At 69.8% G+C, this 55,753-nt stretch carries 50 protein-coding genes and 5 pseudogenes (1 of these 55 cut by a window edge); 31 read left to right on the top strand and 24 right to left on the bottom strand.

The window, feature by feature from the left end; genetic code table 11:
• Positions 1-84: 84 nt before the first annotated feature.
• A complete protein-coding gene (locus tag AC1RNC_RS10075; protein WP_492885860.1) occupies positions 85-1,803 on the bottom strand; it encodes a M20/M25/M40 family metallo-hydrolase in 1,719 nt (572 codons plus the stop codon).
• Positions 1,804-2,162: 359 nt separating this feature from the next.
• On the opposite strand from AC1RNC_RS10075, the gene AC1RNC_RS10070 reads away from it, so the two are divergent.
• The gene (locus AC1RNC_RS10070; RefSeq protein WP_492885858.1) at positions 2,163-2,396 is read left to right on the top strand and encodes a flagellar hook protein FlgE; all 234 of its coding nucleotides are present in this window, start codon (positions 2,163-2,165) and stop codon (positions 2,394-2,396) included.
• A gap of 59 nt (positions 2,397-2,455) precedes the next feature.
• Positions 2,456-2,566, top strand: a pseudogene (locus AC1RNC_RS10065) (endonuclease domain-containing protein); the annotation flags it as partial.
• A 167-nt stretch (positions 2,567-2,733) separates the two neighbouring features.
• Here AC1RNC_RS10065 and carA read toward each other — a convergent pair.
• Positions 2,734-3,900, bottom strand: a complete 1,167-nt coding sequence (carA, locus tag AC1RNC_RS10060; protein WP_492885856.1) for a glutamine-hydrolyzing carbamoyl-phosphate synthase small subunit — start codon at positions 3,898-3,900, stop codon at positions 2,734-2,736.
• A 329-nt stretch (positions 3,901-4,229) separates the two neighbouring features.
• On the opposite strand from carA, the gene AC1RNC_RS10055 reads away from it, so the two are divergent.
• The 3 genes from AC1RNC_RS10055 (at position 4,230) to AC1RNC_RS10045 (ending at position 8,403) form a co-directional block, all read left to right on the top strand.
• A complete protein-coding gene (locus tag AC1RNC_RS10055; protein ID WP_492885854.1) occupies positions 4,230-4,511 on the top strand; it encodes a DUF1272 domain-containing protein in 282 nt (93 codons plus the stop codon).
• Positions 4,512-4,917: 406 nt separating this feature from the next.
• Positions 4,918-8,001: a TonB-dependent receptor gene (locus AC1RNC_RS10050; protein WP_492885852.1), complete on the top strand. Its 3,084-nt coding sequence runs from the start codon at positions 4,918-4,920 to the stop codon at positions 7,999-8,001.
• A gap of 270 nt (positions 8,002-8,271) precedes the next feature.
• The gene (locus AC1RNC_RS10045; RefSeq protein ID WP_492885850.1) at positions 8,272-8,403 is read left to right on the top strand and encodes a hypothetical protein; all 132 of its coding nucleotides are present in this window, start codon (positions 8,272-8,274) and stop codon (positions 8,401-8,403) included.
• 92 nt (positions 8,404-8,495) lie between these two features.
• On the opposite strand, the gene AC1RNC_RS10040 is transcribed toward AC1RNC_RS10045, so the two are convergent.
• The 5 genes from AC1RNC_RS10040 to AC1RNC_RS10020 all read right to left on the bottom strand — a co-directional run bounded on the left by AC1RNC_RS10040 (position 8,496) and on the right by AC1RNC_RS10020 (position 15,741).
• On the bottom strand, positions 8,496-8,750 hold the full coding sequence (locus AC1RNC_RS10040; RefSeq protein ID WP_492885849.1) for a hypothetical protein: 255 nt from the start codon (positions 8,748-8,750) through the stop codon (positions 8,496-8,498).
• Positions 8,751-8,844: 94 nt separating this feature from the next.
• Positions 8,845-9,945 carry a prolyl aminopeptidase gene (gene pip, locus AC1RNC_RS10035; protein WP_492885848.1) on the bottom strand — a complete coding sequence of 367 codons (1,101 nt, stop codon included), beginning with the start codon at positions 9,943-9,945 and terminating at the stop codon, positions 8,845-8,847.
• 71 nt (positions 9,946-10,016) lie between these two features.
• Entirely contained in the window at positions 10,017-12,041 is a 2,025-nt protein-coding gene (locus AC1RNC_RS10030) for a TonB-dependent receptor (protein WP_492886561.1), read from the bottom strand.
• Positions 12,042-12,149: 108 nt separating this feature from the next.
• Positions 12,150-14,129: a glucans biosynthesis glucosyltransferase MdoH gene (gene mdoH / locus AC1RNC_RS10025; RefSeq protein ID WP_492885846.1), complete on the bottom strand. Its 1,980-nt coding sequence runs from the start codon at positions 14,127-14,129 to the stop codon at positions 12,150-12,152.
• Between the two features lie 73 nt (positions 14,130-14,202).
• Positions 14,203-15,741, bottom strand: coding sequence for an OpgD/OpgG family glucan biosynthesis protein (locus tag AC1RNC_RS10020; protein WP_492885844.1), 1,539 nt, complete (start codon positions 15,739-15,741; stop codon positions 14,203-14,205).
• A gap of 282 nt (positions 15,742-16,023) precedes the next feature.
• Between AC1RNC_RS10020 and AC1RNC_RS10015 the strand changes: the two genes are divergently transcribed.
• Both AC1RNC_RS10015 and AC1RNC_RS10010 read left to right on the top strand, forming a co-directional pair.
• Complete coding sequence (locus AC1RNC_RS10015) at positions 16,024-16,707, top strand: heavy metal response regulator transcription factor (protein ID WP_492885842.1); 684 nt, start codon at positions 16,024-16,026, stop codon at positions 16,705-16,707.
• Positions 16,704-18,026: pseudogene (locus AC1RNC_RS10010) on the top strand (heavy metal sensor histidine kinase); the annotation flags it as partial. The gene AC1RNC_RS10015 and the pseudogene AC1RNC_RS10010, both read left to right, overlap by 4 nt.
• Positions 18,027-18,163: 137 nt before the next feature.
• On the opposite strand, the gene AC1RNC_RS10005 reads toward AC1RNC_RS10010, so the two are convergent.
• From AC1RNC_RS10005 to AC1RNC_RS09990, 4 genes are all read right to left on the bottom strand, one after another.
• A complete protein-coding gene (locus AC1RNC_RS10005) occupies positions 18,164-18,505 on the bottom strand; it encodes an endonuclease domain-containing protein (RefSeq protein ID WP_492886559.1) in 342 nt (113 codons plus the stop codon).
• Between the two features lie 128 nt (positions 18,506-18,633).
• Positions 18,634-20,010 (bottom strand): efflux transporter outer membrane subunit, encoded by a 1,377-nt coding sequence (locus tag AC1RNC_RS10000; protein ID WP_492885840.1) that lies wholly within the window; start codon positions 20,008-20,010, stop codon positions 18,634-18,636.
• A complete protein-coding gene (locus AC1RNC_RS09995; protein ID WP_492885838.1) occupies positions 19,997-21,217 on the bottom strand; it encodes an efflux RND transporter periplasmic adaptor subunit in 1,221 nt (406 codons plus the stop codon). The genes AC1RNC_RS10000 and AC1RNC_RS09995 overlap by 14 nt, the downstream gene beginning before the upstream one ends.
• The gene (locus AC1RNC_RS09990; RefSeq protein ID WP_492885836.1) at positions 21,210-24,392 is read right to left on the bottom strand and encodes an efflux RND transporter permease subunit; all 3,183 of its coding nucleotides are present in this window, start codon (positions 24,390-24,392) and stop codon (positions 21,210-21,212) included. Before AC1RNC_RS09990 ends, AC1RNC_RS09995 begins: the two co-directional genes overlap by 8 nt.
• Positions 24,393-24,538: 146 nt before the next feature.
• Between AC1RNC_RS09990 and AC1RNC_RS09985 the strand changes: the two genes are divergently transcribed.
• Positions 24,539-25,243, top strand: a complete 705-nt coding sequence (locus AC1RNC_RS09985) for an HAD family hydrolase (protein WP_492839786.1) — start codon at positions 24,539-24,541, stop codon at positions 25,241-25,243.
• 157 nt (positions 25,244-25,400) lie between these two features.
• Here the strand turns inward: AC1RNC_RS09985 and AC1RNC_RS09980 are convergent, their stop codons facing one another.
• The 3 genes from AC1RNC_RS09980 to manD form a co-directional block, all read right to left on the bottom strand.
• Entirely contained in the window at positions 25,401-26,474 is a 1,074-nt protein-coding gene (locus AC1RNC_RS09980; protein ID WP_492885834.1) for an acyltransferase family protein, read from the bottom strand.
• 194 nt (positions 26,475-26,668) lie between these two features.
• The gene (locus AC1RNC_RS09975) at positions 26,669-27,418 is read right to left on the bottom strand and encodes a FadR/GntR family transcriptional regulator (protein ID WP_492839784.1); all 750 of its coding nucleotides are present in this window, start codon (positions 27,416-27,418) and stop codon (positions 26,669-26,671) included.
• Between the two features lie 154 nt (positions 27,419-27,572).
• Positions 27,573-28,784: a D-mannonate dehydratase ManD gene (gene manD / locus AC1RNC_RS09970; protein WP_492885832.1), complete on the bottom strand. Its 1,212-nt coding sequence runs from the start codon at positions 28,782-28,784 to the stop codon at positions 27,573-27,575.
• Positions 28,785-28,981: 197 nt separating this feature from the next.
• Here manD and AC1RNC_RS09965 point away from each other — a divergent pair, with 197 nt between their 5' ends.
• Entirely contained in the window at positions 28,982-31,105 is a 2,124-nt protein-coding gene (locus AC1RNC_RS09965) for an alpha-glucuronidase family glycosyl hydrolase (RefSeq protein ID WP_492885830.1), read from the top strand.
• Positions 31,106-31,121: 16 nt separating this feature from the next.
• Here AC1RNC_RS09965 and AC1RNC_RS09960 read toward each other — a convergent pair.
• A pseudogene (locus AC1RNC_RS09960) lies at positions 31,122-31,223 on the bottom strand (hypothetical protein); the annotation flags it as partial.
• A gap of 140 nt (positions 31,224-31,363) precedes the next feature.
• On the opposite strand from AC1RNC_RS09960, the gene AC1RNC_RS09955 reads away from it, so the two are divergent.
• The 3 genes from AC1RNC_RS09955 to bamJ all read left to right on the top strand — a co-directional run bounded on the left by AC1RNC_RS09955 (position 31,364) and on the right by bamJ (position 34,913).
• Positions 31,364-33,523 (top strand): ATP-binding protein, encoded by a 2,160-nt coding sequence (locus AC1RNC_RS09955; protein WP_492885829.1) that lies wholly within the window; start codon positions 31,364-31,366, stop codon positions 33,521-33,523.
• Positions 33,520-34,185: a response regulator gene (locus AC1RNC_RS09950; protein WP_492885827.1), complete on the top strand. Its 666-nt coding sequence runs from the start codon at positions 33,520-33,522 to the stop codon at positions 34,183-34,185. Before AC1RNC_RS09955 ends, AC1RNC_RS09950 begins: the two co-directional genes overlap by 4 nt.
• A gap of 221 nt (positions 34,186-34,406) precedes the next feature.
• Positions 34,407-34,913, top strand: a complete 507-nt coding sequence (bamJ, locus tag AC1RNC_RS09945) for a BamJ family beta-barrel-assembly machinery protein (RefSeq protein ID WP_492885825.1) — start codon at positions 34,407-34,409, stop codon at positions 34,911-34,913.
• 54 nt (positions 34,914-34,967) lie between these two features.
• Here the strand turns inward: bamJ and rutA are convergent, their stop codons facing one another.
• The 4 genes from rutA to rutB all read right to left on the bottom strand — a co-directional run bounded on the left by rutA (position 34,968) and on the right by rutB (position 38,155).
• The gene (gene rutA / locus AC1RNC_RS09940; protein WP_492885823.1) at positions 34,968-36,032 is read right to left on the bottom strand and encodes a pyrimidine utilization protein A; all 1,065 of its coding nucleotides are present in this window, start codon (positions 36,030-36,032) and stop codon (positions 34,968-34,970) included.
• A gap of 39 nt (positions 36,033-36,071) precedes the next feature.
• A complete protein-coding gene (gene rutD, locus AC1RNC_RS09935) occupies positions 36,072-36,872 on the bottom strand; it encodes a pyrimidine utilization protein D (RefSeq protein WP_492885821.1) in 801 nt (266 codons plus the stop codon).
• Between the two features lie 4 nt (positions 36,873-36,876).
• Positions 36,877-37,266 carry a pyrimidine utilization protein C gene (rutC, locus tag AC1RNC_RS09930; RefSeq protein ID WP_492885819.1) on the bottom strand — a complete coding sequence of 130 codons (390 nt, stop codon included), beginning with the start codon at positions 37,264-37,266 and terminating at the stop codon, positions 36,877-36,879.
• 169 nt (positions 37,267-37,435) lie between these two features.
• Positions 37,436-38,155: a pyrimidine utilization protein B gene (gene rutB, locus AC1RNC_RS09925; RefSeq protein WP_492885817.1), complete on the bottom strand. Its 720-nt coding sequence runs from the start codon at positions 38,153-38,155 to the stop codon at positions 37,436-37,438.
• Positions 38,156-38,264: 109 nt separating this feature from the next.
• Between rutB and rutR the strand changes: the two genes are divergently transcribed.
• From rutR to AC1RNC_RS09905, 4 genes are all read left to right on the top strand, one after another.
• Positions 38,265-39,032, top strand: coding sequence for an HTH-type transcriptional regulator RutR (rutR, locus tag AC1RNC_RS09920; protein WP_492885815.1), 768 nt, complete (start codon positions 38,265-38,267; stop codon positions 39,030-39,032).
• Between the two features lie 107 nt (positions 39,033-39,139).
• Positions 39,140-40,765, top strand: coding sequence for a sensor histidine kinase (locus tag AC1RNC_RS09915; RefSeq protein ID WP_492885813.1), 1,626 nt, complete (start codon positions 39,140-39,142; stop codon positions 40,763-40,765).
• Between the two features lie 171 nt (positions 40,766-40,936).
• On the top strand, positions 40,937-42,532 hold the full coding sequence (locus tag AC1RNC_RS09910; protein ID WP_492885811.1) for a flavin monoamine oxidase family protein: 1,596 nt from the start codon (positions 40,937-40,939) through the stop codon (positions 42,530-42,532).
• A 5-nt stretch (positions 42,533-42,537) separates the two neighbouring features.
• A complete protein-coding gene (locus AC1RNC_RS09905) occupies positions 42,538-42,960 on the top strand; it encodes a c-type cytochrome (protein ID WP_492885809.1) in 423 nt (140 codons plus the stop codon).
• A gap of 172 nt (positions 42,961-43,132) precedes the next feature.
• Here the strand turns inward: AC1RNC_RS09905 and AC1RNC_RS09900 are convergent, their stop codons facing one another.
• The 3 genes from AC1RNC_RS09900 to AC1RNC_RS09890 form a co-directional block, all read right to left on the bottom strand.
• Positions 43,133-43,615, bottom strand: a complete 483-nt coding sequence (locus AC1RNC_RS09900) for an SRPBCC family protein (protein ID WP_492885807.1) — start codon at positions 43,613-43,615, stop codon at positions 43,133-43,135.
• Entirely contained in the window at positions 43,612-43,953 is a 342-nt protein-coding gene (locus AC1RNC_RS09895; RefSeq protein WP_492885805.1) for an ArsR/SmtB family transcription factor, read from the bottom strand. Before AC1RNC_RS09895 ends, AC1RNC_RS09900 begins: the two co-directional genes overlap by 4 nt.
• Before the next feature lie 222 nt (positions 43,954-44,175).
• Positions 44,176-45,813 carry an aldehyde dehydrogenase (NADP(+)) gene (locus tag AC1RNC_RS09890; protein WP_492885804.1) on the bottom strand — a complete coding sequence of 546 codons (1,638 nt, stop codon included), beginning with the start codon at positions 45,811-45,813 and terminating at the stop codon, positions 44,176-44,178.
• Positions 45,814-45,879: 66 nt separating this feature from the next.
• On the opposite strand from AC1RNC_RS09890, the gene AC1RNC_RS09885 reads away from it, so the two are divergent.
• The 3 genes from AC1RNC_RS09885 to AC1RNC_RS09875 all read left to right on the top strand — a co-directional run bounded on the left by AC1RNC_RS09885 (position 45,880) and on the right by AC1RNC_RS09875 (position 48,514).
• Entirely contained in the window at positions 45,880-46,761 is an 882-nt protein-coding gene (locus AC1RNC_RS09885) for an oxygenase MpaB family protein (RefSeq protein WP_492885802.1), read from the top strand.
• Between the two features lie 108 nt (positions 46,762-46,869).
• The gene (locus tag AC1RNC_RS09880) at positions 46,870-47,331 is read left to right on the top strand and encodes a hypothetical protein (protein ID WP_492885800.1); all 462 of its coding nucleotides are present in this window, start codon (positions 46,870-46,872) and stop codon (positions 47,329-47,331) included.
• Positions 47,219-48,514 carry a DNA-packaging protein gene (locus AC1RNC_RS09875; RefSeq protein WP_492885798.1) on the top strand — a complete coding sequence of 432 codons (1,296 nt, stop codon included), beginning with the start codon at positions 47,219-47,221 and terminating at the stop codon, positions 48,512-48,514. The genes AC1RNC_RS09880 and AC1RNC_RS09875 overlap by 113 nt, the downstream gene beginning before the upstream one ends.
• A gap of 141 nt (positions 48,515-48,655) precedes the next feature.
• Here the strand turns inward: AC1RNC_RS09875 and AC1RNC_RS09870 are convergent, their stop codons facing one another.
• Positions 48,656-48,994, bottom strand: coding sequence for an endonuclease domain-containing protein (locus tag AC1RNC_RS09870; RefSeq protein ID WP_492885796.1), 339 nt, complete (start codon positions 48,992-48,994; stop codon positions 48,656-48,658).
• On the opposite strand from AC1RNC_RS09870, the pseudogene AC1RNC_RS09865 reads away from it, so the two are divergent.
• The 11 genes and pseudogenes from AC1RNC_RS09865 to AC1RNC_RS09815 all read left to right on the top strand — a co-directional run bounded on the left by AC1RNC_RS09865 (position 48,963) and on the right by AC1RNC_RS09815 (position 54,704).
• Positions 48,963-50,314, top strand: a pseudogene (locus tag AC1RNC_RS09865) (phage portal protein). The gene AC1RNC_RS09870 and the pseudogene AC1RNC_RS09865 sit on opposite strands and share 32 nt — an antisense overlap.
• Positions 50,311-50,571 (top strand): hypothetical protein, encoded by a 261-nt coding sequence (locus AC1RNC_RS09860; RefSeq protein ID WP_492839764.1) that lies wholly within the window; start codon positions 50,311-50,313, stop codon positions 50,569-50,571. The pseudogene AC1RNC_RS09865 and the gene AC1RNC_RS09860 overlap by 4 nt, the downstream one beginning before the upstream one ends.
• Positions 50,572-50,579: 8 nt before the next feature.
• Complete coding sequence (locus AC1RNC_RS09855; RefSeq protein WP_492886558.1) at positions 50,580-50,984, top strand: HK97 family phage prohead protease; 405 nt, start codon at positions 50,580-50,582, stop codon at positions 50,982-50,984.
• A gap of 141 nt (positions 50,985-51,125) precedes the next feature.
• Entirely contained in the window at positions 51,126-52,349 is a 1,224-nt protein-coding gene (locus AC1RNC_RS09850) for a phage major capsid protein (RefSeq protein ID WP_125155722.1), read from the top strand.
• Between the two features lie 42 nt (positions 52,350-52,391).
• Positions 52,392-52,472, top strand: a pseudogene (locus tag AC1RNC_RS09845) (NlpC/P60 family protein); the annotation flags it as partial.
• Between the two features lie 17 nt (positions 52,473-52,489).
• Positions 52,490-52,771, top strand: a complete 282-nt coding sequence (locus tag AC1RNC_RS09840) for a head-tail connector protein (RefSeq protein WP_492885794.1) — start codon at positions 52,490-52,492, stop codon at positions 52,769-52,771.
• Positions 52,768-53,160: a DUF3168 domain-containing protein gene (locus tag AC1RNC_RS09835; RefSeq protein ID WP_492839761.1), complete on the top strand. Its 393-nt coding sequence runs from the start codon at positions 52,768-52,770 to the stop codon at positions 53,158-53,160. Before AC1RNC_RS09840 ends, AC1RNC_RS09835 begins: the two co-directional genes overlap by 4 nt.
• A gap of 15 nt (positions 53,161-53,175) precedes the next feature.
• Positions 53,176-53,586, top strand: coding sequence for a phage major tail protein, TP901-1 family (locus AC1RNC_RS09830; protein WP_492839760.1), 411 nt, complete (start codon positions 53,176-53,178; stop codon positions 53,584-53,586).
• A gap of 157 nt (positions 53,587-53,743) precedes the next feature.
• Complete coding sequence (locus tag AC1RNC_RS09825) at positions 53,744-54,028, top strand: GTA-gp10 family protein (protein WP_492886556.1); 285 nt, start codon at positions 53,744-53,746, stop codon at positions 54,026-54,028.
• Complete coding sequence (locus AC1RNC_RS09820) at positions 54,025-54,201, top strand: phage tail assembly chaperone (RefSeq protein WP_125155727.1); 177 nt, start codon at positions 54,025-54,027, stop codon at positions 54,199-54,201. The genes AC1RNC_RS09825 and AC1RNC_RS09820 overlap by 4 nt, the downstream gene beginning before the upstream one ends.
• The gene (locus AC1RNC_RS09815; RefSeq protein ID WP_492885792.1) at positions 54,198-54,704 is read left to right on the top strand and encodes a phage tail tape measure protein; all 507 of its coding nucleotides are present in this window, start codon (positions 54,198-54,200) and stop codon (positions 54,702-54,704) included. The genes AC1RNC_RS09820 and AC1RNC_RS09815 overlap by 4 nt, the downstream gene beginning before the upstream one ends.
• Here the strand turns inward: AC1RNC_RS09815 and AC1RNC_RS09810 are convergent.
• On the bottom strand, positions 54,701-55,165 hold the full coding sequence (locus tag AC1RNC_RS09810; RefSeq protein ID WP_492885790.1) for a DUF805 domain-containing protein: 465 nt from the start codon (positions 55,163-55,165) through the stop codon (positions 54,701-54,703). The genes AC1RNC_RS09815 and AC1RNC_RS09810 overlap by 4 nt on opposite strands.
• A 152-nt stretch (positions 55,166-55,317) precedes the next feature.
• Here AC1RNC_RS09810 and AC1RNC_RS09805 point away from each other — a divergent pair, with 152 nt between their 5' ends.
• On the top strand, positions 55,318-55,753 hold the 5' portion of the coding sequence (locus AC1RNC_RS09805; RefSeq protein WP_492885788.1) for a phage distal tail protein, Rcc01695 family. Its footprint extends 176 nt past the window's final position; only the first 436 of its 612 coding nucleotides appear in the window; its start codon is at positions 55,318-55,320; the stop codon falls past the right edge of the window.

Here is a 55,753-nt window from a genome sequence, read left to right as displayed (position 1 = left end):
TTCTTGAGCCCACCCAGCGCTCTTCCATCTGGGCCCCGGCTTTCGCCGGGGAGAACGGATATGGGGGTGCTACAATGTGGCGATCTACTTCGCCGCGGACGGATGCCCCGCCGGCGCGAACGTGCCGCCGAAGAAGTCGCCCTTCTTCCAGACCGGGCGGGCCGGGATGTTGGCCAGCTCGCGGGCGATCTCGTAGTTCACCAGGGCGAACTTGGCGGCCGCCTGGTAGTCGATCGGCTGGTTCAGATCATCGCCCGGGTGGTGGTAATTGCCCTTCAGGAAGCCCTTGAAGGCCGCCTCGCCGCCGTTCTGGAAGCCGGTCATCAGGAACACCGACGGGATCCCCTGCTCGACGAAGCGGTAGTGGTCCGAGCGGGTGAACAGGCCCTCTTCCGGCAGCGGGTCGCCGGAAAGCGCGACGCCCACGCGGCCGGCGGCGTGCTTGACGGCCTCGCCGATGGTCGAGCGGTCGGCGCCGAACGCGATCACGTCGGTGAACGGGTACAGCAGCACCGGCATGTCCAGGTTCACGTCGGCGGCGATGTCGGTCTTCTTCACGGTCGGGTTGTTGGCGAAGTAGTCCGAGCCGACCAGGCCTTTCTCCTCGCCGGTGACGGCCAGCAGGATGATCGAGCGCTTGGGCTTGACCTTGCTGTTCTTGAAGCCGCGCGCGACCTCCAGCAGGGTGGCGATGCCCGAGGCGTTGTCGAGCGCGCCGTTGTTGATCTTGTCCTCGCCGGGCTTGGCGTTCTCGCGGACGCCGATGTGGTCCAGGTGCGCCGACAGGATGATCGTCTGGGCCTTCAGGGCCGGATCCGCGCCCTCGATCAGGCCGACGACGTTGCTGCTCTCGCGCTTCTCGATCTCGGTCTTGACGTTGATGCTGGCCTTGGAGGTCAGGGCGAAGCCCTTGACGGCGCCGTCCGGCTTCTCGGACTCGGCCAGCACGTCGGCCAGGGCCACGGGGGCGCCGGCGAACAGCTTGGCCGCGCCGGCCTGGCTGATCGAGGCCAGGGCCGGGGCGCTGGGCGCGCGGATGGCGCCGACGTCGTTGGCGTCGCGCCAGATCACCCGCCAGCCGCGCATCATGCCGGCGCCGGCCGCGAACGGACGGCGCTTCTCGGCGCTGGGGCCCGACAGGGTGACGACGCCGATGGCGCCGCGCTTGGCGGCTTCCTGGCGCTTGGTGTTGGGGTTGCTGAAATGGGCGCGTTCCTCGGTCTGCAGCGACGACGGGGCGCCGTTCAGCATGACGACGATCTTGCCCTTCACGTCCAGGCCCGCGTAGTCGTCGCGGCCCGTGGCCGGATTGACCAGGCCGTAGCCGACGAAGACCAGCGGCGCGTCGACCTTGAGGTCGGCTGACTGGGCCTGCGGGTTGGGCAGGTAGTCCTCGCCGTACTTCAGGGCGAGCGTCTGGCCGTCGGCGCCGGTCAGGCCGAACGCGCCCTCGCCGGCCCCGCGGAAGGCGATCAGCGGCACGTGCTGCTGGTACGAGACGCCGGTCGCCGTCTTGTCGCCGGCCGGCTTGACGCCCAGCAGGGCGTATTGGGCGGCGACGTAGTTGGCGGCGATGTCATAGCCGCGCGTGCCGGTCTCGCGGCCTTCCATCAGGTCGTCGGCCAGGAAGGTCATGTGGGCCTTGATGGCCTCGGGCGAAGGAACGAAATCCGAGGCGGGCGCGGCCTTCTTGCCGGCCTTCTCGGCGATGGCGACCGGCTTGGCCGGTGTGGCCGCGAGAACCGGTTGCGCCACCATGAGCAGGGCGGCGCTGGCGAGCGCGACACGACGCGTGAACGACATTTCTACAGAGACTCCCGGGGAGCGGACCGCCCCCCGGCCCGCGAAGGGGCGAACCATGTCGGGACGATGACGGCTTGTCGATACGGCCGAGCCTGAACGTTTTGTAATGTTGGACAGGTTTTGCGCGGAGACCGCCGTTGACGCCTCGCCCCCGCTGCTTGGCCGCGCGCCTTGCGACAACGGCGTTCGCGCGCGGTTTGGTTGGCGAAAGATTCACCCTGTCGAGGTCGCCTGGAAAGGTCCCGCCGAAAGGTTAACCGCCGCTAAAAAAGATGACCAAGTCGTGAATTTTACCATTTTTGGTTGTAAGGTCTTAACCCAACCGGCCAGATAACCAAGGCGTAGAACGGAGACACCCCATGCAGGCTCTCTCAATCGCCGCCTCGGGCATGATGGCCGCCGCCGACCGGCTCAACGCTTCGGCCCAGCGGGTGGCGGCTTCGGACGCCCACGCCGCCGAAAGTGTTGGGGAAGTCGACTACGTCAAGGAGCGCACCGACCAGATCGGCGCCGCGACCGACTTCAAGGCCAATGCGGCGGTGGTTCGCGTGGCCGACGAGATGAACAAGCGCCTGCTCGACCTCAAGGTCTGAGCACCGCGCCTTTACCAGTTCCCGCGTTAGGGCCTGTCTTCGCTCGGGAGTCACCCGACCTGGACGCGCTCGCCCCGCCAGACGCCTGAAGTGCGCCCCCCTTGCCTAGGGTGTCTGGCCGCCGCCTCCCGCTTTGCCCCCTAGTCTTGCGGGAGGCGGCCCCCACCTTTTGGGGGGCTAAAGCAAGAGTAAAAAACCCTTGTCATCCCGGCCGCGGCGAAGCGGAGAGCCGGGACCCAGGGGCGGCCGCAATGCATTTGCCCCTGGGTCCCGGACAGCGCTACGCGCTTCCGGGATGACAAGGATTTTGGCTGTAGGTCGGGGGCCTGGAAGGCGCCTACTTCGCCTTGTCCATCAAACCCGCGAAGCGTTCGAACAGGTACAGGCTGTCGGTCGGGCCGGGCGAGGCTTCCGGGTGGTGCTGCACCGAGAACACCGGCTTGTCGGCCAGCTGGATGCCGGCGTTGGTGCCGTCGAACAGCGAGACGTGGGTCTCCCGCACCGGGGCCGGCAGGCTCTCGCTGTCCACGGTGAAGCCGTGGTTCATCGAGACGATCTCGACCTTGCCGGTGGTCAGGTCCTTGACCGGATGGTTGGCGCCGTGGTGGCCCTGCTCCATCTTCACGGTCTTGGCGCCCAGGGCCAGGGCCAGCATCTGGTGGCCCAGGCAGATGCCGAACACCGGCTTGCCGCTCTGCACCAGCTTCTGGATTTCCGGCACCGCATAGGCGCCGGTCGCGGCCGGGTCGCCGGGGCCGTTGCTCAGCAGCACGCCGTCCGGGTTGCGGGCCAGGATGTCCTCGGCCGAGGTGTTGGCCGGCACCACCGTGGCGCGGGCGCCCACATGGGCCAGGGCCCGCAGGATGTTGCGCTTCACGCCGTAGTCGATGACGACCACTTCGTACTTGGGCTTGTCCAGCTTGGCGTAGCCTTCCGGCCAGGACCACAGGCCCTCGTCCCAGGTGAAGGTCTGGGTGGTCGAGGCGTCCTTGGCCAGGTCCAGACCCTCCAGGCCGGCCCAGGCCTTGGCCTTGGCGACCAGGGCGTCCAGGTCGAACTTGCCGTCGGGCGCGTGGGCGATGACGCCGTGCGGCATGCCGGTCTCGCGGATCTTGCGGGTCAGGGCGCGGGTGTCGATCCCGGCCAGGCCGATGACGCCGCGGGCCTTCATCCAGGCGTCGAAGTCGCTGTTGGCGCGCCAGTTGGCCTGCTCGGTCGGGACGTCGCGGAACAGGGCGCCGCGGGCGGCCGTCTCGGCCACGCCGGTGATCTGCTCGACGTCCTCGAGGTTGGTCCCGACATTGCCGATGTGCGGGAAGGTGAAGGCGACGATCTGGGCCATGTAGGACGGGTCGGTCAGGATCTCCTGATAGCCCGTCATGGCGGTGTTGAAGCACACCTCGCCGACCGCGTCGCCGACCGCGCCGCAGCCCACGCCTTGCAGGATGGTGCCGTCGGCCAGGGCCAGAACGCCGGTGACGCCGGGGAGAAGGTCTTGGGACATTCTGTGGAGCGCTCCTGGACGCGTGTTGAGGTGTCTATTGTCGCAAAAAGGCGGGCTGGGTGTAACCCCGGCCCAGCCCCGGCGAGCCGGGGCGTTCGCCTGCAAGAAAGCGGTCGGGCTTTTGGCCCGACCGCCGCGCAAACGGCGCGGTGTCTAGGGGGTATGGGGGAGGGGGTCAACCCCTGCTGATCACGCGGATTTCGCTTGGCGCCACATTCCCGTGATCGACGAACGCGCACCCTCGCGCGACGGGCTCAAAAGCCCTTATGGTACAAGGCTTCCAGGCCCGAGACACCTGAAGCACCAGACGAACACGGGAGGACGGCCCCATGCTCGAACTGCGCCCCAATTGCGAGTGCTGCGACGCGGACCTGCCGCCGGCCAGCCCCGCGGCCCGAATCTGCACGTTCGAACACACCTTCTGCGCCGACTGCGCGGACATCCGGTTCGAAGAGATCTGCCCCGACTGCGGCGGCGGCCTGGTGGCCCGGCCGATCCGGCCCGACGCCCAGCTGCACCGTTATCCGGCCTCCCTGCGGCGGGTGAACAGGGGCCACCGGTATGGGCCGGCCGCGCGCCGCGACCCGGAGCGCCCGACGGGCTGGAACTAGGGCCTTTTCCAATCCCACGGGATCGGTGAACGGTTCCAGTTTGGCGCCTTCACGCCCTTTGCTGACGACGAACGCACGTCCGCCGCGTCGAGATACGCGCGCGTCGACGCCATCGCGCCCGCGCGGCCGCCAACTCCTCCTAAACACGCCAGGATCGCGACCGGGTCTCCCTCGGCCGGCGCGCGAGCGTGGCCCTGGCGCCGCAGTTCCCGCGAAGCGTCCGAGGGGGCATGACAACGAGGTCAGACCACATTGACTTGATAGGACTTACCTCGTAACCGTGTCGAGTGTGACCGCTACCACCGCCAAGCGGAGCGTAATCGTCGGCCAACCGGGAAGGGACGGCCGATCAGCCGCACGGCGACAACGAAACAAGTGCTCAGAGCACTGTCATGGGGAGAGAAACATGTCGTCTATTCGACACCACGGGTCCGTTCGTCGCCTGGCCTTGATCGGCGCGACCTGCCTGACCACTTTGGCGATTGCCCAGGCCACTTACGCTCAGACGACCGCCCCGGCGCCGGCCGCGGACACCGCCGTCGACGAGATCGTCGTCACCGGCTATCGCAAGAGCCTGGCGCAATCGACGGTCGCCAAGCGTGAGACCACCGGCTTCGCCGACGCCATCTTCGCCGAGGACATCGGCAAGTTCCCCGACTCCAACATCGCCGAGTCGTTCAACCGCATCCCCGGCATCACCATCACCCGCGACATCACGGGCGAGGGCACCAACGTCGCCATCCGCGGCCTGGGGTCGAACTTCACCAACGTGACGCTGAACGGCGCCTCGATCGCCGTGGCCTCCTCGGGCGCCACCGACGCGCAGGGCACCGACCGTTCGGTCGACCTTTCGTTCTTCCCGACCGATCTCTTCACCAAGCTGACGGTCAACAAGAGCTATTCGGCCAGCCTGCTGGAAGGCGGCGCGGCGGGTAACATCGACATGCGCTCGGCGCGTCCGTTCGACCGCCCCGGCCAGCACCTGACGATGAACGTCCAGGGCGTGAAGCCCGACGGCGCCAAGCTGGGCGGCAAGGGCTCGCTGATCGCCAGCAAGACCTGGGACAATTTCGGCGTCCTGTTCGGGGTTTCGGGCCAACGCCTGCACACCGACACGCGCGGCTACGAGACCATCGGCTTCACCAACCCGAACCTGTCGGCGGCCCAGTGCGGCGCGACCAGCGGCTGTAACGCCACGGGCGGCGGCAACTGGACGATCCCGGCCACGGTGCCGGTCGGCGCGGGCGCGGGCCTAGTGGCCGGCACGGTCATCGACCGCGACTTCCTGCTGTCCAAGAACCCTGGCGCGACGATCCAGCAGATCGACAACGGCCTGCTGCCGCGCCTGGGCCGTCCGTCGGCCGAGTACGGCCGCCGCGATCGGATCAACCTGGTCGGCAGCGTCGAGTGGCGTCCGAACGACGACATGAATTTCTATGTCGACGGCATGTACGGCTCCAAGAACAACGACCTGATCCGCGAAGACATGATGTGGATCGTGCGCAACGGCGCGATCATTCCGACCAACACCAAGTACGACAAGACCGACTGCTCGGCCGGCTGCACGGTCACGCAGGGCACCTACGCCAACTCGCAGTTCTTCTTGGAATTCCGTCCCTATCTCGAGAAGACCGAGCTGTGGGGGATCAATCCGGGCGGCGAATGGCGCATCAACGACAAGCTGAAGGTCGAGGCCCAGGCCAACTACACCAAGAGCACCTTCCACCGCGAAAGCCCGACCTTCGGTCCGGTGACCGCGCTGGGCCTCGGCACGACGGTCGACTACACCTACAACCCGAACGGTCCGCCGACCATCAAGAGCAGCGTCGACCTGAACAACCCGGCCAACTTCGTCTGGAACGGCGGCCGGTTGAACATGCAGGACGAGAAGCGCTGGTACGAGACCAAGGGCGCCCGCGCGGCCATCACCTGGGGCGACGAGAAGCTGAACCTGAAGTTCGGCGGCAACTATGACGACGTCTCGCGCACCATCCGCGGCTACGACAACACCACGCCGTGGCAGAACGCGACCTGCGGCAACAACCCCAGCATCAACCTGACCTCGCCGAACGGCGCCCCGCCGTGCCAGGGCCTGAACCAGCCGGGCGCCGCTCCGGCCGGCTATCCGACCTATCCGGGCTACGGCACGGGCGCCACGGCCGGCCAGACCGGCACGCTGACCTACGGCGGCTCGCTGATCCCGACCGCCAACCTGGCCAGCTACCTGAAGCCCGGCCCGGCCGGCTTCGTCACGGTCGACTGGGACAAGGTCAAGCAGGCCACCGGCTACGACAAGCTGCACGACGCCTCGCCGGAAACCGGCGGCTCCAACACCGGCGCCAGCGGCGGCTATATCAACGAGAAGAACAGCGCGGCCTATACCGAGCTGAACGGCGTCACCCAGGTGATGGACAGCGACCTGCGCTTCAATGTCGGCGTCCGCTACGTCCACACCAAGCAGACGATCGGCGGCCGCGTCTCGCTGGCGGATCCGCGCAACACCCTGCCGGGCGGCGCTCAGCTGCCGGACGGCGCGCGCTATCCGAACGTCACCAACTTCGTCTACGTCGAGAACACCTATTCCAAGTGGCTGCCGGCCGCCAACATCGCCTATGACGTCGGTGAGCACGCCGTGGCCCGCGTGGCGGTGTCGGAGACGATGACCCGTCCGGACCCCGCCGCCCAGCTGCCGGGCGTCAGCTTCGGCGCGCCGTCGGCCGACCAGGCCACGATCGGCAACTCGGCGCTGAAGCCGTACTTCTCGAAGAACATCGACCTGGGCTTCGAGTTCTACACCGGCCAGGAAGGCGTCATCGCGGTCAACGCGTTCCGCAAGTCGCTGACCGGCTTCACGACCAACAACGTCGTGACCCAGCCGTTCTCGGCCCTGGCCCAGTACGGCATCACCTACGACACCCTGAACGACACCCAGAAGACGGCCATCAACTCGCGTGGCGGCCCGACCCAGGCCCAGGTGCAGATCCAGTCGCAGATCAACGTGCCCAACAAGCTCACGATCAACGGCCTGGAATTCCAGTGGGTGCAGCCGCTCGACTTCCTGACCAGCCGCTTCGGCGTCGAGGGTCTGGGCGTCAACGCCAACGCCACCATCGTCGACCAGACCAGCAACGGTCCGGCCATCGCCTACGGCGTTGCCAAGTACACCTACAACCTGACGGGCTATTACGAGCACAACGGCGTCAGCCTGCGCCTCAGCCACGTCTACCGGAAGGGCTCGCAGTCCAGCGGCGCCAACCAGAACGGCGTCACCGCCGCCGCCCTGTTCGCGGACGACTACAAGCAGACCGACTTCTCCTCGAGCTACGACCTGGAGAAGATCTTCGGCATGAGGAACGCGCCGCAGGTGACGTTCAACGTGACCAATCTCACCAACGAGTCGCTGCGCTCGCACTTCCAGTACGACAACGCGACCTTCACCTACTACAAGCCCGGCCGCCAATACGTGGTCGGTCTGCGGATGAGCTTCTAGGGCTCCTCCGGCGCGGTCCCCGTCCGTCGGTCCGAAAACCTCGGACCGGCGGGCGGTCGCGCTCCATCCAGCCTTCAAGCGTGGGCGATCCGCCTCCTCCCGCCCGCGCGGCCTCACGGCGTGTCCCGTTCCTGGGCGCGCCGATTTTTTTTGGGAAAGCGCCGGAATGGACGGCGGCGCCGGACAACTTGTCGCGGCGATCCATCCGTCCAAGATTCACGATCGTTAACCGGTCAGGGTGCAAGCTCCAGCGTGCAAGGAGCACCCGCCATGATCCCCACCGCCGTCCCGTTCAAGCTGCCCAGCCGCTCGGTCCTCAGCCTGACCGAGACCGTGCTGCACATGGCGCTTTCGGCGGCGATTCCGATCAGCGCGGTGGTCTTCGCGGTGCTCAGCTTCTAGAGCATTTTCCGACGAAGTGGATACCGGTTCGTCGTCAGAAAATGCGTTAAAACAAGAGCCTAGAGCATTTCGCCGCGCGCTCCGGGGCGCCTTCAGGGCTCGCCTCGGCCCCGCAGCCGCGACCAATGCTGGGTCGCGGCCTCGCCGGGTTGGTCCAGCGCCTCGTCCAGGTGGACCAGGATCCGCGCGGCGCCGAAGAACAGCAGCCAGACGACGGCGAAGAACCGCAAGAGATCGGCCTGATGCGGGGCGCGGGCGGCCCAGGCCAGGAGGCCTGTGAAACCGCCGAGGCCGGCGACCAGCAGGATCATCAACAGGCGGCGGTGAGCGGGGGAGGGCTTGTACATGGCGGTCTGTCCACTAGACGCGCCTTTAGTACCCCCGCCCCGCATAAGCGCTCCACATGGGAGCGAGCCCTCCGGCGTAAGGGCCGTATAAAACTCAGCCGATCGGCGGCAGCCCGTCCATGATCGCCGTCAGGGCCAGGACGGTCTGGGCCTCCATGGCGCTGTGGCCGGCGTTGGTCTTGACGTAGCTGGCCGGGGCCGCGCCCACCCTCGCCATCGCCGCCACCAGCCGCGAGGCCTGGGTCAGCGGGCAGACCTGGTCGAAGCGGCCGTGGACGATGTGGGTCGGGATGGCGGCGATCTTGTCGACATGGCCGACGATGTAGTCAGGCTCAAGGAACAGGCCGTTGGCGAAGAAGTGGGCCTCGATCTGGGCGAAGCACAGGGCGAAGTCGGCCTCGCCGAACTTCCCGGGATCGCTGTCCTTTGGGATCATGTTCGAGATCGTGCCTTCCCAGACCGACCAGGCCACGGCGGCGCGCAGCTGGCGGGCGCGGTCGGCGTCCGTCCTGGCCTCCATGTCGAAGATCGCCTTGTAGGCGGCCATCATGTCGCCGCGCTGTCCGGCCGGGATCTCCTCGACGAAGGCCTTCCACTCGTCGGGATAGGCGACATAGCTGCCCGGCTCGGTCAGGGCGTAGGGCGCCGCTTCGAACGTCGCGGCGTTGCCCTGGTACATGTAGAGCAGGTCCTCGCTCGCGCCGAGGAAGATGCCGCGCAGGATCAGCGAAGCCACCTTGTCCGGGTGGCGGATGCCATAGACCAGGGCCAGGGTGCTGCCCCAGCTGCCGCCGAACACGTGCATCTTGCCGGTGATGCCGAGGGCGTCGCGCAGGCGGTTGATGTCGTCGACCAGATGGTCGGTGTCGTTGCGGGTCAGGGCCACTCGCGGCCCATGGGTGGCGACCGTCGGCTCGCTCTTGCCGCAGCCGCGCTGGTCGAACAGGATCACGCGGTAGCGCTGGGGATCGAAGAACCGCGACATCACCGGCGCGCACGCCCCGCCCGGACCGCCGTGCAGGAACATCACCGGCTCGCCGTCCGGATGGCCGTATTCTTCCCAATAGAGCTTGTGGCCAGAACCCTCGTCGCCCGCCTGGTCGACCTGCAGCAGACCCGCGCGGTTGGCCGGCGCCAGCGGATACTTCCACTCGGTGGTGACGGTGCTGACGGCCTGCAGCTTCGAGAAATCCATGGGGCACACCTTCGGGTTCGACAGTCCTGGCCTACCGCGCCGGAAAGCGCAGCGCCATCGTCAATGCGCCGTCAGACCTTGGCCTTGAACTTGTAGACCAGCGACACCCGCACCGCCCGGGCGTTGGGCGCGAGGTCGCTGTCGATCACCACGCCCCCGTCCCGATAGCGGCTGCGCTGCCGGTTGGTGTTGAAGATGTCCGTGGCGTTCAGGGTCACCGAATAGCGGGCGTCCAGCTTGTGGCTCCAGGTGGCGTCCAGCTGATGGTAGGCGGCCTGATAGCCCTGCAGCGTAGGGGTCTTGCCCGCGCCGCTGAGGTTGAACTGCAGCTTGTCGCCGTTCTTCAGGACCTTATCGACCACGAGATTGCCGGAATAGTTCGTCCGGGTCGTGGTCGCCAGGGTCGCGGTGGCCGGGACCAGTTGCCGGCGGAAGACGTTCAGGTTGACGACGTATTTCCAGCCGCCGGGCGCCTCGCCGCGGGCGTTGACCTCCAGCCCTCCGGACGTCGCGCGGTCGTAGTTCAGCGGCCGGATCGCGGTGGTGAGGTCGGGGTTCCAGGTCGTATAGCTCTGCCAGGGATCGTGGCTGACGCGGTAATAGGCCGTCAGCCCCAGGGTCGTCTTGCCGAAGGTCCGCTCGTAGCCGCTCTCGTAGGAGTCGGTGGTGGTCGAGGCCAGATCCAGGTTGCCTTGCATGGCGCTGCGCTGGTTGCTCGGCGTCCGTCGGGGGTCATAGAGCTCCAGTTCGGGCCGTAGGATGCGGCGGCTGTAGCTGGCCTTGAGCTTGCCGCCGATGAGCGGATGCGACAGGTGGAACGAGGGGAACAGGCGCGTGACGTCGCGGTCCCGCGAGGCCGCCGCCGTATGCAGCCGCAGGGATTCCGTCTCCGCCCGCAGGCCGGGCATCAGCTTGAAGCCGGCGAACGGGAACTGATAGGTCGCATAGCCCGAAAGGCTGGCGCGCCGGGCGTTGAACACGCCCAGATCGCCGGTCGCCAGGCCCAGCGCGCCGATGTCGCCGTCATAGGACCGGAAGAGGTCGCGCTCGACGCGGTTGGCTTCCAGGCCGGTGGTCAGGATGGCGCCGCCGGTCAGGTTGGCGACTACCGCGACCTTGGCCTGGTCGTCCGGCCCTCGGACGCGCTTGGCGTCGCCGTAACGCTCAACCAGCGTTGTCGGGGTGCTCTGTCGGTCGTCGTGGTCCGTGCGGGTCCGATTGTCGCTCTGGGAATGCGAGAGATTGGCTTCAAGCGAGCCGCGATCGTCGGGCCAGGTGTCGGAATAGCTGACCTCGATGTCGTCGGACCGGTTCGTGTCGCGCTGCGTCCCGGCCTCCTCCGACTGCACCGGAGCGCCGCTGAACGCTTGATAATGGGCCAGGTTGTCGACGCGGAAGCGACTGCCCATGTGGTGGGCCTCGACACTCAGTTCGCGGTTCTCGGAAAGCCGCCGGGTGACGCCCAGAGAGGTCTGGGCGAAGTCCAGCTGGGACTTGCCGTGGCTGTCCCGCGCCACCAGGCGCTGACCGGTCGCGGCGTCGCGCTGGCTATATTCGGCGTCGGTTTCCGCCGGGCCTTGGATCAGCATGACGCGGCCGTCGACGCTCCAGTCGCCCTTGGTGGCCGAGGCGCTGGCCGAGATCTGGGTTTGCTCGTGCGTGTCGGCCCGCGCCGAGATCGTGCCGGAGACGCCCAGAGCGCGGTCCTCGCGGGTGACGATATTGATGATCCCCGCCGTGCCGTCGGGCGAGAACTGAGCCGACGGGTTGGTCATCACCTCGATGCCGCTGACACTGGAGGCGGGCAGGGATTGCAGGACCGAGGTCCCGGTGGGCGGCGGCTTGCCATTGATCAGGACCTGGACGCCCGGATCGCCGCGCAGCGCGATCCGTCCGGTCGGCGACACCGTCACCGAGGGGATGCGATTGAGGATGTCCAGGGCGACGCCGCCCTGCGATCCGGCGTCCGCGCGGACGTCGTAGACGCGGCGGTCGATCTTGTCGCGAACCTGGGCGGGCCGGGCGGTGACGACGATCGACTCGACCTTCTGGGCCGCCTCCACGGACGCGGCGGCCTGGAACCACATGAGCACCATCGACACCCTGCCTTGAGATCGCCAAGGGCTCTCACGGCGAAGCTTGGTTCGCAATCGAAAGTTGCAGGCTGGGGACCGGTGATCTTTTGGGAGAGTGGCCTTGTCGCCTCAGGCCGTCCGGCTGGAGACCAGATTGGCGCGCGCGCGGGTGTGGATGGCGTCGGGGCCGTAGACCATGACCGGGGCGCGCATCAGCTTCTCGATCGCGGCGCGGACCGGGGCCTCGCGGTCGTAGGCGGCGCGCAGTTCGGCGGCGCGCAGGGCCACGCGGGGCGGACGGCGTTCCTCGGGAGTCTGGAATAGGCCCAGGACGTCGCCAAGCTCGCGCTGCGACAGGAAGAGGGCCAGCGGCGCCGACAGGATCAGGCCCAGATAGACCGGGCTGGACCACCAGAACATCACCGGGTCCAGGGCGAAGACCAGGGCCGCGGCGACGCCGCCGATGCCCATGTGGGCGCGGTGGACGCGCCAGGCCTCGCGGCGGGTCAGGCGGCCGGGGTCGCGCTGCTGGGTCGCCCAGCCGGCGTCGCGGCCCAGCAGCACCTGCAGCACCGACACGCTCTGCATCAGCATCAGCACCGGCGCGACCAGGGCCGACAGCACGATCTCCATCACCATGCTGGCGACGAAGCGATAGCCGCCGCCGAACGCCTGGCGCTGGGCGCGACCGCGCAGGACCAGCGCGCCCGCCATCAGCTTGGGCGCGATCAGCAGGGCCATGGTCAGGCCCCACAGCCAGGCGGCGGCGTCGGCGCGGATCAGCGCCGAGGCGCCGCCTTGCTCCATCCACACCCCGGCTCCAGCGATCAGCAGGAACAGCCACAGCGGCGAGGTGGCGTAGGACAGGACGCCCCGCAGCAGGTGCAGGCGGCTGACCCAGTGCAGGCCCTTGGCCCCGATCACGCCCAGGTGCTGCAGGTTGCCCTGGCACCAGCGGCGGTCGCGGATGGCCATGTCGAGGATGGTCGGCGGGGTCTCCTCGTAGCTGCCGGTCAGGTCGGTCGCCAGGCCGATCTTCCAGCCGCCCCGGCGCATCAGGGCCGCCTCGACGAAGTCGTGGCTCATGATGTGGCCGCCGAACGGACGCGGCCCCGGCAGGTGCGGCAGGCCCGCCTGCGCGGCGAAGGCCCGCGTGCGGATCATGGCGTTGTGGCCCCAGTAGTTGCCCTCCGCGCCCGACCACCAGTCCTGGCCGGCCGACAGCATCGCCCCATAGGCGCGCGAGGCGAACTGCTGCAGCCGCGCGAACGGCGTCTCGCCATTGATGATCGAGGGCGAGGTCTGCAGCAGGCCCAGCTTCGGGTCGCGCTCCATGCGGTGGGTCAGGCGGATCAGGGTGTCGCCGGTCATCAGGCTGTCGGCGTCCAGGATCAGGAACTGCGCATAGGCCCCGCCGAAGCGCTCGACCCATTCGGCGATGTTGCCGGCCTTGCGGTCGGTGTTCTTCTCGCGCCGGCGATAGAAGATCCGCGCCTTGGGGCCCAGCCGCGCGCGCAGCCGCAGCACGCCGACGGCCTCCTCGCGGGCGACGGCCTCGACCCGCGTGTCGCTGAGCACGAAGATGTCGTAGAGCTCGGCCACCTCGCGCTGGTCCAGGTCTTCGTACATCGCCTGGATGGCGGCCAGGACGCGGCCGGAATCCTCGTTATAGGTCGGGGCCAGCAGGGCGGTGCGGGTCAGGATCACCGGCTGCGGCTGCTCGCGGCCGTCGCGCGCGCGCCAGCAGGTCCAGAAGCCGCCCACCGCGCTCATGAAGGCGAAGGCCACCCAGGCGAACAGCAGCACGAACAGGCCGAAGGCGACGCCGTCGACCAGGCTGAAGCCGCCGGGCGAGAACAGCAGCGCGGTGATCACCGCCGTGACGGCGGTCAGCACGCCCGAGCCCGCCAGCAGCACCCAGCGGCGTTCGGAGACGTCCGGGCCGGCCAGCGGCGTCAGCCGGCCCTCGCGCAGGCTCTGGGCGGGCATGGCCAGCGGCTTCTCCGCCGGCAGCCACGCGGCGAACGAGGCGGGCGCGGGCCTGGCCGGCGGCGGGGCCAGCTTCAGGGCGGGGAGGGGACGGGCGCTCGCGCGTCGTTCGGAGGACAACAAAGCCACTACACTCTGGGTTCGGGGAGGCGGGAGCCGTCGGCAAGCCAAGTTCGCGACGGCGCGGTTGGTTTCACGGCGCGGGCGGAAAAATCAGCGCCGTCCAGGTTTCGCTCAACGCGCGCCCCTTCTGCCTGAGGACGACGCGCACATCGGCTGGTTCCGCGCCATCGCAGACCACGTCGAAGGTCACGCGCCACAGGGCGTCGGTCTCGTTCTCGTGGCGGGCGCCGGGATAGTGCGACAACAGGCGGATCTGGCCGTTGCGGGCGGTGACGTCGGCCTCGATGTCGATCGCGGCGCGCAGCGCCAGCAGGTTGGCGCCCCGGAACTCGACGGCGACCTTGCGGCCTTGCGCGGCGGTGTCGCGCCCCGGCTCGCCTGGTCGGCCCGAGCGGCTGGCCACGACCTTGGCGAGCTCGGTCTCCGGCGCGTCGGCTGTCCAGTGCAGGCGATAGGTCAGCTCGACCTGGCTCCCGGCCTTGACCGGCGCGTCCGGCGTCCAGAAGGCGACGATATTGTCGTTGGTCTCGCTGTCGGTCGGGATCTCGACCAGGCGGACCGAGCCCTTGCCCCAGTCGCCGATCGGCTCGACCCAGACGCTGGGCCGGCGCTCGGCCCTGGCCTGGTCGTCGTGATAGTGTTCGAAATCGCGGTCGCGCTGGATCAGGCCGAAACCCTTGGGGGTCTCGTCGCTGAACACGCTGGTCACCACGCGCCGGGGGTTGGAGAGCGGCCGCCACAGGCGCTCGCCCGCGCCGGTCCAGATCGCCAGGCCGTCGGAATCGTGGATCTCCGGCCGCCAGTCGACCGCCGGGACCGCGCGGTCCTCGCCGTACCAGAACATGCTGGTCAGGGGCGCGAAGCCCATCTGGTCGAACGCCCGCCGGAAGAAGACGTTGGCCTGCACGGTCTGGGTCAGGGCCAGGCCGTCGCGGTCGTTGACGAACCTGTAGGCCCCGACGATCCCCGGGCTCTCCATCAGGGCGTGGATGACGAGACGCCCCTCCGCGTCGCGCTCCAGCCAGACCTCGCGCCAGTCGGGAAACTCCTCGGGCTGGACGGCGTAGGTGTCGGCGGCGATCGCGCGGGCCGACAGCCCGTACTGGCCGAACGGCGCGGGCGAGCGGAAGTAGGACGCGCCATGGAACACCAGCCACTCGCCGCGATCGTCGCGGCTGATGGCGCGGAAGCCCGAGAAGCCGGCCTTGGCGGGCAGGGCGCGGACCGGGCTGTCGGCGGGCGACGAGAATAGGGTCGGGTCGTAGGCCAACGGCCGGGCGCGCCCGTCCTCGACCAGGTGGATGGTCACGGTCTTGGACACGCCCTGGCTGAGCGGGAACAGTTCGATGCCCCAGTCGCCGCCCCACAGCGGGATCTTCTCGCGATAGAACCCGACCGCCTGGGCGGCGTCATAGTCCATGGCCGCGACCTCGGCGGGCGGCGGGGGCGGGGCGACGTAGGGACGACCGGCCAGGGCGCGGGCGCGGGCCTGCACGACGTCGAACGAGAAAGGCGCCGGGCGCGCATCGGCCTGTCCGGGCGACAGGCTGGCGGCGACGGCGCCGCCGGCCAGGAGCGTCAGGGCGGCGCGGCGATCTAGCAAAGACAATAGGAAACCTCGGGCGATTACCGACTCGGCGCGCGGATAAACGAGACTTGCGGCCGAAATGGTTCAATCGTGTCGGGCCGGAAACCAGGCTTCCGGTCAGAAATGTCATCCGGCGGTCAGGCTGCCGACCGTGCGGGAACGGCAGTATGCCTCGTCCTCGCCTCGCCGCCGGACCCGGTCCCCCACCCCCAGCGATGGCGGCGGACGCGAGGGCGCCTTATCTTGTCGGCCCGGAACGTCCCCCGGCGTTCCGGGCCGCTGGTCGTGAGACGCCTCACTCTGATGAAGATCCTGATCGTCGAGGACGAGCCCAAGACCGTCGCCTACCTGCGCAAGGGGCTGACCGAGCAGGGCTATGCCGTCGACTTCGCCGCCAATGGCGAGGACGGCCTGCACCTGGCCCAGACCCTGGACTATGACGCGGTGGTGCTGGACGGCATGTTGCCGGGCCTGGACGGGGTCGAGGTGCTGGCGCGCCTGCGCCAGACCCGTCAGACGCCGGTGATCATGCTGACCGCCCGCGACAGCGTCGAGGACCGGCTGAAGGGCCTGGGCGCCGGGGCCGACGACTATCTGGTCAAGCCGTTCTCGTTCCTGGAGCTCTTGGCCCGGCTGCAGGCCATCACCCGTCGCGGCCGCAGCGAGTCGTCGACGATCACGGTCGGCGACCTGCACCTGGACCTTCTGGCGCGGCGCGCCACGCGGGCGGGCCGGCGCCTGAACCTGACGGCCAAGGAGTTCGCCCTGCTGGTCGTGCTGGGCCGCCGCCAGTCGCAGATCGTCTCCAAGACCATCATCACCGAGCTGGTCTGGGACATCAATTTCGACACCAACACCAACGTCGTCGAGGTCGCCATCAAGCGGCTGCGGGCCAAGATCGACGGGATGTTCGAGACCAAGCTGCTGCATACGGTGCGCGGCATGGGCTATGTCCTGGAGCATCGCCCCGAGGGGACGACGCCGTGACGCCCCGTTCGCTGGCGCCCAGGTCCATCGCCGGCCGCCTGGCCCTGATGTTCGCCATCGCCACCAGCCTGGTCTCCATGCTGGCGGGCGTCGCCCTGTTCAGCTTCCAGAGCCTGGAGCTGAAGCGCCACCAGGCCGAGGAGCTCAGCGCCCGTTCGCAGATCATCGAGGCGATGATCCGCAAGCTGGAGGATCCCGGCCGCTGGCCGCTGATGACCGACAAGCTGAAGTCGTTCACCCCGGCCGACGGCAGCCTCCGCTACCGGATCGAGTCCGCCGATCCGCGTTTCCGGTTCACGCCGGGCGCGGCGCTGGAGCCGGCCCGCGACGGTCTCGGCGTCATCCATGCCGACGGCAAGCGGTTCATGACCCTGGCCCGGCGCGTGCCCGCCTATGGGCGGCGTCCGGAGGTGCGGCTGGTCATCGCCGCCGACACCGCGCCGTTCGACGCCTCGCGCTATGTGCTGGGCGTCGCGGCGCTGGGCATGTCGGTGCTGACGACCGGGCTGGTCAGCCTGCTGGGCTGGTGGATCGCCCGACGGGGCCTGGCCCCGGTCGACCGCCTGTCGCACCGCGCCGGCGCCCTGAACCCGGCGGATCTCAGCCTGCGGATGCCGACCCGCGACCTGCCGGTCGAACTGGTCGGACTGATGAGCGCCTTCAACGGGGCGCTCGATCGCCTGCAGGCGGCCTATGAGCGGCTGGCGGCCTTCAACGCCGACGTCGCCCACGAGCTGCGCACGCCGCTGGGCAACCTGATCGGCCAGACCCAGGTCGCCCTCTCGCGCCCCCGCGACACCGACGAACTGGAAGAGACGCTGCACTCCAACCTCGAGGAACTGGAGCGCCTGCGCACGATCATCAACGACATGCTGTTCATGGCCCGCGCCGACCAGGGGGCGCTGGCGGCCAACCTGGCCCCGCTGTCGCTGGCGGCCCTGACCCACAAGACCGCCGACTTCCTGGACGTGCTGTTCGAGGACGCCGAGGTGCGACTGGAGGTGCGGGGCGACGCGACGGTCAACGCCGACGCCGCGCTGCTGGGACGGGCGGTGACCAACCTTTTGGACAACGCCATCCGCCACGGCGTCGCCTGCAAGACCGTGCGGGTGATGATCGAGCCGCGGGACAAGGCCGTCTGCCTGTCGGTGCGCAATCGCGGCGGCCCGATCCCCGAGGCGCATCTCGCCCGCCTGTTCGACCGCTTCTACCGCCTCGACCGCGCCCGCGAGCACAGCGGCGAGATCCACGGCCTGGGCCTGGCGGTGGTCAAGGCGATCGTCCTGATGCACGGCGGCTCGGTGTTCGCCCGCTGCGAGGGCGGCGAGGTGCTGATCGGGTTCCTGCTGCCGGGGAGCGAGGTGGTGGTGGCGCCTGAGCGGGAGACGGCGGGCCCCTCCCTCTCTCTTAGAGAGAGGGAGGGGCCCGCCGCCGTAGGCGGTGGGAGGGTGAGTGGTTACGGTCTGGCCGATAGGAGCGCCGCGAGGATGTCGTCAATGGTCCCGCCGGGATCGGTCATGACCCGTTCGTTGCGAAACCGCAGGACCACGTATCCGAGGCGCTCCAACGTCTCTGTTCGACGAGCGTCATAGTCGTCGCGACCGTCGTGGGCAGCGCCGTCGAGCTCGACGATCAGTTTGCCAGCCTCGCAAACGAAGTCCGCGAAATAACGATCAATCGCGATCTGGCGCATGAACTTGAAGCCGCCCACGCGGCGATTGCGAACGAGGTTCCACAGGACCTTTTCCGCAAGGGTCTGGTTCCGGCGAAGGCGTCGGCAGTTGGCGGTTCTATCCATGGTGGAAGCGTGGCTATAGCCCCGAGTCCTCGCAAATGAAGGAATCTGGATTTTCCGGCTGACGGCGTAACCACTCACCCTCCCACCGCTACGCGGCGGGCCCCTCCCTCTCTCTAAGAGAGAGGGGATTATGAAACGCTCCAACCTCCGCCCAGCGCCCGGATCAAATCCACGCTCGCCGACAGCCGCCTTGTCCGCAGGTCCTGCGCCTCGCGCCGCGCCTGCAGTTCCGCCGTCTGGGCGGTGACCACGTCGAGATAGCTGGCCGCCCCTTCGCGGTAGCGGGTGGTGGCCAGAGCGGTGGTGCGGACGGCGGCGGCGACGGCTTCGTCCTGGCGGCCTTGGGCGGCGGCCAGGCGGTTGGCCAGGACCATCTGGTCCTCGACCTCGCGGAAGGCGTCCAGCACCGTCTGGCGGTAGCCGGCGGCGGTCTCGTCGAACACCGCGCGGCCGCGGGCGACCTCGGCCTTGCGGGCGCCGCCGTCGAACAGCGGCAGGGCGGCGGCCAGCGGGCCCAGGGCCCAGACGTGGTTGGCGGCGGTCAGCAGGTCACCGCCACCGGACTGGTAGCCGCCGGCCGCGGCCAGGGTCACGCTCGGGAACCAGGCGGCGCGGGCCACGCCGACACGGGCGTTGGCCGCCGCCATCCGGCGCTCGGCCGCGGCGATGTCGGGCCGGCGCTGCAACAGGGTCGAGGGCGCGCCGACCGGGGTGACCGGGGCCTCGGTCAGTTCCGGCGCGGCGGCCAGGGTGAAGCTGGAGGCCGGCTCGCCGACCAGCACGGCGATGGCGTGTTCCAGCAGGGCGCGGTCGGCCACCGCCTGCTCGTACTGGGCCTGCGTCGCCGCCAGCTGGGTCTGGGCCCGGCCGGTGTCGAGGCCGCTGGCCGCGCCGCCACGCTGGCGGCGGTTGGTCAGGTCGAGCGCCTGGCGATAGGCCTCGACCGTCGAGCTCAGCACCGCGATCTGGGCGTCGGCCCCGCGCAGGCTGAAATAGGTATCGGCCAACTGGGCCTGCAGGCTGAGGCGCACCCCGGCCAGCTCGGCGGCGCTGGCTTCCGCGTCCGCCCGGCCGGCGGCGACCAGGTTTCGCACCCGGCCCCAGAGGTCCAGCTCATAGGCGGCGCTGGCCGCCAGGGTGGTGGTGTCGTAGCGGCCGTTGGCCGGGGTGCGCTGGCGCTCGACGCTGGCCGAGGCCCCGACGCTGGGGAGGAGAGCGCTGGAGGCTTGGCGCGACAGGGCGCGGGCCTGATCGTAGCGCGCAAGGGCGGCGGCGAGGTCGGCGCTGCCGGACTCGAGCCGGCGCTCAAGGCCATCGAGCGTCGGATCCTTGAACACCGCCCACCAGGCGGCGTCGCGGACCGCCTCGGCCGGCGCGGCCGGCGTCCACGGACCGGTGTCGCGGAAGGCGGCGGGCGCGGCGGGCGTCGGCGGCGCATAGGCCGGGGCCATCGAGCAGCCGGCGAGGCTCAGGCCCGCCAGGATCAGGAGACTAGCCCTTCGCACCGGCGGCTCCCTTCTTGGCCTTCACCACGTTGACGTGGTCGCCGGTGGCGATGGCGTCCGGCGGGCTGGTCACGATCCAGTCGTTGGCCGCGATCCCGCTGGCCAGTTCCAGCTCGGCCCCGTCGTCGCGGGCGATGCGGACCGGACGGATCGAGACGGTGTTGTCGCCGCCGACCACGGCCACGGCCGTGCCTTCCTTGCGGAACAGCAGGGCGTTGGAGGGGATCCGCACCGATGCGGTCGAGGTCGTGCTAGCGGCCTTCAGGTCCAGGCTGACCTGGGCGTAGGCGCCGGGCTTGAGGGCGCCGGCGGCGTTGTCGACCTCCAGCTGGATCAGCATCGACCCCGACTGGGCGTCGACCGCGTCGGCCGTGCGCGCCAGGCGGGCGTTGAAGGTCTGGCCCGGCAGATCGGGCGAGGCGAAGGTGGCGCTCATCCCGGGGCGGATCTGGCCGGCCAGGCTCTGCGGCACGCTGACATAGAGGCGCAGGCGGCGGGTGTCGGACACCGTGAACAGCGGCGAGGGCCGCGCGCCGCCGGCGCTGATCAGGGCGCCCTGGTCGGTGTCGCGGCTGGTCACCACGCCGTCGAACGGGGCGACGATGCGCTTGAAGGCGGTCAGGGATTCCAGCCGGCGGACATTGGCCACGGCCTCGTTGCGCATGGCCTCGCGGGCGGCCAGGTCGCCGGCGCGCTCGTCGGCCTCCTGCTGCGAGACGGCGTTCTCGCCGACCAGGCGCTTCCAGCGGGCGGCGGTGGTGGCGGCCAGATCGCGCTGGGCCTGGGCCGTGGCGAGGGCGGCGCGGGCGGCGACCAGCTGCTGGTCGACTTCCGGGGCGTCGATCTCGGCCAGCACCTGCCCCGCCTTCACCGGCTGGCCGATGTCGACATACCAGCGGCGCAGATAGCCGTCGGTGCGGGCGTAGACCGGGGCCTCGGCCCAGGCCTGCAGGCGGCCCGGCAAGACGAGGTCGGCGCTTTCGCCGCCGCCCGGCTGGATGACGTGGACCGTGGTCAGGGCGCTGGCCTGGCTGGTCTTCTTCAGGTCCTGGCTGGCCATCAGCCGCGAGGTCGCGCCCGCCGCCAGGATCAGCACGAAGCCCGCTCCGCCGATCAGGGCCAGGCGGCGCAGGCTTTTGGGGCTGGTCTTCGGGAAGTCGCGAGAGGGGGGAAAGTCGCCGGCGGGGGGCAGGGGGGACTCAGACATGGGCGACGCCTTCGGGGGAGGCGGCTTCCGCGCGGGGGCGGCGGCCGTGAACGATGGAGAAGATGGTGGGGACGAACAGCAGGGAGGCGCAGGTGGCGAAGATCAGGCCGCCGATCACCGCGCGGCCCAGCGGGGCGTTCTGCTCGGCGCCTTCGCCCAGCGCCAGGGCCATCGGCGCCATGCCGATGATCATGGCCAGGGCCGTCATCAGCACCGGGCGGAAGCGGGTGACCCCGGCCTCGAACGCGGCCTGGACCGCGTCGCCGGTGGCCGCCAGCCGCTCGCGGGCGAAGCTGACCACCAGGATCGAGTTGGCCGTGGCCACGCCCATGCACATGATCGCGCCGGTCAGGGCCGGCACCGACAGCGGCGTCCCGGTGGCGAACAGCATCCAGGCGATGCCGGCCAGGGCGGCGGGCAGGGCCGAGATGATCACGAACGGATCCAGCCAGGACTGGAAGTTGATGACGATCAGCAGATAGATCATCACCACCGCGCCCAGCAGGCCCCAGCCCATGCCGGAGAAGGCGGTGTTCATGGTCTGGAACTGGCCGCGCAGGTTCACCTTGACCTTGGCGGGCTTGTCCTTCTCGAGTTTCTTGAGGGCCTTCTCGATGTCGGCCGCCACGCCGCCCAGGTCGCGGCCTTGGGTGGCGGCGAAGACGTTGACCATCGGCTGGATGTTGTACTGCGAGACGACGGCGGCGGTGGAGCCCCGGCTGAGCGTCCCCAGTCCGCCCAGCACCTGCGGCGCCGGGTCGGCGGCGCGGGCCCCGGTGACCGGGATCGACCGCAGCTTGTCGAAGCTGTCCAGCATGTATTCCGGCGTCTGGGCGACGACGGGGTAGGAGACGCCGTTCTTCGGGTTCAGCCAGAACACCGGGGCGGTCTGCTGGCTGCCGGCCACGGCGCCGGCCAGGCTGGCGGTGACGTCGCGCTCGTCCAGGCCCAGGGCGTGGATGCGGGTGCGGTCGACGTCGAAGCGGAGCTCCGGCGCGGCGGCCGGCTGCTGGATGCGGACGTCGGCGATGCCCTTCACGCCCCGGATCTCGCGCAGGATCTTCTGGGCGTAGGCCTGGTTGGTCGCCGCGTCGCCGCCGGTGACCTGGATGTCGATCGGGGCCGGGCTGCCGAAGTTGAGGATCTGGCTGGTCACGTCGGCCGGCAGGAACGAGAAGGTCGCGCTGGGGAAGGCCTTGGGCAGTTCCTCGCGCAGCGCCTTGATGTAGCCGTCGGTCGGACGATGGCCCTTCTTCAGGCTGATCAGGATGTCGCCGTCCTGCGGGCCGATGGTCCCCGAGGCGTTGTAGGCGGTGTTGATGCCGCTGGAGGACAGGCCGATATTGTCGACGATGGTCTCGACCTCGTCGGTGGGGATCACGGTGCGGACGTGGCGCTGGATGCGGTCGAACAGGGCCGCCGACTCCTCGATCCGCGTGCCGACCGGGGCGCGGACGTGCAGGGCGATCGAGCCGGAGTCCACGGCCGGGAAGAAGTTGCGGCCCAGGAACGGGACCAGCGCCAGGCTCAGCAGGGCGAACGCCAGGAAGCCGACGACGAACACGCCGCGCGCGTCCAGAGCAAAGCCCAGCAGGCCGGCATAGGCGTCGCGCACCTTGGAGAAGCTCCGCTCGAAACCGCGCTGGAAGCGCACGAGGCGATGGGGCGACGGGGCCTCTTCGTCGTGCGGGACGTGCGGCTTGAGCAGATAGGCCGCCATGGTCGGCACCAGGGTCCGCGACAGCAGGAACGAGGCGATCATCGCGAACACCACCGACAGGGCCATCGGCACGAACAGGAACCCAGACACGCCCGGCAGGAAGAACATCGGCACGAAGACGATGCAGATGCACAGCAGGGACACGAAGGCCGGGGTGACGATCTGGGCCGCCCCGTCCAGGATCGCCGTCCGGACGTCCTTGCCGTGCTCCAGGTGCCAGTTGATGTTCTCGATGGTGACGGTGGCGTCGTCGACCAGGATGCCGACGGCCAGGGCGAGGCCGCCCAGGGTCATGACGTTCAGGGTCTGGCCGAACGCCGCCAGGGCCGCGATCGCCGCCAGCACGGCCAGCGGGATCGAGACGGCGATGATCACGGTCGAGCGCCACGAGCCCAGGAACAGCAGGATCATCAGCGAGGTCAGCACGGCGGCCAGGGCGCCTTCGTGGACCACGCCCTCGACGGCGGCCTTCACGAAGGTCGACTGGTCGTTCAGTGGGGTGATGGTCAGTTCGGGCGGTAGCTGGGCCTTCAGGTCGGGCAGGGCGGCCCGGACCCCGTCGACGATGGCGATGGTCGAGGTGGCGCCCGACTTCAGCACCGTCATCAGCACCGAGCGCTGGCCGTCGACGTGGACGATGTTCTGCTGCGGCGCCGAGCCGTCGCGCACGTGGGCGACGTCGCCGATGCGGATGGTCGCGCCGTTGACGGTCTTGACGGGAAGGGCGTTCAGCTCCTCGACCGTGCCGGGGGCGTTGTTCAGGCGCAAGCTGTACTGGAACTCGCCGATCTTGACGAAGCCGGCCGGGGTGATCTGGGTCTGGGCCGCGATCGCCGCGCCGACGTCGGACGCCGACAGGCCCTTGGACAGCAGGGCCTGCGGGTCGATGTCGACCTGGATCTGGCGGGTCCGGCCGCCGAACGGCAGGGGGACGGCCGCGCCGGGCACGGTGACCAGGCGCGTGCGGATGACATTGACGCCGAAGTCGGACAGCTGCTGCTCGGACAGGCCCTGGCCCGCCAGGGCCAGCTGCAGGATCGGCACGGTCGAGGCGTTGTAGTTGAGGATCAGCGGCGGGGTCACGCCCGGCGGCAGCTGGCGCAGCAGGGTCTGCGAGATGGCGGTGATCTGGGCGTTGGCCAGGCGCACGTCGGCTCCCGGCTGGAAGTAGATCTTCACCACCCCGACCCCTTGCAGCGAGGTGGCCTCGATGTGGTCGATGTCGTTGACCGTGGTGGTCAGGGTCCGCTGGTAGGGGGTCAGGATCCTCCCCGACATGTCGGCCGGCGACAGGCCGCTATAGGTCCAGGCCACCGCCACGACGGGCACGCGGATGTTCGGGAAGATGTCGGTCGGCGTGCGCAGGATCGCCAGGACGCCGACGATCAGGATCATCGCGGCCATCACGACGAAGGTATAGGGACGCGCCAAGGCCGTCCGCACGAGCGATATCATACTGAATTCCGTCGTTGCGGAGGGGAAGCTTGGGCCGGGTCTAGCAAGGCCAAGGGGTCCGCAGCCTGACGGCCAACTGACAAGATGGTCAGGGAGGGTCAAGGGCCCTCTCGCGACCGCCGAGCCGTTTTGCTATGGCTGCCTCAATGAGCACCATCACCACCGTCGGCGTCGACGCCGACGACACCCTCTGGCACTGCGAGAGCAAGTTCCGGCTGTCCCACGCGCGGTTCCTGGACCTGCTGTCCGATCACGGCGATCCCGAGAAGATCGAGCACCAGCTTCTGGCCGTCGAGAAGCGCAACCTGCGGGTCTATGGCTACGGGGCCAAGGGCTTCACCCTGTCGATGATCGAGACGGCGCTGGAGGTCACCGACGGCCGCGTCGACACCCGGGTGATCCGCGAGATCCTGGCCGTCGGCCGCGAGATGCTGACCGAGCCGATCGAGCCGCTGTCGGGCGTCGACAAGGCCCTGGCCGAGCTGTCGGACCGCTACCGCCTGATCCTGATCACCAAGGGCGATTTGCTGCACCAGGAGCAGAAGCTGGCCTCGTCGGGGCTGGGCGACTACTTCGTGGCCGTCGAGATCGTGTCCGAGAAGGACGCCGGCACCTATCGCCGGGTCTTCGACCGGTACGGCACCGGCGCGGAGCAGGCGGTGATGGCCGGCAACTCGATGCGTTCGGACATCCTGCCGGCGCTGGAGGCGGGCTGCTGGGGCGCGCTGATCCCCTATCCGCTGGTCTGGTCGCACGAGGCGGCCGAGGCGCCGGTGGGGCATGAACGCTACGCGGAGCTGGGCAGCATCAGCGAGCTGCCGGGCTGGGTGGATCGGATCGCGCAAGGCTGAGCCAAGCATTTTGAACCCCTCTCTCATGGAGAGAGGGAGGGGCCCGCCGCGCAGCGGTGGGAGGGTGAGTGGGTACGCCGGTCGACGGCGTGCCGGCACTCCGTCAGGCGCCGTAACCACTCACCCCAACCCTCTCTCTAAGAGAGAGGGAGCGCGTTCAGCGTTTCCCGAGTTTGGCCAACGCATCCCGCGCCGGCCGCTCGAACCCGATCAGCGACAGATACGCCACCGGGATCAGCAGCACGACCCACAGCAGGCACCACAGCCGCATCGCGTCACCGTTCAGCCCCCACATCCCCAGCCCCACCCAGTTCAGCGCGATCTTCAGCGCGATCGGGTGCAACAGGTAGAGGCTGAAGCTCAGCTGCGCCCACGGGGCCAGGGCCTTGCTCACCCCGCCCTGCACGCCCGCCGCGTCGGCGGCGACGCCGGCCAGGCCGACGGCATAGATCAGGAACAGCAAGGCAGTCCGCGACGCCCCCGCCCAGGACGCGACGAAGAACGCCGCCAGCAGGGCCCACATCACGAAGCGGGCGAACGGCAGTTTCGCCAGCGCGTCCTTCAGCTGGAACGCCAGCATGCCCAGCATGAAGCCCGGCACGGCGCGGGCGACGCCGAAATTGTAGGTCCATTGCGAGAAGGTCTCGCCGGTGCGCGAGATCCACAGCAGCAGGGCCAGGCTGCCGAAGGCGACCGCCGCCGTGGCCTGCCAGCCGCGGGCGGTGATCCAGAACAGCAGGGGCAGGGCGACGTACATCCCCATCTCGGCGCTGATCGCCCAGCTGACGAAGTTCCAGGTCTGGGCGTGGCAGGTTCCCCAGGCGTGGATGAAGAGGATGTTCTGGGCGATGCACGAGACGTCGTAGCGCGACGGATCCCGCTCGTTCAGCACCCCGGCCCAGCCAAGGGCGGCGATGACCACGAACACCAGCATCGTCGCCCAGTGCAGCGGACCCAGCCGCGCGACCCGCTTCTGCAGGAAGTCGCGGTACCTGGCGACGGTGGTCAGGCGGCCGGTATAGATCGCGGCCATCACGTAGCCGGAGATCAGGAAGAACAGGTCGACGATCAGGCTGAAGCTCTTGATCGTGTCGTCGGCGGCCTGCCAGCGGCCGTCCAGATTGATGAAGCGGTTGAAGTGGAAGACCACGATCATCAGCGCCCCGACGATGCGCAGGGCGTCCAGGTGCAGCATCTGGTCGGAATCGGGCTTCAGGGCGGGGAGGCGCATGGCCTAGCTGTGCCACGGAGCGGCGAGCGCGTCATGGGGTTCGTCTCTCCTCCCCCTCTTGGGGGAGGGGGACCGCCGAACGGCGGTGGAGGGGGTTAGCCGCGGCGCCATTTGGGCCTGCGCCGTCCCCCTCCGTCTCGCCGCGTATTCGCGTCGATCCACCTCCCCCAAAAGGGGGAGGATCGGGAAGGCTCCTAGATCGCCACCCGCTTGGCGATGGCGTTCCGTCTCGCCTTGGTCTCCTGCTGGGCCTTCTGCACGGCTTCGGTCTCGGTCGCGTGCAGCAGGTGGTCGATCACCCGTTCCAGGTGGTCGCGCATCGCCTGGCGGGCCGCGGCCGGATCGCGCGCCTTCAGGGCGTCGACCACCCGGCGGTGCTCGACGATCCGGGGTTCCAGCCCCATGCCGCGCGCGCGCGTCAGGATGTTGCGGGCCAGGGACGAGCGGTTGCGCCAGTCCCAGAGGTTCTCGATCGTGGCGATGATCGCGCCGTTGCCGGTGGCGCGGGCGATGGTCAGGTGGAAGTCGCGGTCGGCGTCCTCGCCCCGGATCTCCTCCTCGACGCGCATGCGCTCCAGCAGGCCTTCCAACTCGCCGATCTGTTCGTCGGTGATCGAGGTGGCGGCCAGGGCGGCGGCCTCGCCCTCGAACAGGCGGCGGGCCTCGATCAGCTCGAAGGCGCCGATCTCGAAATCGATCTCGGCCGAGGGGGCCTGGGGGCGGACATTGCCGGTGACATAGATGCCCAGGCCGTGGCGGGCCTCGATCATGCCCAGCATTTCGAGGGCGATCATCGCCTCGCGCAGGGTCGGGCGCGAGACCCCGAACTGCTCGGCCAGCTCCCGCTCGGTCGGCAGGCGATCGCCCAGCTTGTACTGTCCGGCCTCGATGGCGTCGGCCACGGAGTCGGCGATCCTGCGGTAGAGCTTGACGTTGTCTGACATGTCGGGGCGGAGGCTCGGAAGGACGCGTGTGCCCAAGTAGGGCGTTGTCGGGACCCCAATTCCCTACCACGGGGACCGGCGCGAATTGTTCTGTTTTTTCGCCTCTCTCCGCCGGGAGGTCAGGTTTTCCCGCTCCCGAGGCCTGACCAAGGTCTCACCAGTCGTGCATCGAACCGTCCAGGCGGCGGGCGACCGGCAGATAGGCGCGCTGGTAGGGGTATTTGGCCGCCAGATCCTCGTCGATGTCGACGCCCAGGCCGGGCGCCTCGCCGGGGTGCAACATGCCGTCGCTGAAGCTGTAGGCGTGGGGGAACACCGCGTCCGTCTCGGGCGTGTGGCGCATATATTCCTGGACGCCGAAGTTGGGGATCGACAGGTCGAAGTGCAGGGCCGCGCCCATGCAGACCGGCGACAGATCGGTGGCCCCGTGACAGCCGGTGCGCACGTGGTGCAGGTCGGCGAAGCTGGCCAGCTTCTTCAGGTGCGTGATGCCGCCGGCATGGACCACCGTGGCGCGGATGTAGTCGATCAGCTGCTCCTCGATCAGCTGCTTGCAGTCCCAGACCGAGTTGAAGATCTCGCCGACGGCCAGCGGCGTGGTGGTGTGCTGGCGGATGATCCGGAAGCTGGACTGGTTCTCGGCCGGGACGGCGTCCTCCATCCAGAACAGCCGGTAGGGCTCCAGATCCTTGCCCAGGCGCGCGGCCTCGATCGGGGTCAGGCGGTGGTGGACGTCGTGCAGCAGGTGCAGATCCCAGCCCAACCGCTCGCGCGCCGCCGCGAACAGGTCCGGCGCGGTGCGCAGATAGCGCTCGGTCGACCAGATGGTCTCCTTGGGCAGGTCGCTGTCGGCCGGCTCGTAGAAGAAGCGGTCCTTGGAGACGCCATAGGCCCCCGGCATGCCCGGCACGCCGGTCTGCAGGCGGATGGCCTTGTAGCCCAGGGCCGCGTAGTGGGCGGCGTTGTCGAGGGTCTCGTCGATCGTCTCGCCATTGGCGTGGCCATAGACCATCACGCCCGTGCGACAGGCGCCGCCCAGCAGTTGGTAGACCGGCAGGCCGGCGATCTTGCCCTTGATGTCCCACAGCGCCATGTCGACCGCGGCGATGGCGGCCATGGTCACCGGTCCCCGACGCCAGTAGGCGCCCTTGTAGAGGTACTGCCAGATGTCCTCGATCTGGTGGGCGTCGCGGCCGATCAGGCAGGGGATGACGTGCTGGGAGAGATAGGCCTCGACGGCCAGTTCGCGGCCGTTCAGGGTCGCGTCGCCGATGCCGTACACACCTTCGTCGGTCACGATCTTCAGGGTCACGAAATTGCGCCCCGGGCACGTGACGATGGTCTTGGCGGCGATGATCTTGGGCATGGTGGCCTTGGGGACGCTTTGTCTGCAATCGTTTGTCGGGGCCGAAAGACCGGAGGCCCGCCCAAAACCAGGCGCGCGGCGTCCATCTTCCTCCCCGCCTATCGGTTTACCGGTACCATTAGGGTTGTCAACCCAGTGGTCTGACCACTATGACTTTGGTGACCCGACCTTTTGAAGTCGGCGCAGGGAGTGAAACGATGCGTGTTCTGGCGCTGATCCTGGGGCTGGTCCTGATCGCCCCCGCCGCCCGGGCGGAGGACGGCTACGACCTCTGGCTCCGCTATCGGCCCGTCGAGGCCAGCGCCCGGCCGGCCTATGCCGCCCGCGCCGCCGCCATCGCGCCCCCAAGTTCCCTGGCCCCCGATACCCCGACCCTGAACGTCGCCCGCGCCGAGCTGGAGCGCGGTCTGACCGGCCTGGTCGGCAAGCCCGCCAGCGCCGCCGCGGGCGTCCGCGACGGGGTCATCCAGCTGACCGTCGAGCCCGCGAAGGGCCTGGGCGACGAGGGCTACCGGATCCGCACCCAGGCGGTGAACGGCCGGAAGACCACGGTGATCTCGGCCAACAAGGACGTCGGCGTCCTCTACGGCGTCTTCCGCTATCTGGAGCTGATCCAGACCCGGCGGCCTGTGGATAACCTCGACATCACCTCGGTCCCCAAGGTCAAGCTGCGGATGCTGAACCATTGGGACAATCTCAATCGCCACGTCGAGCGCGGCTATTCCGGCCAGTCGATCTTCGACTGGTGGCGGCTGCCCGGCCACGTCGACCCGCGCATGGTCGACTACGCCCGCGCCAACGCCTCGATCGGCATCAACGGCACGGTGCTGAACAACGTCAACGCCAAGGCCGACAGCCTGACCCCGGCCTATATCGCCAAGGCCGCCGCCCTGGCCGACACGTTCCGGCCCTATGGCATCAAGGTCTATCTGTCGGCCCGCTGGTCGGCGCCGGTCGAGTTGGGCGGCCTGAAGACCGCCGACCCGCTGGACCCGGCCGTCGCGGCCTTCTGGAAGGCCAAGGCCGACGAGATCTACAAGGCCATCCCCGACTTCGGCGGCTTTCTCGTGAAGGCCAATTCGGAAGGCCAGCCGGGGCCGCAGGACTATGGCCGCACCCATGTCGACGGGGCCAACATGCTGGCCGACGCGGTGGGACCGCACGGCGGCGTCGTGATCTGGCGCGCCTTCGTCTATTCGCACGAGCAGCCCGACGACCGCGCCAAGCAGGGCTATTCGGAGTTCAAGCCCTTCGACGGCCAGTTCCGCGACAATGTCGTCATCCAGGTCAAGAACGGCGCGATCGACTTCCAGCCGCGCGAGCCGTTCCACCCGCTGTTCGGGGCCATGCCGAAGTCGAACCTCGGCATGGAGTTCCAGATCACCAAGGAATATCTCGGCTTCTCGACGCACCTTGTCTATCTGGGCCCGCTGTTCGAGGAGACCCTGCGCGCGGACACGATGGCCCACGGCAAGGGCTTGACCGTGGCCAAGGTGGTCGACGGCTCGCTGGACGACCGCAAGCTGACGGTGATGGCCGGGGTGGCCAATATCGGCAGCGACCGCAACTGGAGCGGCTCGCAGTTCGACCAGGCCAACTGGTACGCCTTCGGGCGTCTGGCCTGGGATCCGGAAGCTTCGGCCAGGGACATCGCCACCGACTGGACGAAGATGACCTTCGGCGATGACCCGCGCCTGGTGAAGCCGGTCGTCGACATGATGATGGGCTCGCGCGAGGCGGCGGTGGACTACATGACCCCGCTCGGTCTGCACCACCAGATGGGCGAGGGGCACCACTATGGCCCCGGTCCCTGGGTCAGCGGCGGGCCGCGCGCCGACTGGACCAGCGTCTACTACGCCAAGGCCGGCCCGGACGGGATCGGCTTCGACCGCACCCCCTCGGGCAGCAACGCCACGGCCCAGTACGCGCCGGCCGTGGGGGCCTGCTTCGCCGACCTCAAGTGCGTCGACGAGAAGGACCTGCTGTGGTTCCACCACCTGCCCTGGGACTACCGCCTGAAGTCCGGCGACACCCTGTGGGACGGCATGGTCAAACACTACGGCCGGGGCGTCGCGTATGTCGACGGCATGGAGAAGACCTGGGCCGGCCTGACGCCGTATGTCGACGCCGAGCGCCACAAGGAGGTCGCCGACTACCTGAAGATCCAGCGCGACGAGGCCCAGTGGTGGCGCGACGCCTCGGTGGCGTGGTTCGGAAGCTTCTCGAAGCGTCCGCTGCCGCCGGGCGAGAAGGCGCCGGCGAGGAGCCTGGAGTACTACGAGAGCCTGAAGTTTCCGTGGGCGCCCGGGAACGGGCAGTAGCGCCCTCACAATTCTTGTCATCCCGGAAAGCGCGTAGCGCTTGTCCGGGACCCAGGGGCCGGCGCATTGCGGCCGCCCCTGGGTCCCGGCTCTCCGCTGCGCTGCGGCCGGGAAGACAAGTTTTGTAGCCACACGACTGGGGGCCGGTGCGCGCAACCCCCAGAACTGGGGGTGTCCCCGTAACGGCGTTCCGTGATGGTTGCGGTCGCGCTAGTCCTGTCCCAAGGTCTGCGTCCCAATCGTTTTCAGTAAGGCCGGATGCGCGCCTCGTCCCCCACGACCCTGCTGCTCGGCGTCGTCCTGCTGTGCGTGGCGACGGCGCTGATCGGCGTCTGGATGGCGATGAGCCCGCCGTGGCTGGGCGCGGGCTTTGAGGCCAGGCCCGACGGCGCGCTAGTCATCACCCGCCTCACGCCCGGCGGTCCGCTGGACCGCGTCGGGGCCAAGGTCGGCGACCGGCTGGCCGGCGTCGGCTCCGATCGCGCCGCCCCGGTGCTGCGCGCGCCCGAGATCGGCGGGCTGGACACCCCCGACACCCAGGCCGCCGCCGCCGAGCAGAGCCGCCGCCGAGCGGCCTTCGCCGAGCAGCTGGCGGCCCGGCCGCTGGTCCTGCGCCTGGCCGGGAGCGACGGCGTCCAGCGCGTCGTGACGCTGGACAACCGCGTCCGGCCGCTGTCGACTCTGGGCGCGGAGTTCTGGGCCAATCTGGCGTTCGGCCTGATCGCGGCCCTGATCGTCGGCTGGGTCTGGGCCCTGCGGCCGCGCGAGCTGTCCACCCAGCTGTTCGCCCTGACCGGCCTGTCGATGCTGGCCTTCACCTTCGGCTGGGCGGTCAATTCCAGCGTCGAGCTGGTCATGGACGGGACGCTGGCGACGATCGCCATGCGGCTGAACATGATCGGGGCGGTGGCCTATGGCGGGGCGATGATCGCCTTCTTCCTGGCCTATCCCAAGCGGGTCACCCGACTGCCGGTCATGCTGCTGGCGCCGTTGTGGGTGCTGGCCTGGGCGCTGACGCCGCTGCTGCCGGGCAATCCGTCGACCGAGAGCATGGGGCAGGGGATCACCTCGATCGAGATGGCCCTGATCGTGGTGGCCATCGGCGTGCAGGCCTTCGCCAGCCGCAAGGACCCGGCCGCCATGGCCGCGACCCGGTGGCTGGGCCTGTCGGTGATCGTCGGGGCAGGAGCCTTCATCGGCAATGTCGCCGTGCCGATCGCCCTGGGCATGCGGCCGTTCCTGGACCCGCGCTTCTCGCTGGGCTTCTTCGTGATCATCTATGTCGGCATGGCCGTGGGCCTGCGTCGCCATCGTCTGTTCGAGCTGGACCAGTGGGCGTTCCGGATCCTGTTCTACCTCAGCGCCGGCGCAGCGCTCTTGGCCCTGGATGGCGTCCTGATCACCGCCCTGGGGACCAGTCCGCAGGCGGCGCTGGGCGTGTCGCTGCTGATCGTGGCCTTCGCCTATCTGCCGTTCCGCGACGTGCTGTGGCGGCGGACCCTCGGCCGCAAGACCCTGAAGGACCACGAGATGTTCGCGGCCGTGGCCCAGGTGGCCCTGATCCACGGGGCCGAGGCGCGGGCGGATGCGTGGAAGGCGCTGCTGTCCAAGGTCTATGAGCCGCTGGAGATCGCCCCCGCCCAGGCCGCCAGACCCAAGGCCGAGATCCTCGAGGAGGGCGTGGCCCTGGGCCTGCCCGCCGCCGCCGGGACCACGGCGCTGACCCTGCGCTTTCCGTTCCGGGGGCGGGGCCTGTTCGGCACGGCGCAGGTCCAGCTGGCCGACCAGCTGGTGAGCCTCCTGAGCCAGATCGAGGAAGGCCGCGACGCCTATGCCCGGGGCGTGGTCGAGGAACGCCTGCGCATCGCCCGCGACCTGCACGACGACGTCGGCGCCCGCCTGCTGTCGGGCCTGCACCGCCAGGACCTCTCCCAGACACGCGAGGCCGTGCGCGGGGCGATCGGCGACCTGCGGGCCATCGTCTCGGGCCTGTCGGGCCAGGACCTGCCGCTGGAGGCGGCGCTGGCCGACCTGCGCCATGAGACCGCCGAGCGGCTGGAGGCGGCCGGCATCGCCCTGGACTGGCCGCCGGTCGAGCTGGCCGATCCGGGCGTGACCGCGCCCTACCGCGTCTACAAGAACCTGACCTCGGCCGTGCGCGAGGTGGTCACCAACGCCATCCGCCACGCCGGCGCGACCACGGTGGCCGTCACGGTCCACGAAGACGCCGGCCGGCTGGAGCTGACCCTCAGCGACGACGGCGTCGGCCTGCCGCGCGAAGCGGGGGGGCGCCGCAGCGGCCTGGCCAACCTGGAGCGGCGGTTGGGCGAGATCGGTGGAACGGTGGCGTTTCCTGAAACCACGAAGGGTACGGTGGTTCGGCTGTCGACGCCCGTCGATGCGAGCGCCCCGGCATGACCCTTGCTCCCAACGCCCCCGGCACGGCCCTCGTCCTCGAAGACCAGGCCGAGACCCGCGAGCACCTGCTGGCGGCCCTGTCCGAGGCGTTTCCCGGCGTCGTCGCGCGCGGCGCGGCGGATCTGGCCGAGGCCCGCAGCTTCCTGTGCGACGGGGCGCCGGACCTGGCCCTGGTCGACCTGGCCCTGCCGGACGGACGCGGCGTCGACTTCCTGCGCGATCTGGCCGAGCGCTCGGGCGGGGCGACGCGGTCGGTGGTGGTGACCATCTACGCCGACGACCACCACCTGTTCGACGCCATCGCGGCGGGGGCGGGGGGCTACCTGCTCAAGGACATGGGCCGCGACGAACTGGTCCGCTATCTGCGCCGCCTGGAAGCCGGCGAGACCCCGCTGTCGCCGGCCGTGGCGCGGCGGATGCTGGACTACTTCCGCGCCCGGCCGGTTCTGATCCAGACGGTCGAGCCCGAGGCGGCCCTGACCCCGCGCGAGACCGAGGTGCTGCGCCTGATCGGCCGGGGCCTGCGCTCGGGCGAGGCGGCCAAGGTCATGGGCGTCACCGAGCTGACCGTGGCGGGCTATGTGAAGGCCATCTACCGCAAGCTCAACATCTGCTCCCGAGCCGAGGCGGCGCTGGAGGCGCAGAAGCGGGGGCTGGTCTAGGGGGCGCCAATCCTTGTCATCCCGGAAGCGCCGCAGGCGCTGTCCGGGACCCAGGGGCGGCCGGCACGACGTTCACGCACCCCCTGGGTCCCGGCTCTACGCTGCGCTTCGGCCGGGATGACAAGAGTTGGTGCGGTTGAGGAGGCGAAATTTCGCCGCGAAGTTCCGCTCAAGGATCGCTACGGTGTCGCTCACTGACACCAGCGTTCGAAAGACCCTTGATGCGCCTTCTCGCTCCCTTGGCCCTTGCCGCCTTCCTCGTCGCCGGCGCGGCTTCCGCCCAGACGCCCCAGCCGTCGGCCCCGCCGCAACTGAACGCCGGCCCCTCGGCCAACGCCCTGGCCGGCAAGGCCTTCCTGGAAAAGAACGCCAAGGCCCCGGGCGTCGTCACCCTGCCGTCGGGCCTGCAGTACAAGGTCGTGACCTCGGGCCCGAAGACCGGCCCGTCGCCCAAGCTCGGCGACATCGTCAAGGTCCACTACGAGGGCAAGCTGCTGGACGGCACGGTCTTCGACTCGAGCTTCGCGCGCGGCAAGGCGGCGATCATGCCGGCCGACGGCTTGATCCAGGGCTGGCTGGAAGCCCTGCCGAAGATGAAGGTCGGCGACGAGTGGACCCTCTACATTCCCTCGGAGCTGGGCTACGGCCCCCGCGACATGGGCGAGATCCCGCCGGACAGCGTGCTGGTGTTCCGCCTGCAGCTGCTGGGGATGCTGGCGGTCGACTAGGACGGCGTCCTGATCTCTCCTCCCCCATAGGGGGAGGAGAGGGGCGTCTCGGATTCAGCTGACGTTGCGCGACTTCATCAGCGGCTGGATCTTCTCGCCGAAGTCCTCGACGCCCTTCACGAAGTCGTCGAAGGTCAGCAGCACCCCGGCCGTGCCGGGCACCGCGGCGATCTCGTCCATCATCCGGGCGATGCTCTCATAGCTGCCGACCAGCGTGCCCATGTTCAGGTTCACCGCCGATTCCGGCGCGGCCAGCTGGGTGGTGTTGGTCGTCGCGCCGGCCTTGGCGTTAGGCGCGGCCTGCTGGGTCAGCCAGGCCAGCGCCTCCTGGTCCGCGCCGTCGCGGTACTTCTGCCACTTGGCCATGGCCTTCTCGTCGGTCTCGTCGGCGATGATCATGAACAGGATGAACGACTTGACGTCGCGGCCGGTCTTTTCGGCGGCCGCTTCCAGCCGCTTGTTGACGCTGGCGAAGGCGGTCGGGGTGTTGGTCCCCTTGCCCAGGGCGAAGCTGTAGTCGGCGTATTGCGCCGTGAAGGCCAGGCCCTCGTCGGACGAGCCGGCGCAGATCAGCTTGGTCTCCTTGGGGTGCGGGCTGACCCGGCAGTCGTCCATGGTGAAGTACTTGCCCTTGAAGTCCGAGACGCCGGTCTCCAGCAGGTCCTTCAGCACGGTCGTATATTCGGCCAGGTAGTTGTAGCGGTCGGTATAGTGCGCTTCGCCCGGCCACAGGCCCATCTGGCTGTACTCGGCCTTTTGCCAGCCGGTCACCAGGTTGATGCCGAAGCGGCCCGGGGCGATCGAGTCGATGGTCGAGGCCATGCGGGCCACGATGGCCGGCGGGATGGTCAGGGTGGCGACGGTGGCGAAGATCTTGATCTTGCTGGTCACGGCCGCCAGGCCCGACATCAGGGTGAAGCTCTCGAGATTGTGCTCCCAGAACTGGGTCTTGCCGCCGAACCCGCGCAGCTTGATCATCGAGAGCGCGAAGTCGAAGCCGTACTTCTCGGCCTTCTGGGTGATCTCCTTGTTGAGCTCGAAGCTGGGCATGTACTGCGGCGAGGTCTCGGAGATGAGCCAGCCGTTGTTGCCGATGGGGATGAAGACGCCGACCTGCATGGGTTTATTCCCCTGTGGTTCTTGAGATGACGGGCGCGCTCACGCGCCCTCCAGAAACTTGATCAGACCCTCGTTGAAGGTCTCGGGATCGGTGACGGTGAAGCCGTGGCCGCCCCAGGCGGCGACCTGGTAGTCGGCGTTGGGCAGGCGGCCGGCCAGGCGTTGCGAGCAGCTGGGCGGGACCAGCATGTCGTCGGCGCTGGCGCTGATCAGCACCCGGTGGGTGATCTCCTCCAGCCGCGCGTCGACGTCGAAGGCCAGCAGGGCGTTGATCCGGGCCAGCATCACTTCGCGCGGCGGGAAGCCGGCCACGTGGTGGGGCTCCTCGGCCTGTAGGCGGGCGTCGTTCCGCGAGATCCAGTCGGCCGGATAGAGGAAGATCGGCTGGGCGTGGACATAGGCTTCCGGTCCGCTGTCGTTCAGCAGATGGATGCGGGTGTCGAAACAGCGCCTGATGTGCGGATCGGGCCGCGACCAGCCGTTGACCACCACCAGCTTGCCCAGGCGATCGGGCTGGTCCAGCGCGAGCTGCAGGCCCGCATTGCCGCCGGCCGCGTGGCCCACCACGTGGGCCTTGGGCAGGGCCAGGGCGTCCATGACCTTGACCATGTCCTCGGCCATGTGTGCGACGGCATAGTCGTCCGGCAGCTCGCGGACGCTGCGGCCCGTGCCGCGATGGTCGTAGAGCACGACCGGCCAGCGCTCGGTCAGGGCCGCCATCTGCGGAGCCCAGAACGCGCCCGAGCCGCCCAGGCCGGACGATAGCAGCACGACCTCGCGGCCGGCGACCGGACCACCGTGCAGCTCGTAGTGGAGGCCGTCGACCGTGCCGGAGGCCATGCGGCTACTTCTTCCCGATGTGCGCGACCGAGGCGATCTCGACCACGAAGCCGGGCTTCACCAGGCCGCACTGGATGCAGTAGCGGGCCGGCTTGTCGCCGGGGAAGTACTCGGCATAGACCTTGTTGATCGTCTGGTAGAAGCTCCAGTCGGTCAGGAAGATGTGGTTCATGGTCACGTCCTCCATCGTGCCGCCGGCGGTCTCGATCACCGACTTGATGGTCTCCAGCACCTGCCGGGTCTGGGCCTCGGCGTCGTCGGGGAAGGCGACGTTGTTGTCCTTGTCGAAGGCCAGGGTGCCCGAGACGTAGACGATGCCGTCGGCCAGGGTCCCGGGCGAGAACGGGGCGATCGGCGTGCCCGTCCCGGGCGGGGTGATGACGGTCTTGGGCATGGTGTTGCTCCTCTAAATCCTCATCAAATCCGACCTTCCCGGCGAATGCCGGGACCCAGATTCATCCGGGTCGGTTTGGGTGTTCGCGCCTGCTGGCCGGTCCGCTTCCGGTACTTCCATGGGTTCGATCTGGGCCCCGGCATTCGCCGGGGAGATCGGAGTGGGGTGGTTAGGTTTCCGGCGCCAGCTGCCCGAACGCCTCCTTGAAGTCGGCGGTCGTCGAGACCCAGCCGAAGAAGCTCTCGATGTTGAACAGCGCCGCCTTCTGCACGAAATCCGGGCCCGCCTGGTGGGTGGCGTCCTCCAGCACGGTGCCGAAATATTCGAGGAAGAAGCCGTCGCGCAGGGTCGACTCGACACAGACATTGGTGGCGATGCCGACGAACACCAGGTGGCGGATGCCGCGCGCCCGCAGCACGCTGTCCAGCTGGCTGTTGAAGAAGCCGCTGTAGCGGGTCTTGTGCAGCTGGATGTCGTCCGGCTCGGGCTTGAGGTCGTCGACCAGCTCGTAGTCCCACTGGCCGCGCGCCAAGAGCTTGCCCCGCAGCTCGGGCCGGGCGCGCATGGTCTTCAGGGCGTTGGACTTCCACCAGTTGGGCGAGCCGGGACCGCCGGCTTCCACGTACTGGTCGTCCCAGCCGTTCTGGAAATAGATCACCTGCATCCCGGCGGCGCGGGCCACGGGCAGGATGGCCTTGATCTCCTGGATCACCTTCGCCGCCCCGGAGATGTCGAAGCCGGCCAGATCGAGATAGCCGCCCTTGGACGCGTAGGCGTTCTGCATGTCGATGACGATCACCGCCGTCGTCTTCGGGTCGACCGGGATCGGCTCGGGCCGCGCGGGCAGCATGATCGCGCCGGGCGAAAGCGGGGTGATCGGAGAGCTCATCGACGCGGCTCCTTGTGAAATCCGAGGGGCATGGAATACCATCCCGCGTAACGTTGCAATCCGAACCGTTCGGTCAAAGTTTGACCAAATGGTCCAAGTTCGAGCTGGCATGACCGACGCCGCCGCCAAGACCGTCAAGCCGTCGCGCAAGGCCGCAGGCAAACCGGCGTCCAAGCGCGCGTCCGGCGCCCGCGAGCTGGTCAAGGCCGCTCAAAGCGTGGGCGACATCAAGGCGGCCGAAGCGTCAAAGGGCGGCCGCAGCCCCGGTCCTCGCCAAAGGGCCGGCGAGGCCCGCAAGGCCGCTATCCTGAAGGCCGCGCTGGGCGTCTTCGCGCGCCTCGGCCTGGACGGGGCCAGCGTCGAGGCCATCGCCCAGGCGGCGGGGATCTCCAAGGCCAATCTCCTCTACTACCACCCGACCAAGGAGGCCCTGTACGTGGCGGTGCTGGAGCAGGGGCTGTCCCTGTGGCTGGCGCCCCTGAGCCGCTTCAGCGAGGGCGACGATCCCGCCGAGGCCATCGCCGCCCTGATCGACGCCAAGCTGGCGCTGAGCCGCGACCATCCGGAGGTCTCGCGGCTGTTCGCCCTGGAGATGCTGCGCGGCGCGCCGCTGCTGAAGCCCGTGCTCGCGGGGCCCCTGAAGGCGGTGTTCGACGCCAAGGTCGCGGTGATCGAGGCGTGGGCGGCGGCGGGCAGGCTTGCGCCCGTGGACCCGCCGCACCTGATCTTCGCCCTCTGGGCCCTGACCCAGCACTATGCCGACTTCGCCGTCCAGGTGCGCGCCCTGACCGGTAAGTCCTTGTCCGACCAGCGCTTCATGCAGGAGACCCGGGCGGCGGTGACGGCGCTGGTCCTGGAGGGCTTAAGGCCGCGTTAAGCCTGAGCTGCGTCCACACGTCACCTTCCGGCGAACGCGGTTGTTCATCATGGTGACGGTCAATGACGCGACCGCACCAACCTTTCCGGACCGCAGAAGCGCGGCCCATGCGACTGATCCACGGGATCGTCGGCGCGGCCGCCGTGCTGGTCGTCGTCTCGATCCTGGGCGGACTGGCCCTGGTGATCCTGGCCGCGCGCCAGCTGGACCACATGGAAGCGGTCGACGAGATCGAGATCACCCAGCGCACCATCGTTCGAACCCTGGAGCGGACAGAGCGCGAGGTGACGTCGGCCACGGTCTGGGACCAGGCCTACAAGGCCATGGGCTGGACGATCAACGCGACCTGGGCCGACACCGATTTCGCCACCTACTACCACGACCAGTTCAAGCACGACCTGACCTTCGTCATCCGCTCGGAGCAGGTGGTCTACGCCTCGACCGGCGGCAAGCGGGTTTCGGCCGACGCCCTCGGTGGCTTTCCCGCCGAAGCGGCCCCGATCGCCGCCGATGTGGCCGCCAAGGCCCGCGCGGCGCGCCGCGCCGGCAAGCTCAGCACCGCCGGCGAGGTGACGCGGACGGGTCTGATGCGGATCGACGACGATGCCTATCTGGTCGCCTTCGCCGCCGTGACGCCGGAGAGCCGGGCCGTCGCCGACCTCTATGACGGCCCGCCAGCGATCGTCGTCAGCGCCCGCCGGATGGACGCCGCCTTCGTTCATCAGTTGTCGGACGACCTGGGGCTGGACAACCTGGTCCTGATGCGCCGCCCGGGCGGCGATCCGCCCAAGGTCACCTTGCGCGACATCGAGGGCCAGGCGTTCGGGGCCCTGGCCTGGAAGGCCAGGAACCCGGGTCTGAAGCTGCTGAAGAGCGTCGCGCCGTGGCTGCTGATCGGCTTTCTGGTGCTGGCCGCCGCCGGCGCCGTGCTGACCCAGCGCGTCGCCGAGGCCCTGCGCAAGCTGGAGGCCGGGCGCCTGGAGCTGCTGGCCGCCAAGGAGGAGGCCGAGGCCGCCAACGCCGCCAAGACCCGCTTCCTGGCCAATATGAGCCACGAGGTCCGCACCCCGCTGAACGGCGTGCTGGGCATGGCCCAGGTGATGGCCGCCGACACGCTCAGCGAGACGCAGGGCCGCCGCCTGAAGATCCTGCAGGAGTCCGGCCAGGCGCTGCTGGCCCTGCTGAACAGCATCCTCGACATCGCCAGGCTCGAGACCGGCGCGGTGCGGCTGCGGTCCGAGACCTTCGACCTGGCCGCCCTGGTCGAGGCCTCGTGCGCGGCCTTCTCCGGCGCGGCCGCGGCCAAGGGCCTGGACCTGACGTCGGACATCGCGCCCGAGCTGCGCGGCCGCTGGGTCGGCGACCCGATGCGTCTGCGCCAGGTGCTGGGCAACCTGGTGGCCAACGCCGTCAAGTTCACCGACCACGGCGGCGTCACTGTCCGCGTCCGTCCCACCGCCAAGGGTCTGCGCTTCGAGGTCGAGGACACCGGCCTGGGCATCGCCGTCGAGGACCTGTCCGAGCTGTTCAAGACCTTCTCCCAGGTCGACAGCTCCCTGACCCGCGCCCACGACGGCGCCGGCCTTGGCCTGTCGATCTGCCGCGAACTGGTCGAACTGATGGGCGGCGCGATCGGCGTCCACTCGACGCCGGGGCAGGGGTCCAGCTTCCACTTCGTGGTCCCGCTGACCCAGGCGGTATCGGATCGGCCGACTCTGCGGGTGGTGCGGTAGGGAGACGGCTGCACAGTTCGCGCGCAGCCCCATCGTCAGGGCGCCGATAAATCGGGGCCTTTGACGCCACAGCATGGCGTGACGGCCGGCCAAGCCTCGCTCCGGCCGTCGCCCCTGCTAACCCTTGGCCACACCGTCGGCTTCGACGGTTCTGTCGGGGACGGGCTTTCAATGGGATCGGGTGTAACGGCGCCAACCAGGCGCCAGCTTCTTTCGGCCATCGCCAAGGTCGGCGGCACGGCCGCGCTGTATCAGGCCATGACCACGCTGGGTCACGCGGCCGAGACCCAGTTCCATGGCCCGCCGAACCTGCAGGGCGCGCGGCCCGGCGCTTCGGTGATCGTGCTGGGCGCTGGCCTGGCCGGGATGCTGGCCGCGTTCGAGCTGACCAAGGCCGGCTACAAGGTCAGGATCCTGGAGTTCCAGAACCGCGCCGGCGGCCGCAACTGGTCGCTGCGGGGCGGCGATACCTATACCGAACTCGGCGGCGCGACCCAGAAGGTGGCCTTCTCGCCGGGCAACTACCTGAACCCCGGCCCCTGGCGGATCCCGCACCACCACCGGACCCTGCTGCATTACTGCAAGTCGTTCGGCGTGGCCCTGGAGCCGTTCATCCAGTTCAACCACTCCGGCTGGGTTCACTCGTCCCAAGCCTTCGACGGCAAGCCGGTGCGCTTCAACGCCGCCGCCGCCGACTTCGAGGGCAATATCGCCGAGCTGCTGGCCAAGTCGGTCAACGCCAAGGCGCTGGACGACACCGTCACGCAGGAAGACCGCGACAAGCTGCTGGAGGCCCTGAAGGGCTGGGGCATGCTGGACAACGACTACAAATATTCGGCCGGCCTGAAGGCCTCGGGCCATCGCGGCTTCGAGCGGCCGCCGGGCGGCGGGGTCAACGGCGCGCCGATCCCGTCCAAGGACCTCTACAAGCTGCACGACGTGCTGGACCCGCAGGTCTGGACCTCGATGGCCTTCTTCATGGGCCACGAGATGCAGACCACCATGTTCCAGCCGGTCGGCGGCATGGACATGATCGGCAAGGCCTTCGCCAGGCAGGTCGAGGGCCTGATCACCTACAACGCCAAGGTCAGCAAGATCGCCCAGGACGACAAGGGCGTGGTGGTGACCTATGCCGACACCGCCACGGGCAAGGTGACCGACGCCAAGGCCGACTGGTGCGTCTGCACGATCCCGCTGGGCATCCTGGGCCAGATGGACCTGCAGGTGACCGACGAGATGATGGCCGCCATCAAGGCCGTTCCCTATTCCGGCCAGGTCAAGATCGGCCTGGAGATGAAGCGCCGCTTCTGGGAGGAGGACGACTACATCTACGGCGGCCACAGCTTCACCGACCAGGAGATCGCCCTGATCTCCTATCCGAACAACAACATGTTCAAGGACGGGCCAGCGGTGCTGCTGGGCGCCTTCGCCCGCGAGATGGGGGCCTATCGCCTGGCCGGCATGACGCCCGAGCAGCGGATCGAGGTGGCCCTGGCGCAGGGCTCGGTGCTGCACCCCAAGAGCTACCGCCAGGAGTTCGCCAGCGGGGCCTCGGTGGCCTGGAGCCGGGTGCCCTGGACGCTGGGCTGCTGCGCCCGCTGGAACGAGGATACCCGCAAGGAGCACTACCAGACCCTGGTCAGCATGGACCGCCGGATCGTGCTGGCCGGCGAGCACGCATCTTACGTCGGCTGCTGGATGGAGGGGGCGCTGCTCTCGTCCATCGACGCCATCACCCGTCTGCACAAGCGCGCGCTGGAGGCCTGAGGATCATGCGGAAGATCATCTTAGCGACGGCGGCCCTGATCGCCTTTCCGGCCATGGCCCAGACCCCGGCCTCGGGCGGCGGCGACACCGGCGGCGGCATCGTCCGGGCGGTCAAGCCCGTGACGGGCGAGCAGGTCTATGGCGCGGTCTGCCAGGCCTGCCACATGGCCGACGCCAAGGGCGCGACCGGAGCGGGGACCATCCCGGCCCTGGCGAACAATCCGCGGCTGGCGGGGGCGGCCTATCCGATCATGATCGTGACGGGCGGCAAGGGCGCGATGCCGGGGTTCGTCGGGACCTTGAGCAACGCCCAGATGGCCGAGGCGGTGACCTATATCCGGACGCACTTCGGCAACAGCTACGCCAAGCCGGTGACCGAGGCGGATGTGGCGAAGATCGCCAAGCCGCCGAGCGCTGGCGGGCACTGAGGCGAGGCCGGTATCGTCTCTCCTCCCCCTCTTGGGGGAGGGGGACCGCCGAACGGCGGTGGAGGGGGTCAGCGCCGCGTCAATTCAGGCCCGCGCCGTCCCCCTCCGTCACGGCGCGTATCGCGCCGCGCCACCTCCCCCAAGAGGGGAGGAGAGAGGTGTGCGGCGGCGTCTAGGGCGTCGTCCCCTCCACGAGCGGCGCGATCTGTTCCATCAGTTGCCGGGTCCCGTCCTCGCGGCCCTCGGGCGAGTAGTAGCCGTCCAGGAACACCCCGACCTCGGTGATCACCAGGCGCGTCTTGGGCCCCTCCGGGCGGATCTCTATGGTCGAGACCGACACCGAGGCCAGGTTGTCGCCGTGGTGCATCCAGTAGGTGTAGACGATCCGCTCATCGGGCACGATGTCGTGGTAGCGGCTGCGGAAGTGGTGCGGCGGCTCGCCCGGCGGGCGGCTGACGGCGTAGTCCTCGCCGCCGACGCGGAAGTCCATGCCGCTTTCCGGCGGGCCCCATTCCTCCGGACCGTGGAACCACTTGGCCTTCTTCTGCGGATCGGCGAAGGCGGCGAACACCCGGGCGGGCGAGGCGGCATAGACCCGCTCGACGACGAAGGTGGCGTGGATGGCGCTGCGGCCAGTCTTTTGGCGGTCGGTCATTTGGTTTCCCCATTTTCCTCGGCGGCCAGGAAATCGCCCAGCCGGTCGAGGCGCTGCTCCCACTGGGTGCGCCTCTGGTTGATCCACTGTTCGGCCAGGCTCAGGACATCGGGATTGATCCGGCAGGTGCGCACCCGGCCGACCTTCTCCGACGCCACGATCCCGCCCGCCTCCAGCATGGCCAGGTGCTGCATGACCGCCGGCAGCGACATGTCCAGCGGCCGGGCCAGTTCGCTCACCGAGGCGGGGCCCCGGGAAAGCCGCTCGACCATGCTCCGCCGCGCGGGATCCGCGAGGGCCTGGAACATCAGGTCGAGCGAGGGTTGATGGTTAGGCATAAGGTTAAGTATCGAGGCGCGGGGAAAAGGTCAAGTAATTGCTTAAGTGTCGTGAGGGCTGATCTGGAGTTCTCCTCCCCTCTTTGGGGGAGGTGGCGCGGCGCGAATACGCGCCGTGACGGAGGGGGACGGCGCGGGCCTAGATTGGCGCGGCGCTGACCCCCTCCACCGCCGTTCGGCGGTCCCCCTCCCCCAGAAGGGGGAGGAGAGAAAACACGCGGCCTAAGCCAGCTTCACCTTGCCATCGACCCGCCGGGCGATGCCCAGGGGGTTTTCCGTCCGCAACTCCGCCGGCAGCAGCGCTTCCGGCAGGTTCTGGTAGCTGACCGGGCGCAGGAAGCGCGCGATGGCCAGGGTGCCGACCGAGGTCGCCCGGGCGTCGGATGTCGCCGGGAACGGGCCGCCGTGGACCATGGCGTTGGCCACCTCGACGCCGGTGCCGAAGCCGTTGACCAGGATGCGGCCGGCCTTCAGCTCCAGCGCCGGCAGCAGGGCGGCGGCGATGGCATGGTCGGCCTCTTCCAGGTGGATGGCGATGGTCAGCTGGCCTTCCAGGGCGTCGATGACCTTGGCCAGCTCGGCTTGGTCGGCGGCGCGAACGACCACCGAGGCGGCGCCGAACACCTCCTCGTGCAGGTGCGGATTGGCCAGGAAGTCGGCGGCCTTGACGCTGAACAGGGCCGCGCGGCCGGTGTGGCTGCCGTCCGCGCCGGGCAGGCCGCGCGCCACGGTGGTGACCGCCTTGTCCTGCGAGAGGGCGTCGACGCCATGGGCGAAGGCCTGGCAGATGCCGGGTGTCAGCATGACGGCGGCCGGGGCGGCCTCGACCACCTTGCCTGCGGCCGCGACGAAGGCGTCCAGCTCGGGGCCGTCGATGGCCAGGATCAGGCCGGGATTGGTGCAGAACTGACCCGCGCCCAGGGTCAGGGCGGCCACGAAGTCCGGGGCGATCTTCTCGCCGCGCGCCTTCAGAGCGGCCGGCAGCAGGATGACCGGATTGATGCTGCTCATCTCAGCGTAGAACGGGATCGGCTCGGGTCGGCCCTGGGCGACGGCGGCCAGCGCCAGGCCGCCCCGACGCGAGCCGGTGAAGCCGGCGGCCTTGACGCGCGGATCGGCGACCAGGGCCACGCCCATCTCGTAGCCGCTGTCGTGGATCATCGAGAACACGCCCGGATGCAGGCCGACCGAGGCGACGGCGGCCTGGATGGCGCGACCGATCAGCTCCGAGGTCCCCGGATGGGCCGGGTGGGCCTTGACGATGACCGGGCAGCCGGCCGCCAGGGCCGAGGCGGTGTCGCCGCCGGCCACCGAGAAGGCCAGCGGGAAGTTGCTCGCGCCGAACACGGCCACCGGGCCCAGCGGGACGTTGCGCAGGCGCAGGTCGGGACGCGGCAGCGGCTTGCGGTCCGGCATCGCCGGGTCGATGCGGGCTTCCAGGAAGCCGCCGTCGCGCAGCACGCTGGCGAACAGGCGCAGCTGGCCGGTCGTGCGACCCCGCTCGCCTTCGAGGCGGGCGCGGGGCAGGCCGGTCTCGGCCATCACCCGGACGATCAGGTCGTCGCCGATCGCCTCGATATGCTCGGCGATGGCCTCCAGGAAGGTGGCGCGGGTCTCGTAGGGCAGGGACCGGTACGGCCCGAACGCCTCGGCCGCCAGGGCCGCGGCCTGCTCGACATCGGCCTTGGTCGCGCCGCCGAACGCGGGCTCCAGGGTCTCGCCGGTGGCGGGATTGACGCCCTTGATCTCGCCGTTGGTTCCCTTGCGGCTTTCGCCGCCGATCAGAAGCTCGCCCGTCAGATGCACGTTCGTCGTCCCGCAATGAGTGGTTTCGGTCGGTATAGATGGGAGCGCTAACATGACAAGTCCATGCGCGCGACGGCGGGTTCAGGCGTTAGAAAGGGCTGAACCGTGCCGGAGGCGCCCTTGAAAGCCCGTTTCGCCGACGCCGCCAAGGCCTTGTTCGAGATTCCGGGCGGTCCGCGCGTGGATTTTACCGCTCCGGCGGGCGAACCGGCCCTGGCCGCGCCGGACTCGGTGTCGTGGCGGGTGTTCAAGAACCCGGTGTCCCTGTTCGTCGGCGGGGTGACGGCGGTGATCCTGGAACTGGCCGAGCCGCGCGTGCGCACCGGGGTGTGGGAGCATTCCAGCTTCCGGACCGACCCGATGACCCGGCTGAAGCGCACCGGCCTCGCCGCGATGGTCACGGTCTATGGCGCGCGCTCGGTCGCCGAGGCGATGATCGCCGGGGTCGGCCGCCAGCACGCGCGGGTCGGCGGCGTGACGCCCGGCGGCGAGGGCTACCAGGCCTCCGACGTCGCCTTGCTGGACTGGGTGCAGGCCACGGCCAGCTTCGGGTTCCTGAACGCCTACCACGCGCTGGTCGCGCCCTTGTCGCTGGAGGATCGCGACCGGTTCTACGCCGAGGCGGCCCCGGCCGCGCGGCTCTATGGGGCCTTGGGGGCACCGGCGTCCGAAGCCGCCTGGGAGGCCCAGTTGGCGGCCATGCTGCCGAGGCTGGAGCGCTCGGCGATCGTGCTGGAGTTCCTGGACCTGATGCGCGGGGTCAGGATCGCCGGACCGCTGAGCCGGCTGCAGCACCCGCTGATCCGGGCGGCCGTGGGGCTGGTTCCGAGCGAGGCGCGCGCGGTGCTGGGCCTGGGGCGCGAATGGCTGCCCCGGCCGCTGGAGCTGCCGGTGATCAGGGCGGCGGCGCGGCTGGCGGACCGGACGCCGATCCCCGGCGCGCCGCCCTACGAGGCCTGCGTGCGGATGGGATTGCCGGGGACCTGGCTTTACCGGCGCTGACCTTTCCACCGCGTGGAAGCGCCAAGTATGGGGATTGAGGCCGCTGGATCCCCGGCGTTGGCGAAACAAAGACAAGCAAAATCAATGGCTTGTCACTTTTATGGTCGCATGAATGATCCGCGCCCGCTTGTGCCGTACCTTTGTGTCATGGCCGGAAGAAGCGACGAGCCGCAGGGCTGGAGCGAGACGCTGCAGACCAGGCTCCGGGCGAAGATGGACACCCTCATCGACGCCTTCGAGACCAGCACGGACCCCGCCGAGAAGGCCCAGATCGAGAAGGACGCCCGCACCTGCGGGGTCCTCGCTCGCTCGGCCAAGGCGATAGAGACGATGGTCCCAGAGCCGCCCGCCGAGAAGATCAAGCCCGCCGCCCCCACCTCCGGAGAGGCGGCCAATGACGACGAGGCCTCCATGCATGACGGCATCCCCGACGACCCCGAAGAGATTCAGGCCGCTCTTGCCGCCCGGTTCGATCGCTTCGCTGAGCTCCTCGAGCTCAAGCGTCGAGCGGAACTGGCTGACGGCGGCGACGCGGACGCTGGACAGGGAGGACCAGAAGCGCCTGCTTAGCGCGCTCCTGGGCGATCCGCTGATCCACCAGATGACGCCGCGCGACGACGCCTGGTCGACCTGGCTGATGCTGGGCGGACGTGGCGCGGGCAAGACCTTCGCCGGCGCGCGCTGGGTCACCTTGAACGCCCTGGCCTATTCGAACCTGGCCCTGGTCGGCCCCACGCTGCACGACGTGCGCGAGGTGATGATCGAGGGCCCGTCCGGGCTGAAAGCGATGGGCGGGCCACTGTTCCGCCCCCGCTGGGAAGCCTCCCGCCGGCGGCTGGTCTGGCCCAATGGCGCGACCGCCTACGCCTTCTCGGCGGAGGATCCCGACAGCCTGCGCGGCCCGCAGTTCCACGCCGCCTGGGCCGACGAGTTCTGCGCCTGGCCCAAGCCCGCCGAGACCCTGGCCATGCTGCGCTTCGGCCTGCGGCTGGGCGAGGATCCGCGCCTGGTCGTCACCTCGACGCCCCGGCCGATCCGGGCGCTGAAGACCCTGATCGCCGAACCCGGCGTGGCCATGACCCGCGCCGGGACCAGCGCCAACGCCGGCAATCTGGCGCCGGCGTTCCTGCGGACGCTGGAAACCCTCTACGGCGGCACGCGGCTGGCCGCCCAGGAGCTGGACGGGATCATCGTCGAGACCGACGGCGGCCTGTTCCGGGCCGAGGACCTGGCGCGCTGCCGGGCGGCGAAGCCCGCGCGGCTCGACCGCGTGGTCGTGGCGGTGGACCCGCCGGCGACCGCGACCGGCGACGCCTGCGGGATCGTGGTGGTCGGACGGCGCGACGACCGCGCCTTCGTGCTGGCCGACGAGACCGCGCGGGGCCTCTCACCCGCCGGCTGGGCCGCGAAGGCGGTGACCGCCGCGCGGGCCTGCAACGCCGACGCCCTGGTGGCCGAGGCCAACCAGGGCGGCGACATGGTGCGCTCGGTCCTGGCCCAGGCCGATCCGCCGTGCCGGGTGAAGCTGGTCCGCGCCTCGATTGGCAAGCGCGCGCGAGCCGAGCCCGTGGCGGCCCTGTACGAGCAGGGGCGCGTGCTCCACTGCGGCGCGTTCGTCGCGCTGGAGGAGGAGCTGATGGCCCTGGGCTCCGGCGACCTGGAGCACAGCCCGGACCGCGCGGACGCTCTGGTCTGGGCGGTGAGTGAGCTGATGTTGGGCGGGCGGCAGACGCCGCGGTTGAGGTCGCTCTGACTCAGCACAGGCCCCCACCTGACCTGCTGACGCAGGTCTGTCCGCCCCCAAGCGGGGCGGAGAGGGAGCCTGCGGCGTCGAGGGGCGACCTCTCTCCTCCCCCTTTGGGGGAGGGGGACCGCCGAACGGCGGTGGAGGGGGTCAGCGCCGCCCCTCCACGATGAACGCCCTGATCGCGCCGAGCGCGCTGTCCACGGAGTCCATCACCTCGTGCGCCGGAATCCGCAACGTTCTGACGCCCTGAATACGCAGCCATCGATCCCGCGCCACGTCGCGCTCCGGTCGGCTGTCGAGCGTGTGGTCGGAGCCATCCACCTCAACCGCCAGGCGTAGCGACGCGCAGTAGAAATCCAGCACGCAGCGCCCGAAGGGATGCTGCCGGCGGAACTTCAGGCCTTCGAGGCCGCCGCGTCTGAGGGCGGTCCAGAGCCGGGCTTCCGGTGGCGACATCTGTCGCCGAAGGCGGCGGGCTTGGGTCACGGCTTCGGGCCTCGTTTGCTCCATTCTCCGGGCCTCCCGTGCTGTCCCCCTCCACCGGCGTTCGCCGGTCCCCCTCCCCCAAAGGGGGAGGAGAGGTTGTCCTGGCCGCCGAGCGCCACCCTACATTGTTCTCTATTTGTTCTCAACCTTTCGGGAGCGTCCATGGCCCTCTTCAAACCCCGCCCGCCTCGCGAGACCAAGGACTCCCGCGCCGCGCGCCTGATCGCCCTCACCACGGGCGGGCGGCCGCAGTGGACGCCGCGCGACTATGGCGCGCTCGCCAGCGAGGGGTTCGCCAAGAACCCTGTCGCCTATCGCTGCGTGCGTCTGATCGCCGAAGCCGCCGCGTCGACGCCGCTGGCGGTGTTCGCGGGCGGTCAGCGGGCCGACGATCATCCGCTCAAGCGCCTGCTGGACCGGCCCAATCCCGAGCAGGGCGGGCCCGACCTGATGGAGGCGTTCTTCGGGAGCCTGCAGGTGGCCGGCAACGCCTATCTGGAAGCGGCTGGCGAGGGGCCGCCCACCGAGCTCTACGCCCTGCGTCCCGACCGGATGACCCTGGTCCCCGGACCGCGCGGCTGGCCGCTGGCCTATGACTACCAGGCCGCCGGGCGCACGGTCCGCATCGCCCGCGACGCCGACGGCTGGCTGCCGGTGCTGCACCTGAAGCTGTTCAACCCGACCAACGACCACTACGGCTTCTCGCCGCTGGAGGCTGCGGCCTTCGCGATCGACGTCCACAACGCCTCCAGCGCCTGGAACAAGGCGCTGCTGGACAATTCCGCCCGGCCCTCGGGGGCGCTGGTCTATTCGTCCAAGGACGCCGGCGATCGCCTGTCCGACGAGCAGTTCGACCGGCTGAAGACCGAGTTGGCCGCCGCCCATTCCGGCCAGGCCAACGCCGGGCGGCCGCTGCTGCTGGAAGGCGGCCTCGACTGGCGGGCCATGTCACTGACCCCGGCCGAGATGGACTTCACCGAGGGCAAGCACGCCGCCGCCCGCGAGATCGCCCTGGCCTTCGGCGTCCCGCCCCAGCTCCTGGGCATCCCCGGCGACAACACCTACGCCAACTATCGCGAGGCCAACGCCGCCTTCTGGCGCGGGACGGTGGTTCCGCTGGCCGAGCGGGCGGCGCGGGCCCTGACCGGCTGGCTGGCCGGCAAGTTCCCCGGCGCCAGGATCGCGCCCGACCTCGACGCCGTGCCGGCCCTGTCGGCCGAGCGCGACGCCCTGTGGAGCCGGCTGCAGGCGGCCAGCTTCCTGACCGACGCCGAGCGCCGGCGGCTTGCTGGTCTAGGATTGGCGGGGCCGGAGCATTGAGCCCCGCCGAAGAAAACCCCATTGGCCGCTGGCGGCTGGACCGCCAGGTCTCGGCCGCCGTCCTGGTCGCCGTGGCGCTGCAGGCCGCCGCGGCCCTGCTGTGGGCCGGCAAGGCCTCGGCGCGGATCGACGACATGCAGCGGCGGCTGGAGGCCCAGGCCCCGGTCGCCGAACGCCTGGCCCGGCTGGAGGAACAGGCGACCGCGACCCGCCAGAGCCTCGCCCGCATCGAAGCCCGGCTGGAGCGCGCTCCATGATCAAGAACCTGGACACTGAGCTGAAGATCGAAGGCTACGCCTCGCTGTTCTGGACCCGCGACCTCAATGACGACGTCACCGCCGCCGGGGCCTTCGCCGAGAGCCTGGCCGCCGGCGCGCCCGTGGCGATGCTGCACCAGCATGACGACGCCGAGCCGGTCGGGGTCTGGGATGAGGTCGTGGAGGACGCCAGGGGCCTCTTCGTGCGCGGGCGCATCCTGAGGACCACGCCGCGCGGCCGCCTGGTCGCCGCCCTGGTCGAGGCCGGGGCCCTGGATGGCCTCTCCATCGGCTTCCGGCAGGTCAAGGCCCGCACCCAGGGCCGCCTGCGCGTGCTGTCCCGCGTCGAGCTGTGGGAGGTGTCGATCGTGACCTTCCCGATGCTGCCCCAGGCGCGGCTGACGATCCGCTGAGGCCCTCCTCCCCCTCTGGGGGAGGTGGCCCAGAGGGCCGGAGGGGGCAACTCGGCCTAGGCCGGCGACGCCCCCTCAGTCGGCTTCGCCGACAGCTCCCCCAGCGGGGGAGCAGATTCTTTATCAACCCCGGAGATCCCCATGAAGGAAACCAAACACGCGGCCTCGCCCGAGGCCCGCGCGGCGCTGGCTGACGTGCTCTCGGCGTTCGAGAGCTTCAAGGCCGCCAACGACCAGCGGCTGGCGGCGATCGAGACCAAGCGGGCCGATGTCCTGCTGGAGGAGAAGGTCGGCCGCATCGACGACGCGGTCGCTCGCGCCCAGGACCGTCTCGACCGGCTGATGGCCGACCTGCGTAGGCCGACGCTGGCGGGCGAAACCCCGGTCGCCACGGTCGACGAACGCAAGGCCGCCTTCGACCGCTACGTGAAGACCGGCGAAACGCCCGCCGCCCTGCTGGAGGCCAAGGGGCTGTCGGAAGGGACCGCCACGGCCGGCGGCTATGTCGCCCCGCCGGAGCTGGAGCGGCTGATCCTGCGTCGCCTGGCCGCGACCTCGCCGATGCGCGAGATCTGCCAGGTCCGCACCATCGGCGCCGGGACGTTCCGCAAACCGGTCTCGCCCACGGGCCTGGCCGCCGCCTGGGTGGCGGAGACCGCCGCGCGACCCGAGACGACCGCGCCCACGCTGGATGTCATCGACTTCCCGGCGGGCGAGCTCTACGCCAGCCCGGCCGCCACCCAGGCCCTGCTGGACGACGCCTATGTCAGCATCGACGAGTGGCTGGCCGAGGAGGTGCAGGACGCCTTCGCCGCCCAGGAGACCACGGCCTTCGTGACCGGCGACGGGGTCAACAAGCCCAAGGGCCTCTTGGCCTACACGGCCGCGCCGGAAGCTTCGTACGCCTGGGGGCAGGTCGGCTATCTGGCCACCGGCGTCGCCGGCGCCTGGCCGGCCAGCAACCCGACCGACAAGCTGATCGACCTGATCTACGCGGCCAAGACCCAGTACCGCCAGAACGGCCGCTTCGTGATGAACCGCCGCACGGTCAGCGCCGTGCGCAAGTTCAAGGACGCGCAGGGCAACTACATCTGGAACGCGGCCCTGCAGCCGGGACAGTCGGCGAGCCTGCTGGGTTTCCCGGTCACCGAGATCGAGGCCATGCCCGACGTCGGCGCCAACGCCATGGCCCTGGCGTTCGGCGACTTCGAGAAGGGCTATCTGATCGTCGACCGCGCCGGCGTGCGGGTGCTGCGCGACCCGTACTCGGCCAAGCCGCACGTGCTGTTCTACACCACCAAGCGCGTCGGCGGCGGCGTGCAGAACTTCGACGCCGTGAAGCTGCTGAAGTTCGCGGCGTCGTAACCCAATCCTCCCCCTGACGGGGGAGGTGTCCGCGTAGCGGACGGAGGGGGAAGTGCTGGAAGGCCCGCCTCTTCCCCCTCCGTCGTCCCTCCGGGCCGACACCTCCCCCGCTGGGGGGAGGATTTTCAGGAAATCCCCCCATGCCCCAATCCCTCACCCTGGCCGAGGCCAGGGCGTTTCTGCGCGTGCCCGACGCGTCGGAGGACGCCGTCCTCACCCTGCTGATCGACGCCGCCGAGGCCCATGTCGCGGCCGCCGCGGGCGTCGTCCTGACCCCGGCCAGCCCCGCGCCGCTGCGGCTGTCGGTGCTGACCCTGGTCGCCCACGCCTACGAGCATCGTGCGTCCCCGGGCGACGCCGGCCAGCCGTCGCTGGCCCTCGCCCAGCCCTGGCTGACCCCTTACCGAAAGGCCCGGCTGTGAGCGACAAGCCCCTGATCGACGCCGTCGTCGCCAGCCTGAAGGCCGCGCCCGCCGTCACCGCCGTGGCCGGCCAGCGGATCCACGCCAGCCCGCCGCGCCTGCCGACCTATCCGTGCGTCGTCGTCACCCGCGCCGAGGGGCGTCCGGTCGGCGAGAACGACGCGATCGAGCACCTGCTGACCCTGACCTGCGCCAGCCGCTTCGGCGGGCCGGAAGAGGCGCGGGCCCTGGTCGCGGCCGTGCGCCTGGCGCTGCACGACGCCCGGCCGACGCTGAGCGGCCGGCGGCTGGTCAATCTGCGCGTCCCCTATGCCGACGTCTTCGCCGGCGCCGACCGCGAAACCACCCTCGGAATCGTCCGCGTGCGGGCGGTGACCGAGCTTCTTTAAGACAAGGAGACGATCATGGCCGCCCAAGCCGGCAAGGACATCCTGCTGAAGATCAGCGACGGGGCGTCCAGCTTCGTCACCGTCGCGGGCCTGCGCGCGCGGACCATCAGCCTCAACGCCAAGACCATCGACGCGACGGACAGCGACAGCGCTGGCCGCTGGCGGGAGCTGCTGGCCGGGGCCGGCGTGCGCTCGGTGGCCGTCTCGGGCTCGGGCGTGTTCCGCGACGCCGCCTCCGACGCCCAGGTGCGGACGAGCTTCTTCGACCAGTCGGCGCGCGTGTGGCGCCTGGTGGTGCCGGACTTCGGCCAGCTGGAGGGGCCGTTCATCGTCGCGGCCCTGGAATACGCAGGCGAGCACGACGGCGAGGCGGCGTTCGCGCTCAGCCTGGCCAGCGCGGGCGCGGTGACGTTCACGGCGATCTGACTCGGCACAGGCCCCCACCTGACCTGCTGGCGCAGGTCTGTCCGCCCCCAAGCGGGGCGGAGAGCAGCGGCGCCGCTCCTGTTCTCTCCTCCCCCTCTTGGGGGAGGGGGACCGCCGAACGGCGGTGGAGGGGGACAGCACAGGAAGAAAAATGGAAATGCTTCCCCCCAACACCGCCCGCGGCGAGGTCGTGGTCACCCTGGCCGGCGCGCCGCGACGCCTGTGCCTGACGCTCGGCGCGCTGGCCCGCATCGAGGCGGCGCTCGGTCTCTCCGACTGGTCGCAGCTGCCGGACCGCATCGCCACGCTGAGCGCGGGCGACCTGACCGCCGTGCTGGCGGCGCTGCTGGACGGCGGCGGCGAGCCCGCCGAGGTCGCCGCCCGGGCCACGGTCCCGGAAGCCGCCAGCGCCCTGGCCGCCGCCCTGGCCGCGTCCGCGTGAGCTGGGCGGAGCCGTTGCGGCTGGCCGTCAGGCTGGGCGTCGCGCCCGAGGCGTTCTGGCGGCTGTCGCTGGTCGAGTGGCGGGCGCTGACGGAAGCGCCGGCCTCGCCGGTCCTGACCCGTTCGGGCCTCACCGACCTGATCGCCCGCTATCCCGACGAGGAGATCCCATGAGCTTCGAATCCGATGGCCTGTCCGCCGTCCCCGCCCGCGCCGCCGAGGCCGCCGCGTCGCTGGAGGCCCTGAAGGCGCCGGCTGAACGCGCGGCCCGCTCGATCGACGAGTCCTTCGCGCGGGCAGGAACCTCCCTGGCCCGTTCGCTGGCCCGAGCCGCCTCCGATGGTCAGGTGTCCCTGGCGGAACTGGCCCGCGCCGTGTTGGGCGCGGCCGGGGCGGCGTTGAAAGGCGGAGGTCTCGGCGAGGCGCTGACCAAGACCTTCTCGGGAGCGCGCGCCGACGGCGGGCCGGTCCTGCCCGGCGGAAGCTATCTGGTCGGGGAGCGTGGGCCGGAGGTGTTCCGTCCGGCCTCCGCCGGCAGCATCGAACCGGCCGGCGGCGGCGGAATCTCGGTGACGGTCAATGTCCAGGGCGGGGAGGCGTCGGGGCTGATCCGCTCCGACGCCCAGATCGCCCAGGCCTTGGCCCGGGCGGTTAGTCTGGGGGCGAGGCGGCTTTAGATCGCCACCGCCGCGGCGTTGGTCGGGGCCGGGCCGTACTGGTTCTCGCGCGGCTGGCCGCTGCTGCAGCCGACCCACAGGGTGAAGGCCAGCCACACCGCGAAGGCGATGAAGCACGAGATGAAGAAGCCGCCCAGGGCCGTCAGGGCCGACAGTTCCGGCTCGCCGTTGGTGATCGCCGCGATGGCCGGCAGGACGCCGATCGACAGGGCCGAACCCATGATCAGCACCGGGCCGAACACCCAGGGCAGGACCTGCCACCAGCCGGTCTGACCCATGTCGTGCAGGCGCTTGGTGTGGATGCAGACGCTGGAATAGATCGTGCCCAGCGCGATGATATGGCCCACCAGCGGCAGCCAGCCCACGGCGACGTTCACGCCCAGCAGGACGAGCCAGCCGATCCAGAACGACTGCCGGCCGATGCGGCCCTCAGGCGACAGGAACAGGGTCTTCCAATCCATTTCGGTCTCCAATCTCGACCCCATACGTAGGGCTCGACGACCCGTCCTTGAAGTGAAAACCGGGTCATGACGCAGACTTAATGGCGTTGGCCCGCCAATAGCTCCGCTTGGCGCCGATTTTCCGCAAACCTTTTCACGATTGAGGGATCGCCATGAGCGAGTTCCACGAGGCGCGCCTGCCCGCGCGCCTGGCGTTCGGTTGCACCGGCGGGATCGAGCGGCGCACCGAGGTCGTCGCCCTGGCGTCCGGCTTCGAGCGCCGGACCAGTCCGTGGGCGCGGGGCCGCCGCCGCTACCTGATCGCCACCGCCGCCCGGCCGCTGGACGAGATCGCCGAGCTGACCGCCTTCTTCGAGGCGCGGGGCGGGCGGCTGGCGGGCTTCCGCTTCCGCGATCCGGCCGACTTCAAGTCGTGCGCGCCCTCGGCCCAGCCCGGCGCGAGCGACCAGCCGATCGGCGTCGGCGACGGAACGCGCAAGGCGTTCCAGCTGACCAAGGCCTACGGGACGGTCGCGCGGACGATCGCCAAGCCGGTGGCCGGGACGGTGAAGATCGCCGTGGCGGGCGTGGCCGCGCCCTTCACCGTCG

Source organism: Caulobacter sp. GW822-FHT01G02 (genome assembly GCF_058802865.1).
Note: the sequence above shows the minus strand (reverse complement) of the source record. Positions and strands in the feature narration are given on the sequence as shown.

Excerpts from the sequence above, each read along its gene's own strand:
- AC1RNC_RS10075 (WP_492885860.1), bottom strand. The coding sequence starts at position 1,803 with ATGTCGTTCACGCGTCGTGTCGCGCTCGCCAGCGCCGCCCTGCTCATG.
- AC1RNC_RS10070 (WP_492885858.1), top strand. The coding sequence starts at position 2,163 with ATGCAGGCTCTCTCAATCGCCGCCTCGGGCATGATGGCCGCCGCCGAC.
- carA (WP_492885856.1), bottom strand. The coding sequence starts at position 3,900 with ATGTCCCAAGACCTTCTCCCCGGCGTCACCGGCGTTCTGGCCCTGGCC.
- AC1RNC_RS10055 (WP_492885854.1), top strand. The coding sequence starts at position 4,230 with ATGCTCGAACTGCGCCCCAATTGCGAGTGCTGCGACGCGGACCTGCCG.
- AC1RNC_RS10050 (WP_492885852.1), top strand. The coding sequence starts at position 4,918 with ATGTCGTCTATTCGACACCACGGGTCCGTTCGTCGCCTGGCCTTGATC.
- AC1RNC_RS10045 (WP_492885850.1), top strand. The coding sequence starts at position 8,272 with ATGATCCCCACCGCCGTCCCGTTCAAGCTGCCCAGCCGCTCGGTCCTC.
- AC1RNC_RS10040 (WP_492885849.1), bottom strand. The coding sequence starts at position 8,750 with ATGTACAAGCCCTCCCCCGCTCACCGCCGCCTGTTGATGATCCTGCTG.
- pip (WP_492885848.1), bottom strand. The coding sequence starts at position 9,945 with ATGGATTTCTCGAAGCTGCAGGCCGTCAGCACCGTCACCACCGAGTGG.
- AC1RNC_RS10030 (WP_492886561.1), bottom strand. The coding sequence starts at position 12,041 with ATGGTGCTCATGTGGTTCCAGGCCGCCGCGTCCGTGGAGGCGGCCCAG.
- AC1RNC_RS10015 (WP_492885842.1), top strand. The coding sequence starts at position 16,024 with ATGAAGATCCTGATCGTCGAGGACGAGCCCAAGACCGTCGCCTACCTG.
- AC1RNC_RS10005 (WP_492886559.1), bottom strand. The coding sequence starts at position 18,505 with ATGGATAGAACCGCCAACTGCCGACGCCTTCGCCGGAACCAGACCCTT.
- AC1RNC_RS09995 (WP_492885838.1), bottom strand. The coding sequence starts at position 21,217 with ATGTCTGAGTCCCCCCTGCCCCCCGCCGGCGACTTTCCCCCCTCTCGC.
- AC1RNC_RS09990 (WP_492885836.1), bottom strand. The coding sequence starts at position 24,392 with ATGATATCGCTCGTGCGGACGGCCTTGGCGCGTCCCTATACCTTCGTC.
- AC1RNC_RS09985 (WP_492839786.1), top strand. The coding sequence starts at position 24,539 with ATGAGCACCATCACCACCGTCGGCGTCGACGCCGACGACACCCTCTGG.
- AC1RNC_RS09980 (WP_492885834.1), bottom strand. The coding sequence starts at position 26,474 with ATGCGCCTCCCCGCCCTGAAGCCCGATTCCGACCAGATGCTGCACCTG.
- AC1RNC_RS09975 (WP_492839784.1), bottom strand. The coding sequence starts at position 27,418 with ATGTCAGACAACGTCAAGCTCTACCGCAGGATCGCCGACTCCGTGGCC.
- manD (WP_492885832.1), bottom strand. The coding sequence starts at position 28,784 with ATGCCCAAGATCATCGCCGCCAAGACCATCGTCACGTGCCCGGGGCGC.
- AC1RNC_RS09965 (WP_492885830.1), top strand. The coding sequence starts at position 28,982 with ATGCGTGTTCTGGCGCTGATCCTGGGGCTGGTCCTGATCGCCCCCGCC.
- AC1RNC_RS09955 (WP_492885829.1), top strand. The coding sequence starts at position 31,364 with ATGCGCGCCTCGTCCCCCACGACCCTGCTGCTCGGCGTCGTCCTGCTG.
- AC1RNC_RS09950 (WP_492885827.1), top strand. The coding sequence starts at position 33,520 with ATGACCCTTGCTCCCAACGCCCCCGGCACGGCCCTCGTCCTCGAAGAC.
- bamJ (WP_492885825.1), top strand. The coding sequence starts at position 34,407 with ATGCGCCTTCTCGCTCCCTTGGCCCTTGCCGCCTTCCTCGTCGCCGGC.
- rutA (WP_492885823.1), bottom strand. The coding sequence starts at position 36,032 with ATGCAGGTCGGCGTCTTCATCCCCATCGGCAACAACGGCTGGCTCATC.
- rutD (WP_492885821.1), bottom strand. The coding sequence starts at position 36,872 with ATGGCCTCCGGCACGGTCGACGGCCTCCACTACGAGCTGCACGGTGGT.
- rutC (WP_492885819.1), bottom strand. The coding sequence starts at position 37,266 with ATGCCCAAGACCGTCATCACCCCGCCCGGGACGGGCACGCCGATCGCC.
- rutB (WP_492885817.1), bottom strand. The coding sequence starts at position 38,155 with ATGAGCTCTCCGATCACCCCGCTTTCGCCCGGCGCGATCATGCTGCCC.
- rutR (WP_492885815.1), top strand. The coding sequence starts at position 38,265 with ATGACCGACGCCGCCGCCAAGACCGTCAAGCCGTCGCGCAAGGCCGCA.
- AC1RNC_RS09915 (WP_492885813.1), top strand. The coding sequence starts at position 39,140 with ATGCGACTGATCCACGGGATCGTCGGCGCGGCCGCCGTGCTGGTCGTC.
- AC1RNC_RS09910 (WP_492885811.1), top strand. The coding sequence starts at position 40,937 with ATGGGATCGGGTGTAACGGCGCCAACCAGGCGCCAGCTTCTTTCGGCC.
- AC1RNC_RS09905 (WP_492885809.1), top strand. The coding sequence starts at position 42,538 with ATGCGGAAGATCATCTTAGCGACGGCGGCCCTGATCGCCTTTCCGGCC.
- AC1RNC_RS09900 (WP_492885807.1), bottom strand. The coding sequence starts at position 43,615 with ATGACCGACCGCCAAAAGACTGGCCGCAGCGCCATCCACGCCACCTTC.
- AC1RNC_RS09895 (WP_492885805.1), bottom strand. The coding sequence starts at position 43,953 with ATGCCTAACCATCAACCCTCGCTCGACCTGATGTTCCAGGCCCTCGCG.
- AC1RNC_RS09890 (WP_492885804.1), bottom strand. The coding sequence starts at position 45,813 with ATGTTAGCGCTCCCATCTATACCGACCGAAACCACTCATTGCGGGACG.
- AC1RNC_RS09880 (WP_492885800.1), top strand. The coding sequence starts at position 46,870 with ATGAATGATCCGCGCCCGCTTGTGCCGTACCTTTGTGTCATGGCCGGA.
- AC1RNC_RS09850 (WP_125155722.1), top strand. The coding sequence starts at position 51,126 with ATGAAGGAAACCAAACACGCGGCCTCGCCCGAGGCCCGCGCGGCGCTG.
- AC1RNC_RS09840 (WP_492885794.1), top strand. The coding sequence starts at position 52,490 with ATGCCCCAATCCCTCACCCTGGCCGAGGCCAGGGCGTTTCTGCGCGTG.
- AC1RNC_RS09830 (WP_492839760.1), top strand. The coding sequence starts at position 53,176 with ATGGCCGCCCAAGCCGGCAAGGACATCCTGCTGAAGATCAGCGACGGG.
- AC1RNC_RS09825 (WP_492886556.1), top strand. The coding sequence starts at position 53,744 with ATGCTTCCCCCCAACACCGCCCGCGGCGAGGTCGTGGTCACCCTGGCC.
- AC1RNC_RS09815 (WP_492885792.1), top strand. The coding sequence starts at position 54,198 with ATGAGCTTCGAATCCGATGGCCTGTCCGCCGTCCCCGCCCGCGCCGCC.
- AC1RNC_RS09810 (WP_492885790.1), bottom strand. The coding sequence starts at position 55,165 with ATGGATTGGAAGACCCTGTTCCTGTCGCCTGAGGGCCGCATCGGCCGG.